The organism is Actinopolyspora alba (genome assembly GCF_900112765.1).
Taxonomy (GTDB): domain Bacteria; phylum Actinomycetota; class Actinomycetes; order Mycobacteriales; family Pseudonocardiaceae; genus Actinopolyspora; species Actinopolyspora alba.
In genome coordinates this window covers 288,777-345,704 of the sequence record NZ_FOMZ01000006.1, presented here as the reverse complement: position 1 = coordinate 345,704, position 56,928 = coordinate 288,777, and the positions used below count along the sequence as shown (strand labels likewise).

At 67.5% G+C, this 56,928-nt stretch carries 48 protein-coding genes, 1 rRNA gene and 1 pseudogene (1 of these 50 cut by a window edge); 36 read left to right on the top strand and 14 right to left on the bottom strand.

The features are described 5' to 3' along the window. Window positions 1-10 precede the first annotated feature (10 nt). From rrf to BM150_RS11350, 16 genes are all read left to right on the top strand, one after another. Window positions 11-128 (top strand): 5S ribosomal RNA (gene rrf, locus BM150_RS11430). 697 nt (window positions 129-825) lie between these two features. Then, window positions 826-1,647 (top strand): tetratricopeptide repeat protein, encoded by an 822-nt coding sequence (locus BM150_RS11420; protein WP_245755436.1) that lies wholly within the window; start codon window positions 826-828, stop codon window positions 1,645-1,647. Between the two features lie 38 nt (window positions 1,648-1,685). Continuing rightward, complete coding sequence (locus tag BM150_RS11415; protein WP_092926870.1) at window positions 1,686-2,762, top strand: HAD-IIA family hydrolase; 1,077 nt, start codon at window positions 1,686-1,688, stop codon at window positions 2,760-2,762. Window positions 2,763-2,966: 204 nt separating this feature from the next. Beyond that, a complete protein-coding gene (locus BM150_RS11410) occupies window positions 2,967-3,224 on the top strand; it encodes a hypothetical protein (protein WP_245755435.1) in 258 nt (85 codons plus the stop codon). Between the two features lie 4 nt (window positions 3,225-3,228). Beyond that, the gene (locus tag BM150_RS11405; protein ID WP_092926868.1) at window positions 3,229-4,110 is read left to right on the top strand and encodes a TlyA family RNA methyltransferase; all 882 of its coding nucleotides are present in this window, start codon (window positions 3,229-3,231) and stop codon (window positions 4,108-4,110) included. Further along, window positions 4,107-5,000, top strand: a complete 894-nt coding sequence (locus tag BM150_RS11400) for an NAD kinase (protein ID WP_092926866.1) — start codon at window positions 4,107-4,109, stop codon at window positions 4,998-5,000. Before BM150_RS11405 ends, BM150_RS11400 begins: the two co-directional genes overlap by 4 nt. A 175-nt stretch (window positions 5,001-5,175) precedes the next feature. Further along, window positions 5,176-6,930: a DNA repair protein RecN gene (recN, locus tag BM150_RS11395; protein ID WP_217641573.1), complete on the top strand. Its 1,755-nt coding sequence runs from the start codon at window positions 5,176-5,178 to the stop codon at window positions 6,928-6,930. Between the two features lie 173 nt (window positions 6,931-7,103). Continuing rightward, a complete protein-coding gene (gene steA / locus BM150_RS11390; protein ID WP_092926864.1) occupies window positions 7,104-8,303 on the top strand; it encodes a putative cytokinetic ring protein SteA in 1,200 nt (399 codons plus the stop codon). A 5-nt stretch (window positions 8,304-8,308) separates the two neighbouring features. Continuing rightward, window positions 8,309-9,259: a copper transporter gene (locus tag BM150_RS11385; protein WP_217641571.1), complete on the top strand. Its 951-nt coding sequence runs from the start codon at window positions 8,309-8,311 to the stop codon at window positions 9,257-9,259. 562 nt (window positions 9,260-9,821) lie between these two features. Then, window positions 9,822-11,525: a CTP synthase gene (locus BM150_RS11380; protein WP_245755434.1), complete on the top strand. Its 1,704-nt coding sequence runs from the start codon at window positions 9,822-9,824 to the stop codon at window positions 11,523-11,525. Between the two features lie 233 nt (window positions 11,526-11,758). Next, complete coding sequence (locus tag BM150_RS11375) at window positions 11,759-12,427, top strand: NUDIX domain-containing protein (RefSeq protein WP_092926858.1); 669 nt, start codon at window positions 11,759-11,761, stop codon at window positions 12,425-12,427. A gap of 71 nt (window positions 12,428-12,498) precedes the next feature. Beyond that, window positions 12,499-13,443, top strand: a complete 945-nt coding sequence (xerD, locus tag BM150_RS11370; protein ID WP_092926856.1) for a site-specific tyrosine recombinase XerD — start codon at window positions 12,499-12,501, stop codon at window positions 13,441-13,443. A 163-nt stretch (window positions 13,444-13,606) separates the two neighbouring features. Continuing rightward, on the top strand, window positions 13,607-14,554 hold the full coding sequence (locus BM150_RS11365; protein WP_092926854.1) for a ParA family protein: 948 nt from the start codon (window positions 13,607-13,609) through the stop codon (window positions 14,552-14,554). 35 nt (window positions 14,555-14,589) lie between these two features. After that, window positions 14,590-15,462, top strand: coding sequence for a segregation and condensation protein A (locus BM150_RS11360; RefSeq protein WP_175496781.1), 873 nt, complete (start codon window positions 14,590-14,592; stop codon window positions 15,460-15,462). After that, a complete protein-coding gene (gene scpB, locus BM150_RS11355; RefSeq protein WP_092926852.1) occupies window positions 15,459-16,112 on the top strand; it encodes an SMC-Scp complex subunit ScpB in 654 nt (217 codons plus the stop codon). The genes BM150_RS11360 and scpB overlap by 4 nt, the downstream gene beginning before the upstream one ends. Beyond that, window positions 16,105-16,878, top strand: coding sequence for a pseudouridine synthase (locus BM150_RS11350; protein ID WP_092926850.1), 774 nt, complete (start codon window positions 16,105-16,107; stop codon window positions 16,876-16,878). The genes scpB and BM150_RS11350 overlap by 8 nt, the downstream gene beginning before the upstream one ends. A gap of 64 nt (window positions 16,879-16,942) precedes the next feature. On the opposite strand, the gene BM150_RS11345 is transcribed toward BM150_RS11350, so the two are convergent. Next, the gene (locus BM150_RS11345; RefSeq protein WP_092926848.1) at window positions 16,943-18,118 is read right to left on the bottom strand and encodes a cation:proton antiporter; all 1,176 of its coding nucleotides are present in this window, start codon (window positions 18,116-18,118) and stop codon (window positions 16,943-16,945) included. Window positions 18,119-18,222: 104 nt separating this feature from the next. Beyond that, complete coding sequence (locus tag BM150_RS11340; RefSeq protein ID WP_092926831.1) at window positions 18,223-18,705, bottom strand: cation:proton antiporter regulatory subunit; 483 nt, start codon at window positions 18,703-18,705, stop codon at window positions 18,223-18,225. A gap of 158 nt (window positions 18,706-18,863) precedes the next feature. Here BM150_RS11340 and cmk point away from each other — a divergent pair, with 158 nt between their 5' ends. The 4 genes from cmk (at window position 18,864) to BM150_RS11320 (ending at window position 22,666) form a co-directional block, all read left to right on the top strand. Then, on the top strand, window positions 18,864-19,589 hold the full coding sequence (gene cmk, locus BM150_RS11335; RefSeq protein WP_092926829.1) for a (d)CMP kinase: 726 nt from the start codon (window positions 18,864-18,866) through the stop codon (window positions 19,587-19,589). A 44-nt stretch (window positions 19,590-19,633) separates the two neighbouring features. Then, entirely contained in the window at window positions 19,634-20,299 is a 666-nt protein-coding gene (locus tag BM150_RS11330) for a lysophospholipid acyltransferase family protein (RefSeq protein WP_245755433.1), read from the top strand. After that, on the top strand, window positions 20,296-21,741 hold the full coding sequence (gene der, locus BM150_RS11325) for a ribosome biogenesis GTPase Der (protein WP_092926825.1): 1,446 nt from the start codon (window positions 20,296-20,298) through the stop codon (window positions 21,739-21,741). Before BM150_RS11330 ends, der begins: the two co-directional genes overlap by 4 nt. Before the next feature lie 91 nt (window positions 21,742-21,832). After that, window positions 21,833-22,666 carry an aldo/keto reductase gene (locus BM150_RS11320; RefSeq protein ID WP_092926823.1) on the top strand — a complete coding sequence of 278 codons (834 nt, stop codon included), beginning with the start codon at window positions 21,833-21,835 and terminating at the stop codon, window positions 22,664-22,666. A 174-nt stretch (window positions 22,667-22,840) separates the two neighbouring features. On the opposite strand, the gene BM150_RS11315 is transcribed toward BM150_RS11320, so the two are convergent. From BM150_RS11315 to cutA, 4 genes are all read right to left on the bottom strand, one after another. Beyond that, complete coding sequence (locus tag BM150_RS11315; protein ID WP_092926821.1) at window positions 22,841-24,970, bottom strand: S9 family peptidase; 2,130 nt, start codon at window positions 24,968-24,970, stop codon at window positions 22,841-22,843. A gap of 118 nt (window positions 24,971-25,088) precedes the next feature. Continuing rightward, the gene (locus BM150_RS11310; RefSeq protein ID WP_092926819.1) at window positions 25,089-26,423 is read right to left on the bottom strand and encodes a nucleoside transporter C-terminal domain-containing protein; all 1,335 of its coding nucleotides are present in this window, start codon (window positions 26,421-26,423) and stop codon (window positions 25,089-25,091) included. Between the two features lie 390 nt (window positions 26,424-26,813). After that, the gene (locus BM150_RS11305; RefSeq protein WP_092926817.1) at window positions 26,814-27,131 is read right to left on the bottom strand and encodes a hypothetical protein; all 318 of its coding nucleotides are present in this window, start codon (window positions 27,129-27,131) and stop codon (window positions 26,814-26,816) included. A gap of 221 nt (window positions 27,132-27,352) precedes the next feature. Next, window positions 27,353-27,670: a divalent-cation tolerance protein CutA gene (gene cutA, locus BM150_RS11300; protein ID WP_092926815.1), complete on the bottom strand. Its 318-nt coding sequence runs from the start codon at window positions 27,668-27,670 to the stop codon at window positions 27,353-27,355. Between the two features lie 186 nt (window positions 27,671-27,856). Between cutA and BM150_RS11295 the strand changes: the two genes are divergently transcribed. Beyond that, a complete protein-coding gene (locus tag BM150_RS11295; RefSeq protein ID WP_092926813.1) occupies window positions 27,857-28,072 on the top strand; it encodes a DUF2795 domain-containing protein in 216 nt (71 codons plus the stop codon). 181 nt (window positions 28,073-28,253) lie between these two features. After that, on the top strand, window positions 28,254-28,547 hold the full coding sequence (locus BM150_RS11290; RefSeq protein ID WP_092926811.1) for a 4a-hydroxytetrahydrobiopterin dehydratase: 294 nt from the start codon (window positions 28,254-28,256) through the stop codon (window positions 28,545-28,547). A gap of 123 nt (window positions 28,548-28,670) precedes the next feature. Here BM150_RS11290 and BM150_RS11285 read toward each other — a convergent pair whose 3' ends face one another. From BM150_RS11285 to BM150_RS11270, 4 genes are all read right to left on the bottom strand, one after another. Continuing rightward, on the bottom strand, window positions 28,671-30,035 hold the full coding sequence (locus tag BM150_RS11285) for a hypothetical protein (protein ID WP_092926809.1): 1,365 nt from the start codon (window positions 30,033-30,035) through the stop codon (window positions 28,671-28,673). Between the two features lie 197 nt (window positions 30,036-30,232). Beyond that, window positions 30,233-30,775, bottom strand: coding sequence for an alpha/beta fold hydrolase (locus BM150_RS11280; protein WP_092926807.1), 543 nt, complete (start codon window positions 30,773-30,775; stop codon window positions 30,233-30,235). A 340-nt stretch (window positions 30,776-31,115) separates the two neighbouring features. Beyond that, the gene (locus BM150_RS11275; protein ID WP_092926964.1) at window positions 31,116-32,036 is read right to left on the bottom strand and encodes an SDR family oxidoreductase; all 921 of its coding nucleotides are present in this window, start codon (window positions 32,034-32,036) and stop codon (window positions 31,116-31,118) included. 350 nt (window positions 32,037-32,386) lie between these two features. After that, window positions 32,387-33,670: an MFS transporter gene (locus BM150_RS11270; RefSeq protein ID WP_217641569.1), complete on the bottom strand. Its 1,284-nt coding sequence runs from the start codon at window positions 33,668-33,670 to the stop codon at window positions 32,387-32,389. Window positions 33,671-34,011: 341 nt separating this feature from the next. Between BM150_RS11270 and BM150_RS11265 the strand changes: the two are divergent. Next, window positions 34,012-34,293: pseudogene (locus BM150_RS11265) on the top strand (ArsR/SmtB family transcription factor); the annotation flags it as partial. A gap of 167 nt (window positions 34,294-34,460) precedes the next feature. Here BM150_RS11265 and BM150_RS11260 read toward each other — a convergent pair. After that, window positions 34,461-34,685 (bottom strand): hypothetical protein, encoded by a 225-nt coding sequence (locus BM150_RS11260; RefSeq protein WP_092926803.1) that lies wholly within the window; start codon window positions 34,683-34,685, stop codon window positions 34,461-34,463. Then, window positions 34,675-34,923, bottom strand: a complete 249-nt coding sequence (locus BM150_RS11255; RefSeq protein WP_092926801.1) for a DUF6400 family protein — start codon at window positions 34,921-34,923, stop codon at window positions 34,675-34,677. Before BM150_RS11255 ends, BM150_RS11260 begins: the two co-directional genes overlap by 11 nt. Before the next feature lie 712 nt (window positions 34,924-35,635). On the opposite strand from BM150_RS11255, the gene gltB reads away from it, so the two are divergent. The 9 genes from gltB (at window position 35,636) to BM150_RS11210 (ending at window position 49,253) form a co-directional block, all read left to right on the top strand. Continuing rightward, a complete protein-coding gene (gltB, locus tag BM150_RS11250; protein ID WP_092926798.1) occupies window positions 35,636-40,207 on the top strand; it encodes a glutamate synthase large subunit in 4,572 nt (1,523 codons plus the stop codon). Then, window positions 40,200-41,651 (top strand): glutamate synthase subunit beta, encoded by a 1,452-nt coding sequence (locus tag BM150_RS11245; protein WP_092926796.1) that lies wholly within the window; start codon window positions 40,200-40,202, stop codon window positions 41,649-41,651. The genes gltB and BM150_RS11245 overlap by 8 nt, the downstream gene beginning before the upstream one ends. A gap of 519 nt (window positions 41,652-42,170) precedes the next feature. After that, the gene (locus tag BM150_RS11240; protein ID WP_092926794.1) at window positions 42,171-43,310 is read left to right on the top strand and encodes a S1 family peptidase; all 1,140 of its coding nucleotides are present in this window, start codon (window positions 42,171-42,173) and stop codon (window positions 43,308-43,310) included. A gap of 333 nt (window positions 43,311-43,643) precedes the next feature. Continuing rightward, window positions 43,644-44,099, top strand: a complete 456-nt coding sequence (locus BM150_RS11235; RefSeq protein ID WP_092926962.1) for an RrF2 family transcriptional regulator — start codon at window positions 43,644-43,646, stop codon at window positions 44,097-44,099. Between the two features lie 150 nt (window positions 44,100-44,249). Beyond that, a complete protein-coding gene (locus BM150_RS11230) occupies window positions 44,250-45,173 on the top strand; it encodes a sulfite exporter TauE/SafE family protein (RefSeq protein ID WP_092926960.1) in 924 nt (307 codons plus the stop codon). A 149-nt stretch (window positions 45,174-45,322) separates the two neighbouring features. Beyond that, window positions 45,323-45,904 carry a molybdenum cofactor guanylyltransferase gene (gene mobA, locus BM150_RS11225; RefSeq protein WP_092926792.1) on the top strand — a complete coding sequence of 194 codons (582 nt, stop codon included), beginning with the start codon at window positions 45,323-45,325 and terminating at the stop codon, window positions 45,902-45,904. Window positions 45,905-46,156: 252 nt separating this feature from the next. Then, window positions 46,157-47,317, top strand: a complete 1,161-nt coding sequence (locus BM150_RS11220) for an AAA family ATPase (RefSeq protein ID WP_092926790.1) — start codon at window positions 46,157-46,159, stop codon at window positions 47,315-47,317. 71 nt (window positions 47,318-47,388) lie between these two features. After that, complete coding sequence (locus BM150_RS11215) at window positions 47,389-48,270, top strand: DUF58 domain-containing protein (RefSeq protein WP_092926958.1); 882 nt, start codon at window positions 47,389-47,391, stop codon at window positions 48,268-48,270. Beyond that, window positions 48,270-49,253: a VWA domain-containing protein gene (locus tag BM150_RS11210; RefSeq protein WP_092926788.1), complete on the top strand. Its 984-nt coding sequence runs from the start codon at window positions 48,270-48,272 to the stop codon at window positions 49,251-49,253. Before BM150_RS11215 ends, BM150_RS11210 begins: the two co-directional genes overlap by 1 nt. A 114-nt stretch (window positions 49,254-49,367) precedes the next feature. Here the strand turns inward: BM150_RS11210 and BM150_RS11205 are convergent, their stop codons facing one another. Then, window positions 49,368-52,268 carry an FAD-binding and (Fe-S)-binding domain-containing protein gene (locus BM150_RS11205; RefSeq protein WP_092926786.1) on the bottom strand — a complete coding sequence of 967 codons (2,901 nt, stop codon included), beginning with the start codon at window positions 52,266-52,268 and terminating at the stop codon, window positions 49,368-49,370. Between the two features lie 309 nt (window positions 52,269-52,577). On the opposite strand from BM150_RS11205, the gene fabG reads away from it, so the two are divergent. The 3 genes from fabG (at window position 52,578) to BM150_RS11190 (ending at window position 55,281) form a co-directional block, all read left to right on the top strand. Further along, window positions 52,578-53,282 (top strand): 3-oxoacyl-ACP reductase FabG, encoded by a 705-nt coding sequence (gene fabG / locus BM150_RS11200; protein ID WP_092926956.1) that lies wholly within the window; start codon window positions 52,578-52,580, stop codon window positions 53,280-53,282. 88 nt (window positions 53,283-53,370) lie between these two features. Then, on the top strand, window positions 53,371-54,138 hold the full coding sequence (gene fabI, locus BM150_RS11195; RefSeq protein ID WP_092926784.1) for an enoyl-ACP reductase FabI: 768 nt from the start codon (window positions 53,371-53,373) through the stop codon (window positions 54,136-54,138). Window positions 54,139-54,240: 102 nt separating this feature from the next. Continuing rightward, a complete protein-coding gene (locus BM150_RS11190; RefSeq protein WP_092926781.1) occupies window positions 54,241-55,281 on the top strand; it encodes a ferrochelatase in 1,041 nt (346 codons plus the stop codon). A gap of 112 nt (window positions 55,282-55,393) precedes the next feature. Here BM150_RS11190 and BM150_RS11185 read toward each other — a convergent pair whose 3' ends face one another. Continuing rightward, complete coding sequence (locus BM150_RS11185) at window positions 55,394-56,188, bottom strand: hypothetical protein (protein WP_092926778.1); 795 nt, start codon at window positions 56,186-56,188, stop codon at window positions 55,394-55,396. Between the two features lie 148 nt (window positions 56,189-56,336). Between BM150_RS11185 and BM150_RS11180 the strand changes: the two genes are divergently transcribed. Further along, a protein-coding gene (locus BM150_RS11180) for a DUF3097 domain-containing protein (RefSeq protein ID WP_425427418.1) crosses the window boundary here: on the top strand, window positions 56,337-56,928 show its 5' portion. It continues 242 nt past the right edge of the window; 592 of the gene's 834 nt are visible here — the first part of the coding sequence; its start codon is at window positions 56,337-56,339; its stop codon lies off the right edge, out of view.

Genomic DNA, 56,928 nt, shown 5'->3' with positions numbered 1-56,928 from the left:
GGTTCTTTGGGTCGGTGGCCACAGCGGAGGAGACACGCCCGGCATCCATCCCGAACCCGGCAGCTAAGCCCTCCAGCGCCCCAGGTACTGCACCCCCACGGGTGTGGGAGACACGGACACCGCCGACCCAACCCCCCAAGACCGGCCCCACCCCCACCAGGGTGGGGCCGGACTACTCTCTGCCCCCGGCCAAACGCCCACCAGCACCCACCACCACCCGGCTTCCGCCGAGCCCCAGGGAACGTCAGGTTCACGCCTCCCGATGAGTGCGTGGCTCGCCCGTACGGCTGGGCACACTCTTGCGGGGCTAAGCTGGTGGAGTCATGTGTATATGCTTCAGGAGGTCCGGTGTCCAGCTCTGACGACAAGCGTGACGCTCGGCGTCGTGACAACGACACCGGCAACAGACAGGGAAAGGACCGGAAACCGGGGCACCCTCGAGCGGGCGGCTCCGGAGGAGGCCCACGCGGCTCCAAGAATCGAGCCGGAAGCGACCACGGAGCGGGCCGCAACGGTGCTGACTCGGCAGGACGCCGTGGAAACGGTGTGAGTCGCCACAACGATCCACGCGGCGGAGCCAACCGAACCGGCAACAATGTCGGTAACCGTGATTCGGGGAATCAGCCCAAGCGTAACGCTCCGAGGCGAGCAGATCGGTCCGGTGATGCTGCCGATTCGCGGCAGAATCGTCGTTCACATGCCGATCGGAACCAGGACAGGCGTGACACCCGGGCAGGTTCTCCGCGTGGTAACGCCGAACGAACTCGCGGTGATTCCGGAAAGCGGACGACCCCCACCGACCCCGGCCGTCCCAAGGCGCCCAAGTTGCCCGAGGAGGCCAATGCTTCCCAACTCGATCCCGAGGTGCGGCGCGACTTCAGAGCGTTGCCCAAGATGGTGGCCGAGGACGTGGGAGCGCACGTGGTCGCGGTCGGGATGTTACTGGAACAGGAACCGGAAAAGGCGTTGGAACACGCCCGGTACGCTCGCCGGAAGGCTTCCAGATCGCCCGCTGCGAGAGAAGCCAACGGGTTGGCCGCCTACTACGTGGGAAACTGGAGTGAGGCCCTCTCCGAACTGCGCGCCGCTCGTCGCATGGGAGGTCAGTCCCACCTCGCCATCATCGCCGATTGCGAGCGTGCCCTCGGGAAACCCCAGCGTGCTCTGGAACTCACCCGGGAGGACGAGGCGAGTCGGCTACCCCAGGACGAAGCGATCGAACTGCGAATCGTGGGAGCGGGGGCACGTCGTGATCTCGGTCAATCCGAAGCCGCTGTCGTGAGCCTGCAGATTCCCGAACTCGATCCGCAGCGTAACGAATCGTGGAGCGCCCGGCTGTTCTACGCCTACGCGGACAACCTCCTGGCGGTGGGACGGACGCGTGAAGCCTTCACCTGGTTCGTACACGCGGCCAACGCCGATGACGACGAAGCCACCGACGCCCCCGAACGACTCGAAGAGCTCGTGACCGAGCTGGGAGGTCCCGAGGAGGCGGAACGGTTGGCCGCCCGTGCCGAAACCGATACCGCCGTCTCCGAAGTTTCGGAGGGGACCGTTGACACGGACCTCGATCACGGCACCGGTGATTCTCGTGGGGATCGGCGGTCCGCGGGTTCCCACGACATCGACCTGGGGGTCTGGGACTGATCCGGAATCGACGTTTCCCGAACGCCGGAGGGAGTAACGTGGAGCGATCGCTCGGTGCCGAGCACGACGCGTTGTTGTTCGATCTGGACGGCACGGTCTATCGCGGCGGTGAGGTCATCAAGGGTGCCGCTTCGACTGTTTCCCGTGCTCGTGACTCGGGTATCACGATTCGCTACGTCACCAACAACGCTTCCAAACCCCCCGAGGCGGTCGCCGACAACTTGAACACGCTCGGGGTCCCGGCAGCGGTCTCCGAGATCAGTACCAGTGCCCAGGCGGGGGCCGCCTTACTGGCCGAGCGCTTGCCGCTCGGGGCCCCTGTGCTCGTCGTCGGTACCGCGGCCTTGGCCGAGGAGCTCGTCGCTGTCGGACTGTCCCCGGTGCGAACCACGGATGCGGGACCGGTGGCAGTGTTGCAGGGGCATTCCCCCGACACCACGTGGGCCGATCTGGCGGAAGCCTGTTTGGCGATACGTGCCGGTGCTGTTTGGGTCGCTTGCAATCGTGACGCCACGCTTCCCACCGAGCGGGGTGAACTGCCCGGAAACGGGGCACTGGTGGCGGCACTGCGGGAGGCGACCGGCAGTTTCCCGCTGGTCGCGGGCAAGCCGGAACGAACACTGCTGGATCGGGCAGTGGCCTCGGCCGCCGCGCGACGGCCGATCGTGGTGGGCGACAGGTTGGAAACGGATATTCTCGGCGCGGGCAGGGCCGGTGTTCCCTCGCTGATGGTGTTGAGCGGTGTCAGTACTCCCGCCGAGCTGCTCGCGGCTCCTCCTGAGTACCGTCCTGATCATGTTGCGGCCGATGTGACCGCGCTGGAACTTCCGGCAGCGGCTTCCAGGATCTCGGAACAGACCGCCTGGAAAATCGACACCGCCGGTGCCGGGTTGACACTCGCCGCCGTGAACGGAGCGGACAACCGGCCCGAGGAGTCGGGCACGTATCCGTGGAGCAGGCTCTCCGCGCTACGAGCCCTGTGCGCGGCGTGGTGGTCGGAGGGCGGCGGGGACGTCGAGGTGCTGTTCGAGGACTCGACAGCCGAGACCGCGCTCCGGGAGCTGGGACTGTATCGCCTCGACGGAGAGCGCTTCGCTACTGCCGCCACCGGTTGAATCGTTCGTCGTGTCCGGTCGACAGCGGTGGTGGGCCGGGGCTGCCCTGAGTGTCGGAGCGCTTCACGCGAACCGCTGTGGCCGAGCGCACCGAGAAGCAGCGGCCGACGTGATCCGATAACGTGGAAGTGCCGTGGTTCTTTCGGCATCTTTTCGCGCGTGGTGTTCGTGCGGTGTGATTGGTATCACTGTGAGTGGTGTGCAATGAGGCAGGAGGAGATGGAGTCGGCGGGACAACACGGTGACGGAACGGCCGATTCGGTGACTTCCACCGACTCCGTCGTCGACCGGATTCAAGAGGCCGAAGGTGTCGTTGAGCGTTCGTTGGCGGGCCTGCGGGAGCTGGACGGGCTGCCCGTCTCCGAACACGTCGCCAGGTTCGACGCGGTTCACGACGCGTTGACCGACGCCCTCAACCGGGCCGACGAGCTGCTGTCCGGACCGAGTAGTAGCGGGAGTTGAAGCGGTGCCCCGGAAAGCGCGATTGGATGCCGAGCTGGTGCGTCGTAAGCTCGCTCGTTCACGGGAACACGCCGGCGAACTGATCGCTGCCGGGCGTGTCACGGTGCGCGGTTTCGTGGCCCGCAAGTCGGCGACCACGGTTGAGAACGATGCGTCGATAGTCGTGGCCGATGACGTGGAAGATCCCAACTGGGCTTCCCGCGGTGCTTATAAGCTGCTCGGAGCGTTGGAGGTCTTCGAAAAGGACGGTTTGCGGGTCGCGGGCCGCCGGTGTATGGACGCGGGTGCCTCGACCGGGGGCTTCACCGATGTACTGCTGCGGCGGGAGGCAGCGGAGGTCGTGGCCGTGGATGTCGGTTACGGCCAGCTGGACTGGAAATTGCGCACCGACGAGCGTGTGCTGGTCCGTGACCGCAAGAACGTGCGGACGCTGACGTCGGCCGATATCGGGCAGGCGGCGGATCTGGTGGTGGCGGACCTGTCGTTCATTTCACTGCGGTTGGTGCTGCCCGCACTGAGCGAGTGCATACATCGGGGATCCGACCTGGTGCTCATGGTCAAGCCGCAGTTCGAGGTCGGCAAGGAGCGCCTAGGGACAGGGGGAGTGGTCCGGGACCCGGCGTTGCGTGCCGAGGCGGTGCTCGGAGTGGTCGCGGCCGCGGCCGAGTACGAGCTGCGGCTACAGGCCGTGGTCGCCAGTTCGCTTCCCGGGCCGTCCGGCAACGTCGAGTACTTCGTCTGGCTGCACCGTCGCACCGACGAGGCTCCCCGCGATGTGACCACCATGGTCACCGAGGCGGTGACGGGCTCCTCGACCGATGCCGCTGTGCCCTCCCGAGCGGTGCACACCGAGGCCGGGGAGTTCGGAGAGGATGACGCCGGTTGACCCGCGACGTACTTCTGGTGATACACACCGGTAGGCAGTACAACCTGGGTACCGCGGAGAAGGTCGCGGGCAGGCTGATCGGTGCCGGTATGCGGGTGCGCGTGCTGGCGGAGGAGGCGCCCCAGCTCAGTCCGGCCTGTTACAGCCGCGTGGTGGCACCGGGACCGCTCGCCGCGGCGGGGACCGAGTTGGTGCTCGTCCTCGGAGGTGACGGCACCCTGCTGCGCGCCGCCGAACTCGCGAGGATGGCGGGAGTACCGGTCTTCGGGATCAACCTCGGTCGGGTCGGATTCCTGGCGGGGGCCGACTTCGACGCCCTCGACGAGGCGGTCGACGCCGTGGTCGAGGGTCGTTACCACGTGGACGAGCGGATGACCATCGACGTCACCGCCAGGCTGGGGAACCAGGTACTGGCCACCACCTGGTCACTCAACGAGGCCAGTGTGGAAAAGAGCAGTCGGGAACGCATCCTCGACGTCGTCGTCGAGGTGGACGGCCATCCGGTCTCCACTTTCGGCTGCGACGGTGTGTTGTGCTCCACTCCGACCGGGTCCACCGCCTACGCCTTCTCGGCCGGTGGACCCGTCGTCTGGCCACAGGTGGAAGCGTTGCTGGTCGTACCCAGCAACGCGCACGCGCTCTTCGCGCGTCCACTGGTTCTGGCGCGTGACTCCACTCTGGCCCTCGAGGTCGACCAGAACGGTCACGACGCCGTGCTGTGCTGCGACGGGCAACGGCACTTCGATCTGCCCGCGGGGTCCCGCGTGGAAGTGCTGGCCTCGGACAACCCGTTGCGGCTGGTTCGACTGCACGACACCTCGTTCACCGACCGGTTGGTTCGCAAGTTCGAACTCCCCGTGCACGGCTGGCGGGGGCCGGTATCCGAATAGGATTCATTGCTGTTGCGTGTCTGGTTCGCCCGCCGCTGCGAGTCGCGGAACTCGGTCGCGAACGCCTGTTCGCCCGTTCCACGTGGCGAGGGGCGAATGACATTCGTCCCTGAAACGCGCCGAACCGGATCGCCGGGCCGCCGGTCCCGTGAGCGTGCCAGCTAGGGTGCTTGCTGTGTTGGCGGAGATGCACATCCAAGGGCTGGGCGTGATCGACAGTGCCACGCTTGAACTGCATTCGGGACTGACGGTGGTGACCGGTGAGACGGGTGCGGGCAAAACCATGGTGGTTACCGGCCTGCACCTACTCAGCGGCGGTCGGGCCGACAGTTCCAGAGTCCGTTCGGGAGCCCAACGAGCCGTGGTGGAGGGCCGCTTCGTCACCACCGCGGACTCGGGGGCTGCCGAAGTGGCGGGTGAGGCCGGGGCCGAGCCGGACGAGGACGGCAGTCTGATCGCGGTCCGCAGTGTCAGTTCCCAGGGGCGTTCCCGGGCGCATCTCGGCGGTCGCTCGGTGCCGAACACGGTGCTCGCCGAACTCGCCGACCAGGTGCTGGCGGTGCACGGCCAGAACGACCAGCTTCGGTTGTTACGCGCCGATGAGCAGCGTGCCGCGTTGGACCGGTTCGCGGGTGAGGCCGTCGAACAGCCGCTCGCGGAGTACCGCAGGCTGCGGCGGGAGTGGCTCGAAGTCGTGCGGGAGCTGTCCGAGCGGAGTCAACGTTCCCGCGAACTCGAACGCGAGGCCGATCTGCTGCGTCACGGACTCTCGGAGATCGAGGCAGCGGATCCCGCACCCGGCGAGGACGCCGAACTGGTCGACCGGGCCCGCAGGCTGTCCGATATCGATCAGCTGCGTGAACTGGCCACCGGCGCTCACGCCGCGATCAGTGGCTCCGACGCGGAGGATCCCGACGGGGCGGGAGCGATGAGTCTGGTGGGGCAGGCCCGCCGGTTGCTGGGCTCGTCCGAGGATCCCAAGCTGCGCGAGATCGGGGATAGACTCTCCGAGGCCGCGGCCGTGCTCAGTGATGCCGGCACCGAACTGAGCGGCTATCTCGAGGAGCTCCAGGCCGACCCGGCCGAGCTGGAGCGAGTACTCGCCCGCCAGGCCCAACTCAAACAACTCACCAAGAAATACGCCGAGGACATCGACGGCGTGCTCGAATGGGCCGAACGGGCGCGGGACACGCTGCGCGGCATGGACACCTCCGAGGAGGCGCTGGCGGAGTTGGCGGCGCGGCGGGACAACCTGGCGGCGGAACTCGCCGAGCACGCCCGCGAACTCACCCGGATCCGAACCGAGGCGGCGGGCAGGCTGGCGGCAGCCGTCACCGAGGAGCTCACCGGACTCGCCATGGCGCAGGCCGAGTTCGAGGTGTCGGTCTCACCCCGGCAAGCCACCGCTGGGGGACACGAGACGGTAGTGCTGGACGGGAAACCGGTGCACGCCGGTCCGGACGGTGTCGACGAAGTGGAGATGCGTCTCCGCGCTCATCAGGGAGCACCGGCACTGCCCATTCAGAAGGGGGCTTCCGGCGGAGAGCTCTCCAGGGTGATGCTGGGGCTCGAAGTGGTACTCGCGGATTCCGACACCGTTCCCACACTGGTGTTCGACGAGGTCGACGCCGGAGTCGGTGGGAGAGCCGCGGTGGAGATCGGTAGACGTCTCGCGCGACTGGGCAGAACCCATCAGGTCGTGGTGGTTACGCATCTGCCGCAGGTGGCCGCCTACGCGGACCGACACCTCGTGGTCGACAAGGCCACCGAAACCGCCGGTCTCACCCACAGTGACGTTCGTACGGTTTCCGACGAACAACGTGTCACGGAGCTCGCGCGCATGTTGGCGGGGCTCGATTCCACCGAGACCGGACGCGCCCACGCGGAGGAACTCCTCGAGGTGGCCGATCGCTACAAGGCCGACTTCTGACGTGTGACCCGAATCGGGTGAGTAAACACCGCGCCGCCCGGTTCCGCCGAACGGTGCGGCCGGGCTTGAGTCATCCCCTTGGAAGTGGTGCTTTCAGCGGTGCGCCGGCATTGTCGGACCACGCCCCGGCGTGGCGTCAGAACATTCGGTGACTGTTTTGTCACCATCGGTGCATGCGACTCAGTGGCCTGCTCGGAAGTCGGCAGGAGACATTGCCCGGCATCATCGGAACAGCGCGTGTCCAGCGCCGGATCGGCGAACTACCGCCTCGGATCTCCCCACGGGACATCGTGGTTCTCGACGAGCCCGATCTCGATCGCCACGTCGCGGAGTCCCTGGTCGCTCACGAGGTAGCCGCCGTCGTCAACGCCGGCCCAGCCATATCGGGCAAGTATCCGAACCTAGGTCCGGAAGTGCTGCTCGCGGCAGGCATCCCGCTGCTCGACAACGCGGGTCCCGAGGCGGTGGAACGCATCCGGGACGGCGCCACGCTGCGGCTGCACAACGGCGACGTGCACCTCGTCGGTAAACGGGGTGAAGAGGAACTTCTGCTGCACGCGGCGGAACAGGACACCGAGAGCGTCGCCACCCGCATGTCCGAGGCGAAATCGGCGATGTCCGCGCAGTTGGAGGCGTTCTCCGCCAACACCATCGAGTTCCTCCGGAACGAGCGGATGCTCGTGCTGGACGGTATCGGAGTGCCCGACGTCGGTGTGGCCATGTCCGGGCGTCACGTGTTGGTGGTCGCACCAGGACGTGGGCACGCGGAAGAGCTCAAGCGCCTGCGTCGCTACGTGCGGGAATACCATCCGGTGCTGCTCGGCGTCGGCACCGCCGCGGATACGCTGTGCGCGGCCGGGCTGTCCCCCGATGTGATAGTGGGAGACCCGACGACGCTGGACGTGCGTACGCTCAAGGCGGCCGATGAGGTCGTCATTCCCGCCGACACCGATGGTTACGCCCCGGGGATCGAACGGATCCAGGACCTCGGTATCGGAGCGGTGACCTTCCCCGCGTCGGGAAACGCCGAGGACCTGGCCCTGCTGCTCGCCGACGCCCACGGGGCCGAACTCGTGGCGACAGTGGGCATGCGCGCCACTCTCGACGAGTTCCTGGACCGTGCGCGGGCGGGAACCAATCCCTCCACGTTCCTGACCAGACTTCGGCTGGGCGGGAAGATCGTGCACGGTTCGGCCGTGCTCGAACTGCAGCGTAACCGAGTTTCCACCGTAGCCGTGTTGTTGCTGGTGCTGAGCGTGGTTCTCGCGATGTTCGCCGTGGTGAGCACCTCGGGAATGTTCGGGCCCTATCTGACGGTGCTCGGAGCCTTCGGGGACGCCGTCGTCGAGTTCTGCGAGGGGCTGATCACGTGATCTCCGTGCGTTATCACGCGGTCTCCATCGCGGCGGTGTTCCTGGCGTTGGCGTTGGGGGTGCTGCTCGGTTCGAACTCGGTCAGCCGGAGCCTGCTGACGACCGTCGGGGGGCAACGTGACGACCTGCGACAGCAGCTGCGGCAGTCGCGCTCGGAGCGCGACGCGCTGCGCGGTGAGCTGGCGGACGCACAAGCCCTGACCGATTCCATCGCCCCACGGGCCGTGCGAGGTGCTCTGCGGGGAACGAAGGTGGTGCTGCTGGTCGCTCCCGGGACCGACAACGGCAGCCCTCGCCCCATGCGCAGGATGATCACAGCGGCCGGAGGCTCGGTGACCGGAACGCTGTGGTTGACCGAGAGTTTCACGGAGCCGGACAGGGCGGCGCGGCTGCGTGAACTGGCGATCCGGCTGTTGCCCGCAGGGGCGCGTCTTCCCGTCAACTCCGCTCCGGGAGAGTTGGTCGGCGGACTGATGGACCCGCTGACGCTGCTCGACCCACGCACCGGGGAACCGAAGGCCGGGCGACAGGAGCGCGAAGCCGCCCTCGCCGGGCTGCGTACGAACGGCTTCGTGCGGGTCTCACCGGATTTCGCCCCCGCACGGTTGGCCGTGGTGCTCACCGGCGGCGAGTCACGGGACACCACAGGAGTGCTACCACGTCTCGCGGCGAGGCTGGATCGAGGTGGTGCCGGTGCGGTGCTGGCCGGGCGGTCCGGTTCCGCACAGGGCAACGCCGCGGTCGGCATAGCCAGGGCCGACACCTCGATCGCCGCTGCCCTGTCCACGGTCGACAACGCGGAGACCACCGCGGGCCGCGTGGCCACGTCACTCGCGCTGGAAGCAGAGCTTCGGGATCGAGTCGGACACTACGGTTCCGGAGCGGGCGCGGAAGGACAGGTTCCGGAGCAGGTCTGCGGTGAAGCCGAACGTGCCGCCGATTGCCCCGAGCGGTAGCTGCCGCGTTCCGAGGTGACGGTCACGGCGAGTGCGTAACGGCACCGTTTTTCCGGGTGGTTTTCCCGGCTCGGGGTGCGCCGGGCGGCGCGACCGTACGTGCGCCGCCCGGCAGAGGCCCGGCGCGAATGGGGAGGGGCGCCGCGCCGGACCGGTTCAGATGAACTTCGCCCTGGCGAGCATGCCCGAGAATGCCGTGCAGTGGCATACTTCGATCGGCTGATTCGTTGGCCACGTTTCGTAGTAGATGTGTCTCGTCCGGCTTCGGATCGAGAGTCGTGTGCCGTGCTCGACGGATGCTCGCGGTGCACCACTCGGCCTCGCGGTCGCCCACCGAGCGTGTCGGTCCGCCGGGAGGAACACACCCGCCCGAACGGTCGTCGGCGGCGACTACCGCGTCCGCTCCGGCGTGTGGAGCACCGCGGTCCGCCGTACGTCGGGGTCCGGTGCATCCCCGGGAGCGAGTGCGATATGCTGTAGTCCCGTGGGAGCGACGGTGTCAACGTTCCTGCCAGCACAAACACCAGCATGGTGACGGCATCGACCACGGGGAGCTTCTTTGGTGCCGCAAGCACGCACGATCAAGCATGTATTCGTCACGGGGGGCGTCTCCTCCTCCCTCGGCAAGGGGCTGACGGCCTCCAGCCTGGGGGAACTACTCACATCCCGCGGGTTGCGGGTGACCATGCAAAAGCTCGACCCGTATCTCAACGTTGATCCGGGCACGATGAATCCGTTCCAGCATGGTGAGGTCTTCGTCACCGACGACGGGGCCGAGACGGATCTCGACATCGGGCACTACGAGCGCTTCCTGGACCGGGCGCTGACGCGCAACGCCAACATCACCACCGGTCAAGTTTACTCCTCGGTGATCGCCAAGGAACGCCGTGGCGAGTACCTCGGAGACACGGTGCAGGTGATCCCGCACATCACCGACCAGATCAAGGCGCGGGTCCGTGCCATGGGCGAGCCGGACGAGAACGGTCAGACCCCGGACGTGGTCATCACCGAGATCGGCGGGACGATCGGCGATATCGAGTCGTTGCCGTTCCTGGAGGCGTGCAGACAACTCCGCCACGACGTCGGCAGGGACAACTGCTTTTTCCTGCACGTCTCGTTGGTGCCCTACCTCGCGCCCTCCGGAGAGCTCAAGACCAAGCCGACCCAGCACTCGGTCAAGGAGCTGCGCAACATCGGTATCGCTCCGGACGCGTTGGTCTGCCGCGCCGACCGCGAGCTCTCCGGCGAGCTCAAGGACAAGATCGCGCTGATGTGCGACGTCGACTCCGACGGTGTGGTGGCCTGTCCCGATGCCGCCTCCATCTACGACATCCCCCGCGTGTTGCACGGCGAGGGGCTTGACGCCTATTTGGTCCGCAGGCTGGGGCTTCCGTTCCGCGACGTCGACTGGTCGGTGTGGGGCGATCTGCTCGAACGGGTACACAATCCCACCGAGAGAGTCAGGATCGCCCTGGTTGGCAAGTACGTCGACCTGCCCGATGCCTACCTCTCGGTCACCGAGGCGTTGCGCGCTGGCGGATTCGCGAACCGGGCCAAGGTGGAAATATCCTGGGTGGCCTCCGACGACTGCGAGAGCGAGGCCGCTGCCGCGCGTGCCCTGTCCGGTATGGACGGGGTGCTCGTACCCGGTGGATTCGGTGTGCGGGGTATCGAGGGCAAACTCGGCGCGATCGAGTACGCGCGCACGAACGGGATCCCGGTGCTGGGGCTCTGTCTGGGGCTGCAGTGCATGGTGATCGAGGCGGCGCGCAACCTCGCCGGACTGCAGCGAGCGAACTCGACCGAGTTCGCCGCTCCCTGCCAGCATCCGGTGATCAGCACCATGGCCGACCAGCACGACGTGGTCGCGGGGGAGCGCGACATGGGCGGCACCATGCGTCTGGGTTCCTATCCGGCCGCGTTGCGGGAGGACTCCCTGGTCGCTCAGGCTTACGGCACCCTGGAGGTCTCCGAACGGCACCGTCATCGTTACGAGGTCAACAACGCCTACCGGGAGCAGTTGTCCAAGGCGGGACTGGTGTTCTCGGGAACCTCACCGGACGACCGGTTGGTCGAGTTCCTCGAACTTCCCCGTGATGAGCACCCGTTCTTCGTGGGGACCCAGGCCCATCCGGAGATGACGAGCCGTCCCACCCGGCCGCATCCACTGTTCAGCTCGTTCGTCCGCGCGGCGCTGGACTACCGTGCCGCGGAACGGTTGCCGGTCGAGCTGCCCGGTACCGTGCAGGCAGCGGCGAGCGTCTGAGCGGTCGGACCGGAACACGCGATTCGCGAACCGGCCACCGGCAGGAGCGGACCGGGACACGCTCGCTTCGTTCGTGCGTGTCCCGGCCCGGCCTCCTCGGCCCGGGCGCCAGAGCTTCCCGTGGTGCGCTTCCCGGACGAACCCGCAGCCGAGGCCGACTTTCGGGACCGGACTCCGGACCGGTAAACAGGATCACCGAGTGAGAACACCGAGACACTCCAGGAGCGCTCCGCATGTCCGCCGATCCCGAACAGTCCGGCACGCCGATCACCCGTACGAACGGTCGGCACAGCTTCACCACGCTGTCGACCTCCGATGTCTACGTGGGCAACATTCTGGCGCTGCGTGCCGACGAAGTCGCCATGCCGGGGGGTGGACGTTCGCGCCGTGAGGTCGTCGAGCACTCCGGCGCGGTAGCGGTGGTGGCGCTGGACGAGCACGAACGTGTCGTGCTGGTTCACCAGTATCGCTATCCGCTGGATCGCAGACTCTGGGAACTGCCGGCGGGCCTGCTGGACGCTCCCGGTGAACCCCCGCTGCACACCGCTCGTCGGGAACTCGCGGAGGAGGTCGGGCTCGCCGCCGAGGAATGGTCGGTCCTCGTCGATGTGGCCGCCTCACCGGGATTCACGGATCAGTCCGAGCGGGTCTACCTCGCCCGTGGCCTGTCCGAGGTCGCTCTCCCGGAACCCGCGGCAGACGAGGAGGCGGATCTCGTCGTGCGCCGGTTCGAATTGGATCGCGCCGTCGACATGGTCTTCAGGGGCGAGATCGTCAACGCCCCCGCCGTCTCGGGACTGCTGGCGGCCCAGGCGGTGTCGCGGGGACGCGCCGTGCCCAGACACCCGGACGTCGAGTGGGTGGATCGCCCCGTCCGGTTTCCCGCCCGAACCGATCGTTGAGCGCGCTCTACCCGGTTCGGCCGCACGATCCCCCGTGCTCGTGTCATGGTGATCCGGGAAGGAGCCCACCGATGCCCGATCTCGACGAACTGCCCGACGAACTGCGCCGAGTGATCAGAGCCTATCTCGATCACCTCGTGGTGGAACGGGGAACCGCTCCCAGCACGCTGGAGTCCTACACTCGGGATCTGCGCCGTTACGGCGCTTACCTGTCGGGGGAGGGAATCGTGGAACCGGGCGGAGTTTCGCCCGATCTGGTGGGTGAGTTTCTCGCCACACTGCGCAGGGGCGAGCACGATGGCGGGGTTCCGCTCGCGCCCGCTTCCGCGGCCAGAACCATCGTGGCGGTGCGGGGGTTGCATCGCTTCGCCTTCCTGGAGGGATTCACGGCGCGGGACCCGGCACGTGAGGTGACTCCGCCCGCCCTGCCGCGACGTCTGCCGAAGGCGTTAACCGTCGACGAGGTAATGCGGCTGCTGGAAACGGGTACTGTCGAAGGCATGCGCGGATTGCGGGACCGTGCCTTGCTGGAACTGCTCTACTCCAGTGGAGCACGGATTTCCGAGGCGGTCGGTCTGAAGACCGATGATCTCGACGAACAGGAGCGGACCGTCCTGTTCGACGGAAAGGGCGGGGTGCAACGTCGGGTTCCGGTGGGGCGCCCGGCCCTTGCCGCGATCGAGGCATACCTCGTCCGTTCACGTCCCGCGCTGGCGAAGCGGGGCAGGGGGGACAGGGCGTTGTTCCTCAATTCCCGCGGCGGCGGACTGTCCCGGCAGAGCGCCTGGAACATCCTGAAAACCGCGGCCGAACGTGCCGGTGTGTCCACTTCGGTCTCACCACACGTGCTTCGGCATTCCTTCGCGACTCATCTACTGGAAGGGGGAGCCGATGTGCGGGTCGTGCAGGAGTTGCTCGGGCACTCGTCGGTCTCGACAACTCAGATGTACACAATGGTCACCATGAATACGTTGCGCGAGGTCTACGCCACCACCCATCCCAGGGCGCGCGACTGAGTTCCACGGGTTCACCCGGCCCCTGCCGGGTGAGCGAGCGGTACCGCGAGGTGTTTCGTCCGGACAACGGCGATGCGCGTTGCCGCTGCGTGCGCGTGCCGCTTAGGCTGCGCATCGAACGACGTTTTCGAATGCCGTCGCACACAAAGGAGTCACCACCGCCATGTCGACGCCGCAGCCCTCCGCCGGTGGGCGGTACCGGGGCGCGGTCGACCTGAGCATCACCCCCGACACTTCGGAAATCGCCAACGGCGACGGAATGGGACCCGATCCCAACGACGCGAACATCGGCCCAACCGGTAGGCCGCGTCGACACGTTCCCGAGCCCGCGGCGTTGGACGCGCACGGGCCCGCCTCGGTGCTGGCGATGTGCAACCAGAAGGGCGGCGTCGGTAAGACCACGTCCACGATCAATCTGGGGGCGGCACTCGCCGAGTACGGACGCAAGGTGTTGCTGGTCGATTTCGATCCACAAGGTGCATTGTCGGTAGGTCTCGGCGTGCAACCGCACCAGCTGGAGCAGACCATCTACAACGTCATCATGGAACGCTCCGTCGAACTCCGCGAGGTGATCAGATCCACCAGTGTCCCGGGAATGGATCTGTTGCCGAGCAACATCGATCTCTCGGCGGCCGAGGTCCAACTCGTCGCAGAGGTGGGGCGGGAGCAGGCGTTGGAGCGTGCCCTGCGACCGGTGCGCGCGGAGTACGACTTCGTGCTGGTCGATTGCCAGCCGTCGTTGGGGCTGCTGACGGTCAACGCGTTGGCGGCGGCCCACGGCGTGATGATTCCGCTGGAGTGCGAGTTCTTCAGCCTGCGCGGAGTGGCATTGCTGATCGACACCATCGAGAAGGTCCGCGACCGGCTGAATCCCGATCTGGAGATCAGTGGAATCCTGGCGACGATGTTCGATCCCCGTACGCTGCATTCGCGAGAGGTGATGTCGCGCGTGGTGGAAGCGTTCGGGGATATAGTGTTCGACAGCGTGATAAACCGCACGGTGCGGTTTCCCGAAACCACCGTGGCGGGAGAACCCATCACTCGGTGGGCGCCGCGTTCCTCCGGCTCGAAGGCCTACCGTTCGCTCGCCCGCGAGGTCATCGCGCGGTGAGCCCTGCCGCGAGCCGCTGTTGCTGATGAGGAAACGTGACTGAGGCACAAGCAGCCACCGACTCGGCGCACGAGGTGCCCGAACTGGCCGCCGCTCAGGATTCCCAGGGCGGACGCTTCACAGTACGGCTGGAGAACTTCGAGGGGCCGTTCGACCTGTTGCTGCAGCTGATCTCGCAGCATCAGCTCGACGTCACCGAGGTGGCGCTGCATCGCGTCACCGATGACTTCATCGCCTACACGAAGGAGCTCGGGCAGCGCTCCGAGCTGGACGAGATCAGTGAGTTCCTCGTCGTGGCGGCCACGCTGCTGGATCTCAAAGCGGCTCGGCTCGTCCCCGCCGCCGAGGTCGAGGACGAGGAGGACCTCGCCCTGCTGGAGGCCCGCGACCTGCTGTTCGCACGGTTGCTGCAGTACCGGGCCTACAAGCGGGTCGCCGAACTGTTCCGACAGCTCGAAGCCGGGGCACTGGGGCGCTACCCCCGGGCGGTATCGCTGGAGCAGCGCTATCTCGACCTGATGCCAGAAGTGGTTCTCGGAGTGGATGCCGCCGGGCTGGCGGAGACAGCCGCCGCGGTGTTCCGCCCCAAACCCCCACCGACCGTTTCGCTGGATCATCTCCACCAGCAACGCGTCTCGGTGCGTGAACACGCGGCGGAGCTGCGGGTGCTGCTTGCCGAGCGGGGCAGCGCACTGTTCGTCGAGCTGACCGAGCGGTGCGGCACGAGCCTCGAGATCGTGGCTCGGTTCCTGGCGCTGCTCGAATTGTTCCGCGAGGCGGTGGTCACGTTCGATCAGCCGGAACCGCTCGGGGAGCTCACGGTCTCCTGGGTGGGCGGCAGCGCCGAACAGGCTCGCGTGGCCGCCGAGGCCGATCGGGATCGAGACGAGGAAGAGGATTACGGGTGAGCGACGATAAGCATCCCGATGGTTCCCGTGCCGAGGGAGCCGAGCGCGGTGAGGAGACCGAGCGGACGGTCGGTACCGGCGAAGGGCGGAGTCGTGAGTGGCCCGCCCTCGACTCCGAGCCCGCGCTGGACGCCGCGCTGGAAGCGGTGCTGCTGGTGGTCGATGCCCCTGCCGGTGAGGAGCTGCTGGCCGAGGTTCTCGATCAGCCCGTGGAGCGGGTCACCACAGCCCTGAATCGGCTGGCCGAGGGCTACACCGCGGCGGGAAGTGGTATCGAGCTGCGCAGGGTGGCGGATGGCTGGCGGTTCTACACCCGCGATGTATACGCTCCCGTCGTCGAGCGATACCTCCTCGACGGGCAGCGAGCCAAGCTCACCAAGGCCGCGCTGGAGACGCTCGCCGTCATCGCTTATCGGCAACCGGTGACTCGCTCGAAGGTGGCCGCGGTGCGCGGTGTTAACGTGGACGGGGTCGTACGTACCCTGCTGGCGCGTGGACTGATCCACGAAGCCGGTACCGACCCGGAATCGGGCGGCACTTCCTACTGCACGACAGAGTTGTTCCTGGAACGGCTCGGCCTGTCCTCGTTGCGGGAACTGCCGCCACTGGCCCCCCTGTTGCCCGAAGTGGATGCGATCGACGATGTCTGAACCGCACGACCCGACGAGCCGGAACAGCCGGGACGCGGAAGGCGTCCGGCTGCAGAAAGTGCTTTCCAAGGCGGGCGTCGCCTCACGCCGCGCCGCTGAGGAGATGATCGTCGAGGGCCGTGTGGAGGTCGACGGTGCTCCGGTCACCACGCTCGGCGCCAGGGTGGACCCGGCCACCTCGGTCATCCACGTGGACGGCAGCAGGGTCGTGGTCGACAACGAAGCCACCCATCTGTTGCTGAACAAGCCCACGGGCATTCTGTGCAGCATGTCCGACGACCAGGGGCGTCCCTGCATCGGTGACTACCTGCCGAAGCGGGAAGGCAAGCTCTTCCACATCGGGCGGCTGGACTTCAACACCGAAGGGTTGCTGCTGATCAGCAACGACGGTGATCTCGCCAATCGACTGATGCATCCCTCCTATCGGGTTCCCAAGACCTATCTCGTCGAGTTGCAGGGGCCCGTTCCCAAGGATCTGGGACGCACCGTCAAGGCCGGTCTGGAGCTCGAGGACGGCCTCGCCAGCGTCGACTCCTTCCGCTTCGTCGACACCAACCAGAAGGGGACCCGGGTGTTGGCGCAGGTGGTGCTGCACGAGGGGCGCAAACGAATCGTCCGCAGACTGTTCAAGGCCGCGGGGTACCCGGTGCAGCGACTGGTCCGGACAGGTGTCGGCGAAGTGCGGCTGACCAACGAACGGCCGGGGGCGATCCGGCCGCTGGACAACAAGGAACTCGGCTCGCTCTACCGCGCGGTCGGCCTGTGAGCAGACCGGGGCGCCTGTGACCAGGCCCGTGCGGTGGCCGTTCGGTAGGCGTCGCCCGTCCCGCTCATCGCCGCGCCTGCCGTAGCGTCACCAGCCGCTGCGCCACCGGTTCCACCACCCGGGCCGCCACCGGGCCGAGCACGGCCATCAGCAGCACATAAGCGGTGGAGAACGCCGCCAGTTCACCGGTGACCGCTCCGGAACCCACTGCCAGGCCCGCGATGACTATGGAGAACTCGCCGCGGGCCACCAGGGCGGCCCCCGCACGGGCGCGCCCCATCCGCCTGATGCCCTGTGAGCCCGCGGCGAACCATCCCGTGGCGAGTTTCGTGATCGTGGTCAGCAGTGCCAGCAGCAGTGCGAACGGCAGCACCGGCGGAATCGCGGACGGATCGGTGTTGAGACCGAACACGACGAAGAACACCGCCGCGAACAGGTCGCGCAGCGGGGCCAGTGTTCGGGTGGCGTTGGCCGCGGTAGACCCGGATATGGCGATGCCCAGCAGGAAGGCGCCCACCGCCGCCGAAACCTGCAGCTGGGCCGCCAAGCCGGCCACGAGCAGCGCCGCTCCGAGCAATCGGAGCAGGAACACCTCGGGATCCGGGCTGTCCACCAACGCGGAGACGTAGCGTCCGTAACGTAGCGCCAACACCAGCACCAGAGTGATCACCAGGACGGACACACCGACCGCACCGAGACCTCCCAGAAACCCCACACCGGCGAGCAGGGCGGTCAGTATCGGCAGGTAGATGGCCATGGCCAGGTCCTCGAACACCAGTATCGACAGCACCACCGGTGTCTCACGGTTGCCCAGTCTGCCCAGATCCCCCAGGACTTTCGCCACGATCCCCGACGAGGAGATGTAGGTGACACCGGCCAGTACGATCGCCGCGATCGGGCCCCAGCCCAGCAGCAGTGCCACGGCCGCGCCCGGGGACGCGTTGAGAACCACGTCGACGAGCCCCGCCAGCCAGGAACGGCGCAACCCCGTTACCAGCTCACCCGCCGAGTACTCCAACCCCAGCAGCAGCAACAGCAGGACGACCCCGATCTCCGAGGCGATCTCGGTGAACGGTTCGATGCCGCCCAGCGGGATCAGCCCGCCCTGCCCGAACGCCAACCCGCCGAGCAGATACAGCGGGATCGGCGATATACCGATGCGCCAGGCGAGTCGCCCGAGCACCCCCAGGCCGAAGAAGACCGCTCCCAGTTCGATCAGTGTGATCGCAGTGTGTTGCACCTGGTTCCTCTCGCCCGCGCGGACGTCGACCGGATCCGTTCAACCTCCGGAATCCGTGGGGCGCCGCCCGAACATCCCGGCGGGAACGCCCGGTTCGAGTCGAATCAGCCGTGTTCCATGATCTCGCCGGCTGCGCGTAGACCTTCGGCGGTACCGACGACGACCACCAGGTCGCCGCCCGCGAAGACGAAATCCGGGCGAGGGGAGGGCAGCACCGACCCGTCCCTTATCACCGCCACTATCGAAACCGAGGTCCGGGTGCGCATCTCGGTCTCGCCGAGCGTGCGCCCGTCGAAAGGTGAGTCGGGCGCCAGCGGCAGTTGCCAGGTGGTCACGCCGGTGACCTCGCGCTGTTGCTCGCTGAGCTGTCGCACCAGTTGGGGAGCTCCGAGCAGGTTCGCCAGCGTGCTGGTTTCCTCCCCGGTGAGATCGGTAGCCGCACAGATCTTGTCCGGGTCCCTGGCATCGGAGACGATCAGCTCCATCCGGCCGTCCCGGTAGGTGATCACTCCGATGCGGCGCCCGGACTCGGTCGTGAATTCCTGTTGCGTGCCCAGCCCCGGCAGCGGGGTCACGGTGACGTCCACACGACCGATCTTAAAACGTCTGTCGGCTTCGCAGTAGTCGGCCGATCGGTCGTGCGGGACTCGATTGAGTCACCGCGGTCGCGGACAGGCAGAATGAAACATTGTCGGTTAGCCCGAGCGAGCGATGTGGTCATTCGTTGTCGAGGAGGTCAGTCGAGGTGTCCCAGCCCGAGCTCAACGGAATCGTGGCGGTGGACGGGCCGTCCGGAACGGGCAAGTCCACGGCGGCTCGTGGACTCGCCCACGCGCTCGGTGCTGCTTACCTGGATACCGGCGCGATGTATCGAGCGGTGACACTGGCCGTGCTGCGTGCCGGGGCGCCGCTGGACGACGCCGCGGAACTCACCCGCGTCGCCCGTGACGCGCATCTGGTGATGCGTACCGACCCCGACTCTCCCGGGGTGTCGCTGGACGGAGCCGACGTGCGAGGGGAGATCCGCGAGCAGGAGGTCACCAGGGCGGTCTCCGCCGTCTCGGCGGTTCCCGAGGTTCGGGAGCTTCTGGTGCGGCGACAGCGCGCGCTGATCGACGCCGCGACACGTCCCAGCGGAGGAATCGTGGTCGAGGGACGTGACGTGGGCACCGTGGTGGTGCCCGAGGCGGGCCTGAAGGTGTACCTGACCGCCTCTGCTGACGCCCGGGCGCACCGTCGCACCGCCCAGGACGCGGCCGAGGGGCGCCCGGCGGACCGCGACCTGGTGCACGCCGACGTGCGACGCAGGGACACGCTCGATTCCAACAGGTCCGTCGCGCCGCTTCGAATGGCCGAGGACGCGGTTTCGCTGGACACGACCGAGCTCTCCCTGGAACAGGTGCTGCGGCGGTTGCACGAGTTGGCAGCCGTCCGCGGGCTGCTGGTCAGCAACGAGCGAGCCGGACGATGAGGGCCGGGGGGAGTCACTCGCAGCGTGACCACCCCACTACGGGTATGCTGCCGGAGGACAGCTCACCCGGTTTTCGCCGGTTCGGCCGCTGCCTCGGCCGGGTCGTGCTGCGGATGTCGTATCGAATCCGTGTTCGACACGGTGAGCGGTTCCCCACGACCGGCCCCGTGGTTCTCGTCGCCAATCACAGTTCCCTCGCGGACGGTCCGGTGTTGTTCGGGACGCTGCCACGTGGTGCGGTGTTCCTGATCAAGCGGGAACTGTTCCGGGGCCCGCTCGGCTGGACACTGTGTAAACTGGGTCATCTTCCGGTTCGTCGTGATGCTCCCGATCGCGCGGCGTTGTCGGCCGCGGTGCGGATACTTCGTTCCGGCGGGGTGATCGGGGTGTTTCCCGAGGGCACTCGAGGCGGAAGCGTGGCCGAGGCACGGCACGGCGCGGCGTGGTTGGCCCGATCGGCGGGGGCGTCGCTGCTGCCGGTCGCGTGCCGGGGTACGGCTCGCGAGAGCGGGCGACGGTTCCGCTTCCGGCCGAGGGTGGATGTTCTCGTCGGCAGACCCGTTCGCCTGCCGGAGCAGCGGGGCAGAGCGGGGCTGGCCGCGGCGACCGAACGCGTGCGTACCGAGTTGGTCGAGTTGCTCGCCGAACTGGACGGCCGAACGATCGACTCCGACGAACCAGACGATGATGTGAGAGGGAACGAAGCGTGAGCGAAGAGCCGTTTGCCGACGCCGCCGAGGGTGCCGGCCTCGACGGCACCTGGTCCGACGAGACGGACTGGGCCGACTACGATCACCTGCTCGACGAACTCGACGAGGATTCGGGAACCGAACCAGGCCGCCCCGTGCTGGCGGTCGTGGGCAGGCCCAACGTCGGTAAGTCCACCCTGGTAAACCGGTTGCTCGGCAGCAGGCAGGCCGTGGTCAAGGACACTCCGGGTGTCACGCGGGACCGGGTTACCTATGACGCGGTGTGGAGCGGGCGCGCGTTCAGCGTCGTCGACACCGGTGGCTGGGACCCCGATGCCGACGGCATGTACGCCAGTGTCACTTCACAGGCGGAGATGGCCATGTCGGCAGCCGACGCGATCCTGTTCGTGGTCGACGCCAACGTGGGGGTCAGCGGCACCGACGAGGCCGCCGCGAAGGTGCTGCGCCGGTCCCGGCGACCGGTGATCGTGGTCGCCAACAAGGTCGACGACCAGGTGGCGGTGGCGGGTACGGCCGAGCTGTGGTCCCTCGGACTGGGGGAGCCGCATCCGGTGAGCGCGCTGCACGGTCGCGGGTCTGGTGATCTGCTCGACGAAGTGCTGCGCGTGCTGCCCGAAACCCCGCGGGAACAGTTGGGGGGCGCGGCGGGACCGCGACGGGTGGCGCTGGTGGGCAAGCCCAACGTCGGCAAGTCCAGCATGCTCAACCGTCTCGTCGGGGAGCAGCGTGCCGTGGTCGACGAGGTGGCCGGTACCACCGTCGATCCCGTGGACTCGCTGGTCGAGCTCGACGACGAGGTGTGGCGGTTCGTGGACACCGCCGGGCTGCGCAAGCGGGTCAAGACCGCCGACGGCACGGAGTACTACGCCTCGCTGCGCACCAAGGCGGCCATCGAGGCGGCCGAGGTTGCCATCGTGCTCATCGACGGTTCCGAGCCGCTGACCGAGCAGGACCTGCGCATCATCAGCATGGTCATCGAGTCCGGTCGGGCATTGGTGATCGCCTACAACAAGTGGGACATGGTCGACGACGACCGGCGGCGCAGCCTGGAGAAGGAGATCGATCGCGACCTCGTCCGAGTGCGGTGGGCCGAACGGGTGAACGTGTCGGCTCATACCGGCCGTGCGGTCACCAAACTGGCACCCACGCTGCGGACAGCGCTCGAATCCTGGGACCAGCGCGTCTCCACCGGCCAGATCAACTCGTGGTTGTCGGACATCGTCGCGGCTCATCCCCCGCCGGTCCGGGGCGGCAAACAGCCCAAGATCATGTTCGCCACCCAGGCGCACGCCCGACCACCGACACTGGTGTTGTTCAGTTCGGGCTTCCTGGAGGCGGGCTATCGCCGGTTCCTGGAGCGCAAGTTCCGCGAGGCGTTCGGTTTCGCGGGTAGTCCGGTTCGCGTGGTCGTGCGGATCAAGGAACGCAAGAGCTCCCGCTGAGCACCGTCCGCTTCGGCCGGGATCGGTATCGGGTAGCCTCCCCGGAAGCCCGGCACCCTGTCCGAGTTCTCCGAACGACAAGGTGCGAGATATGCGTAGTCTGCCGTTGCCCGAAGGGGGCGAGCTGCCCGTGCTCGGGCAGGGGACCTGGGGTATGGGAGAGCGCGACGCGCGACGTGCTGCCGAGGTCGACGCGTTGCGCCACGGGCTCGACTCGGGGATCCGGCTGATCGACACCGCCGAGATGTACGGGGGTGGCGGCGCCGAACAGGTCGTGGGTACCGCGCTGCGGGGCAGGCGGGACGAGGCCTTCGTGGTTTCCAAGGTGTTTCCGCACAACGCCGACCGCGGCGGTACCGTGGCGGCCTGCGAGCGCAGTCTGCGGCGGCTGGGAACGGACCGGTTGGACCTGTACTTGCTGCACTGGCGGGGTGCCACGCCGCTGGAGGAGACCATGGCGGCGTTCGAGTCGCTCCAGCGCAGCGGCAAGATCCGCTATTTCGGGGTGAGCAATTTCGATCCGGCCGACATGAGCGATCTCTTCGCGACCGAGGCAGGCCGCCGAGTGTCCACCGATCAGGTGCTGTACAACCTCACCCGCCGCGGCCCCGAGTTCGATCTGCTGCCCTGGTGTCGGCGACGGAACCTGCCGGTGATGGCTTATTCCCCGATCGAACAGGGCAGGTTGCTCGACGACCGGGTGCTCGGCGAGCTGGCCGCCGAGCGCGGTGTCACCCCCGCGCAGCTGGCGCTGGCGTGGGTGCTGCGGCAGGACGGGATGTGCGCGATCCCCAAGGCGGCGACCGTCGAACACGTCGACCACAACCGAGCGGCGGTCGACCTCTCGCTCTCGGACGAGGAGTTGTCCCGACTCGACGAGCGGTTCCCGCCACCCGGTGGGCCGAGGCCGCTGGAGATACTCTGACGGAGCTTCACCGGTCCGCGCTTTCCCGTTCGGGTGCCGAGGCGGTTCGGCGCGCTGACCCGTGACAGCCCAGGAGATCGCCCCCGACCGGAGGCACCGGGCCTCCCGCCGGGGACGGACGACCCGGTGATCGGCTGCGTGCTCCCGACGGCCCCTCGCCGCGTTGAGGGGCCGTCACTCGCTCGGAGCGGCAGCCTCCGATGACGCCGCGGGCAGCTCGAGAGCACGGCGCAGGAAATCCAGCTGCAACAACAGCAGGTTCTCGCTCTTGCTCTCCGAGGTCGGCATGTGGGTCACGCCGGGCAGCGGCAACAGGGTGTGCGATCTGCCCGCCGAGGTCAGCGCTTCCGACAGCCGCAGCGAGTGCGCGAACACCACGTTGTCGTCGACGGTGCCGTGCACCAGCAGCAGCTCCCTGCGCAGCTCGGGAGCCATCCGCAGCAGCGAGTTCGCCGTGTACGTCTCGGGATCGCGGTTCGGGTCGCCGAGGTAGCGCTCGGTGTAGTGCGTGTCGTAGAGCCGCCAGTCGCAGACCGGTGCACCCGCCACCGCCGCGTGGAACACGTCGGGGCGGCGCAGCACAGCCAGCGCCGCCAGATAGCCCCCGAACGACCAACCCCGGATCCCCACCCGGTCGAGATCCAGATCGGTGCGCTCGGCGGCGCACGCGTGCAGCGCGTCCACCTGGTCCTGCAAGGGTGGGCCCGCGAGATCCCCGGACACCGCCCGGTCCCAGTCCGGCCCGCGTCCTCCCGTGCCCCGGCCGTCCGTGACGAGCACGGCGAATCCCTGCTCGGCGAACCACTGCGGCGTCAGGTACCCCTGCTGTCGTCGCAGCACCCGCTGTGCCTGTGGCCCCCCGTAGGGATCCAGCAGTACCGGCAGCCTGCCGTGTTCCGGGCGATGTCCGTGCGGCAGCAGCAGCGCGGAGCACAACTCGCGGGCACCGAGTCGCAGCAGTTCGACGCGTGGCGCGATCGTGCTCGTCTCGGCCAGCGAGGTGATCTCGGCGATCGGTGCCTCTTCGCGGAATACCCGCACGGTGCCGTGCAGCCGCTCCGTGCCGCTGGAGGACAGCACGGTCACCGGCCCGCCACGGGTGGCCCCGTGCACACCGTCCTGCTCGGAGACCCGCCGCGCACCCGCCTCGGTCACCCGGTAGACGTGCACCTGGGTGGGGTCCGCCGCCGATGCCGAGACCAGGACGTCGGTGGGGCCGATGTCCAGAATCGCGCGGACCTGCAGTGTGGGGCCGGTCCAGTCGTCGCCGTCGACCAGGAGCCGGTAAGCGCCGTCGATCGCGCTGATCCGTGCCAGGCCGCCGCCGGGGGTCCAGGCGGGCCAGCCGGTCTTGATCTCGATCCAGTGCGGATCGGTCTCGTGGTGCAGCTCCGTGGTCTCACCGGTGTCGGGATCCACCGCCAGCACCAGCTGACTACGCTGGTCACGACTCTGCACCGCCAGCAGCGGTCGGCCGTGTTCGGACCAGTGAGCCGCCACCAGATAGGGATGGGCAGCGTTGTCCCAGCGCACAGGAGTCCGTTGTCCGAACTTCGTGTCGTCGACCCGCAACAGCTCCAGGGTGACCGCGGCGTTGTTCTCACCCGCCGCGGGATACGGCATCGTTCTGGGGGGGCGTGCGGGGTCGGCGGGATCGGCGAGGTTCCACCGCGCCACCCCCGACTCGTCCACCCGGGCCGCCAGGATCGCCGAACCGTCGGGCGCCCACCAGTAGCCGCGGGCCCGGTTCATCTCCTCCGCGGCGATGAACTCGGCGCAGCCCCACTGGACCCGCTCGTGTTCGGGCTCGACCAGCGCCCGGTCTCCGGAACCGTCGAACCCGATCACACGCAGCCCGCCCTGTGAGGTGTAGGCCACGCGCGTGCCGGTGCCGTCCGGTCTGGGATCCGCGGCGGGGTAGTGGGCGGGCAACCGGCGGAGCAGCCCGTTCTCCGGCTCGGCCACGAACAGCTCACCGGAGAGGGTGAAGGCCACTCGCCGGGCGTCGTCGTCCACCGCGTAAGCCGTGATCCCCGAGGCCCGCTCCCGGAGGCGTTCCCGACGGGCCAGTTCCGCCGCCGAGGTGGTCCCGGTGTCGTCGAGCTGTGCGGGATCGGCCACCCGGTGCTCCGTGCCGTCGCCGGTGTCCAACATCCACAGCGCGTTGCTCCGGTCGGTGCCGCTCGACGACCGCAGGAACAGCACCCGTTGCCCGTCCGGTGCGACGGTGAAATTACGTGGGGCGCCCAGACTGAACCCCTGGGTCCGGGCGCTGTGACGAGGGAACGTATCGGCTGCGGTCATGCCAGCAGCTTGTCAAAGGTGTTCGAGTGCGCGATCGGGTGGTCCATCGACGACCGCCCGCGTTCGGCTGTGCACCGTTGTGGCGATGCGTGGACGCACCGCCACAACGGTGCCGCGATCAACCGATCACCATCCCCGCGATGGTGGCGCTCATGAGGTTCGCCAGCGTGCCCGCCAACACGGCTCGGATCCCGAGTTGGGCGATCAGCGGTCTGCGACTGGGAACCAGGCCGCCGAGTCCGCCCAGCAGGATTCCCAGCGAGCTGAAGTTGGCGAATCCGGTCAGGGCGAAAGTGATGATCACGGCGGTGCGTTCGGTGAACGCGCCGGACTCCGCCATGGGACCGAAGTCGGCGAAGGCGACGAACTCGTTGAGAACCAGCTTCTGCCCCAGGAAGGTTCCGGCCTCGACGGCTTCGTTGAACGGGATCCCGATGGCGACCATGACGGGCGAGAAGACATACCCGAGAATCTGTTGGAAGGTCAGGTTCTCCAGGCCGAACAGGCCACCGACCCCGCCGATGATCAGGTTGAGCAGCGCGATCAGCGAGATGAACGCGAACAGCATCGCTCCGACGTTGAGGGCGAGCTTGAGACCGTCGGAGGCTCCGACCGCCGCGGCGTCGATGACGTTGCGCGGTTTTTCGGGCTCCTCGTCGTGCTCGGCGTCGGCCCCCTCGGTGCGTTCACCGTCGTCGGGCTTCTCGTCCGCGCCGGAGGCGTCCGCCGCGGCGTCCGTGCCGGTTCCCGTCGTCGTGGCGGCCACGGCCTCGTCGCTGTGGGACTTCTCGGTCTCGGGAACGATGATCTTGGCCATCAGGAGACCGGCCGGTGCCGCCATGAAACTGGCCGCGATCAGGTACTCCAGTGACGCTCCCAGCAGCGAGTAGCCGACGAGCACCGTTCCGGCGACCGTGGACAGGCCACCCGCCATCACCGCGAAGAACTCCGAGCGGGTCATCCTGGCCAGGTACGGCCGGATCACCAGCGGTGCCTCGGTCTGTCCCACGAAGATGTTGGCCGTGGCGTTGAGCGATTCCGCCTTCGTGGTCCCCAGCAGTTTCTGCAGTCCGCCACCGATGATGCGTACCACCCACTGCAGAATGTGCCAGTGGTAGAGCACCGCGCTCAGCGAGGCGATGAACACGATGATCGGCAACACCTGGAATGCGAACAGCGTGCTGCCCTCGTCCAGCAGGCCGATCAGCGGCCCCACCATGAAATTGATGCCCTCGTTGGCGGAGTCGATCACCTTGCCCACACCCGCGGCGACCGCCTCCAGCACCCGCTCTCCTGTTTCCCAGCGCAGCACGAGAACGGCGAAAACCACCTGGATCGCCAGTGCTCCCAGTACCGTGCGGGGCCGGATCGAACGTGGGCTGGTCGACAGGGCCACCGCGATCAGCAGCAGCACCACCATGCCGCCAATACCCCATAGCACGTGCACGAGCATCGTCCTTTCACACCGTTCGGTCCGCTCGGCGGGTTCTCGCCTTGCGCGGACCGCAACCGGCGACGCCGCGAATAATTTGGTCGCCGAATATTGGCATGCCACTGATCACCGCGACAGCCCCGGAACCACTTCGTTTCTCCCTGGAAACGAACTCTTCCGCTCGGCGGAAACCACGTCGTAGGTGCCGAGCGGAAATTAGGGCCCCGGGGCGTTGCCCGCTCACAGCTGTGCTTGCCGGTGCCGCTGTCTGACGTGATCATCGCCGAGGGGGCGCTGATCTTCCGGCACACGGGTGCGGTCCGCCCACGGGCTGCGACCCCCTCCGGGCAGTGCCCGGAGGGGAAGCGATCCCCTCCGGGCCGGGTGCGGACTCGGACTGCCCTTACGGACTCAGCGATGCTGATCGACGGTGGCGGCCAGCTTGCGAATGAACACGAACACCAGCGGAAACAACCCCAGAATCGCCCAACGCGCGTCGTCGAGCCACAGCCACAGCAACAGCCCGAGCAACAGGGCGAGCAGCCCCGTCCGTACCGACCAGTCCACAGCGGCACGTCGTAACCGGAGCCACACCAGTCCGGTGGCGGATATCAGTATTCCGGCGAACAACCAGTCCCAGTGCAGCGTGAACATCGCCACGAGCAGCCCCACGGCGGGGCCTGCCGCCGTGATGTAGATGTCGTTGCGGGTGATGGTGGGCTTCTTCATCCGGCTGGGTCCTTGCCTCGCCGCGGTCGCGACGCGTGTTGCTGCCGGTCCGATCCATTCCCGTTTTCGCGCTCCTTCGGGAACCGGTACCGGGGCGGTGGAAATACTTGTCGAGAGAGTCTACGACGGCCCCGAACGGAATTCTCGGGCGTGATCACCGCTGCTCGTCGCCGGTGACGGAAGACCTCACGCCGAACGCTCGAGTGCGGCGGTCGCCGCGATCAAGGATTGGTCTCCTCCGCGACCCAGGACAGGTACTGCTCGTCACCCGTGACGATCGGCGTGACGATGATCTCCGGCACGTCGTAGTTGTGTCGGGTCCCCAGGTGTTCGCGCAGCTCGGTTACCCGCTTCCGGGTGGTTTTGATCTGCAACTGCCATTCCTGCTCGTCCTGCACACCTCCCTGCCAGCGGAAGAAGCTGCGGATCGGCACGACCTGTACGCACGCACCGAGTCGGGCCCCGACCACACCACGAGCCAGCTCGGCGGCGGCGTGTTCGGAGTCGGTGGTGGTGACAACCTGCACGTATTCGGTCATGCCGTCAGGTTAGCGAGTGGCTTCCCACGGATGATCCCACCCGTCGAAGTGCTCGGCACGGTTACGGATCCGACCGGCGGGTGTCAGTTTTCGTCCGACTGGGTAGCCGTACGGCGGAACAGTCCTGCGGGGCGGTACGGGAGCTCCGTGCTCCCCGGACACCCCGCGAGTCACGAGAGGATCGTCATGACCGATGCCGACGAACGTCGGGTGAACAAGGCGTTGCAGGGATTGGAGTTCCCCGCGGACAAGGCCGAGCTGATCCGATACGCCGAGGACCGGGAGGCCGACCCCCGCACGCTGCGTGCGTTGCGGGCGCTGCCGGACGGTACGTACGGGAACAGCGACGAGGTGGAGCGCTGTGTCCCGCAACGTCCGGAGCAGGAGACGCCCGGGAGATGAGCCGTCCGCTCCACCCGGTACGCCGAGCAGGAGCCGCGTTTCGCTTCGACGCGCCAGGCCGGGATGATCGACAGGGGTGATCCCGGCCGGGGTGATCAGTCGGGAGAAGATCCTTCTGGTACAACTCCCGCACGGGCACGACACCCGGTGACCGTTGACGAGCAGCGTTGAGGAGGGCTCGATGCCCGAACTGTTGTCGCAGGACACGATCGAGAACAGGCTCGCCGAACTCGGGGACTGGCAGTACCGGGACTCGGCGGTGCACAAGACCTGGAAGCTCAAGGGGTTTCTCACCGCGGTGACCTTCGCCAACGCGATCGCCCATCTCGCCAATGAAGCCGACCACCACCCGGATCTGTCCGTGCACGACTACAACCGCCTCACCGTGCGGATCACCACCCACTCGGCCGGTGGGGTGACCGAGAACGACCTGACGATGGCCGAACGGATCGAGTCGCTGCACCGGGATTCCTGAGCCTCTGGTCAGGCCGCACGAACGACTCCGAACGAACCACTCCGATGGCCGCCGAACCGGACCGGTCGGGCCCCGAGCGAGTGGGGCTCGACCGTACTCCGGAGGGCGGCCTCGGTCCCTGTTTCACCAACGTGTGATCACCAGGTGGTTGATCAGCAGCGCCAGCACTGCCTGCGCTGTCAGCCACCAGCGGTGCTGTCCCCGTGGCAGTACCGCGCAGGGAACCGCGAGCCACATGGTGAACGGTAGCCAGATCCGCTCAACCTCAGCCTTGCTCATCCCGGACAGATCCGCGGCGGCTATCGCCACCAGCGCCGCGACGGTGAGCAGCCGCGCTCCGAGCTCCAGACGCCGTGGCGCCGTCGCCAATCTCCGCAGGCTGACCAGAACCGCGGGCCCCGCGACAAGCACCACACAGGCAAGGTTGGCCCACACGAAGTAGCTGTACGGTCGGGTGTCGGCGATGCCCTGGTAGTAGCGGATCCGGACGAGTTCGTAGCCCTCCAGCCACCAGAAGCCGTGCACGGTGAACAGCACAACGACCACTACGACCCCCGCGACCGCGAACAGGATCGGCCGTAGTCTGCGCGTCAGGGCCAGCACCACCAGCGCGAACAGCCCCACCAGCACGAGCCCGTACGAGAGGTAGAGCGTGAACCCGAGCAGCAGACCGCTCGTCAACGCCACCAGATCACCCAGTCTGTCGCCCCGGGTCGTGCCCACCGCGAGCAACGCGATCCCGCACGCCGCGACCCCGGCGAACATCGCGTCGGCGCTGACGCCCATCCACACCATGCCGGGCAGCAGCACCCCGAACGGCAGCATCGCCCGGGCGACGTGCTCCTCGCCCAGTGCGCGCAGTGTGGTCGCGATGGACAGAACGGTCGTGGAGCCGACGAGCATGCACATCACGGATGCCGCGATTCCACCGCCGAGACCGATCCGGTCCATCCACACGAACACCATCAGCACACCCGGTGGGTGTCCGGACACGTGCACCGCCCACGAGCCGGGTTCGAGCAGAATTCGTTCGGTGAACCCGCTCAGCATCGACGAGACCGTCTCCACCCGGTCGATCTCGGCGAGGTAGTTCTTGGGGTTGGACAGCTTGGTCACGACACCGAAGTTCCAGCCCTCGATCATGGTCAGGCTGAACATCCAGCCCAACGTGACCGGATAGGTGACTGCCAGCAGCGGTCCCCAACGCAGCCGTGCTGCCAAGGTCGGTCCCGAGATGATCACCAGCAGCGCGAGCAGGATCGCGGGCACCGTTCCGGGACCGGTGTGCGGCGCCCAGCTGGCGAACAACGGCGGCAGGTCCAGGTAGATGTCGACCCCACGCGCCAGCAACCGTTCGCCGATTACCCAGGCGCGCCATACCAACAGTGCCCCGCCCAGGATCACCAGTAGATCGCTGAGCGGTGAGAGCAGCGCGCGCCAGGAAGGACGCACGTGCTCCGTCGACGGTGACTGGTTCAACTCGGTCATTACTTTCGAAAGATAGACGGCCCGGAATTCTTCTCACGAACCGGAGCCCGGTCGGGACTCACCGTGCCCGCGAGGTGTCCACGACAGTTGTCGACGGTGATTCGGAACGGATACGGTGCCGGGCCGGTCGTAAGTGGTACGGAGCTCTCACATTGTCGTATGCGGTGGTATCCGGTGGTCCTCGTCCGGCTCACCGCTCAGGCGGCGAGGAACTCGCGGACCGCTCGCGAGACGCTGCCCCGTGAGGCACCGAGCCAGTGGAAGTGACTCGGCGCCCCGGTTTCCACCAGGCGTACCCGCGGGATGGTGCGTCCGAAGTCCTCGGCGTGCTCGAACGCGACCCCGCCGTCGTGCCGGGAGGCCGTGACCAGCGTCGGGCACGGCAGCGATCGCAGTGTCGACTCCCGGTAGGACGATCGTTCCGGGCGAGCCTGGCGGAGATCGGTGACGAATCCCGAGCCGGACCCCATCATCGAGAAGGTTTCGCGTGCCGCCGCGCGATCGTCCCGGCTCCACTGCGACCACCACTGCCGGACCGGCAGCCGTGACAACGAGGACATCATCACTCGCAGACCACGGTCCGAAGCGGTCAGAACGCGTACCGCGCGCCAGGTGAGCCGTTGCGGCCGGGGACCGAAAGCCAGGGGAGCGGCGAGACGTTCCGTGAAGGCGTCCGGATCGGGCAGTGTGGACGGTGCGCAGCTGTGCAGCGCGAGCAGCGGAGCGAGGTGCGGCAGCACGTGTGCGCATGTACCGATTCTGCTTCCTCCCGGAATCGGCACCTCGTGGCCGGTTTCGTAACTTCGTTGTTTCTCGGAGCGTGAAGCTCGCTCCTTCGGGCCGTGGTCCTCCGGCGGCTTACCAAATTTCGGCAACGGCGCGAGCTCGTCGAGGGCCTGTGGAACGGTTGCTCGCCGAACAGTGGTCAGCGTTCCCGGGGGCACGAGCCACCCATCTCGGAGGGGAGAATACCTGGCAGGTTCTGAGATCTTGCCAGGTCACTTATGGACGTCACGTCGTCGGAACGAGCTGACGAATCGTCGGGTCCGACCGTGCCGCCGAGTCCGACCGGGCAACCGGCTACCGGTATCCGGCCGTGTCCGCTGGGTTGCCTGGGTCCTGAACCTCGGCGATGTAGCGCCATGCGTCGGGGCGGCTGCCGTCGAGGTCGGTGAACCCGTACACCCCGGCGAGGCCACCGCTGGACAACGACTGCCCGGACCAGCGTGCCACCTCGGGATCGGTGGCCAGCGCGGTTACCGCACGCCCCACGTAGTGTGGAGACTCCGAGATGGCGAAGTGCGGCTGAGCCTCGACGGCGTCACGCCAGTTCTGTTCGGTGACGCCGAAGGCGTCGAGCATCATCTCCGAACGCAACCAGCCCGGTGTCAACGCCACGGCAGTGCCGCCGTAGGGACGCAGCTCCTCGGCCTGGGCGAGCGCCAATCGAGTCACCGACACCTTGGCGAGGTCGTAGTAGGCACCCGTGGCAGCACGGTAGTTAACCTCGTTGTACTCGGCCGTGCCGTCGGTCATCTCCACGACCAACCCGCCCGAATTCCTGATCAGTAGAGGGAGTGCGAACGCGCTGGTGATCAGGTGAGTGTCGATTCCGAGCCGCAGTAGCCGCAGTCCGTTGTTCAATGAGTGCTGCCACAGCGTCGTGTTCCACTCGAACAGCTTCTCGCCGCCCCAAACGTCGTTGACCAGTACATCGAGCCGCCCGTGTTCACGGTCGATCCGCTCGGTCAGTGCCCGGACCTGTTGCTCGTCCAGGTGGTCGACTTGGACGGCGATGCCGTGACCACCGGACAGAGTGACCAGCTCGGCGGTCTCCTCGATCGTCTCCGGGCGGTCGTACTCCGAACGTTGCTCACGAGTGCTGCGTCCCGTGACGTAAACCGTGGCTCCGGCGGTTCCCAGCTCAACCGCGATCGCTCTGCCCGCGCTCCGGGTGGCTCCGGCGACCAGTGCCACCTTGCCCTGTAGCTTGCCGCTCATGCGATCCACATCCCCGCTCTCTTACCGGTACGGAACGGAAGTCGCAGTGTGACCCCCGGGACCGACACTTCTCCCCGTGAGGGTCGCCCCGGTGGGGCCGCGTTGCAGGCCACTCCTTCGGTCGAGGGACGAGGTGTGAGAGGACGAGGGGAGTCTCATCTCCGGTGGAAGGTGGGCACATACCGGTACCGGACCTCCTCCACTCGCACGTCACCGTCGCCGAGCGTTTCCGTCCGGGTGGTTCCGAGACATTCCCAACCGCGTTGTTCGTAGAACCGAGCTCGTCGCCGATCGGTCAAGGACAACCGGTCCAGGTACTCGGCGGGGAGCAGCCCCGCGTAGGCGGCTCGTCACGAGGCCACGTGGATCTCCCCGAGCGCGTGAGCGTCGTGCACCCGGGCCGGGCGGATGTTCACCGTGGCGGTCGGCACGTTCCCGAGTCTCCCACCACCGAGGAGCGATCCCGACCCCGTTTTCGAGCAGGGGGCGTCAGCAGGTGGCGGAGCAGGGCCGGAGTGGTGAGCAGGACCACGAACCCACACCCCGGACCAGCCGAACAGGTCGTATACGTGCGACCCGATCCACGATCCGGCGCTGCCGCCCAGATAAGCGCACGTCATGTAGGCGGTGTTGAGCCTGCTCCGTCGCTCGGGACGCAGTGCGTACACACGGGCCTGGTTCGCGACCATGCCGCACTGCATTGCCACGTCGAGCAGTAACGTGCCGATGATCAGAGCGAGCAGACCGATCCTGTCGCCGTGGGCGCCTCCGGCCAGGACCGCGGCCGAGACGAGTACGCCGAACATGCAAACGAGATTGACCGGATCAGGACCCTGTCGATCCACCCAACCTCCGGCGAGCGGCGTGCAACATGCGGTGACACCGCCGACCAGCGCGAACAGCCCTACCGCTGAGGTCCCCAGCCCGTAGACCGGTCCCGTCAGCAGGATCGCCAGGGTGGTCCACACTGCCGAGAAGCCGGCGAACACGGCTGCCTGGTAGAGGCAGGAGCGACGCAGCTCCGGTTCGGTGAACAGCAGGCGCAGCGATTCCCCCAGCAGTGAGGGGTAGTGCTCTCGCGACCGCGGGGAGGTGTACGGCAGCATGCGGGAGAGAACGGCCAACAGGACGAATACCAGTACGGCGGCCGCCAGGTACGGAACTCGCCATCCGAACCATTCGCCGAGCGTGCCGCTGAAAGCACGGGCCAGGATCATGCCGCCGACCGAGCCGCTCAACAGGGTGCCGAGCACAGCCGCCCGGCGGTGGTCCTCCACCAGCCCTGCTGCCAGCGGACCGATCACCTGCGCTCCCACCGTGGTGAGTCCTACCAGCACGCTGCCGGCTACCAGCAGTGGCAGGTTTCGGGCGCATCCCGCTAGTAGCAGGCCGAACCCCGTGAGACCGAGCAGAGCGAGCAGAAGTCGCCGGTGTGGAAGGCGGTCCCCCAATGGGACCAGCAGGAAGATCCCACCCGCGTAACCGATCTGTGTGGCCGACACGGCCAGCGTCGCCCCGTCCGACGAGGTGCCCAGTCCGGTGGCGATCAGTGGGACGAGCGCCTGCGGGAAGTAGATGTTGCCCACGGCCACGCCACAGGTCACGGCCAGGACGAACAGCATTCGCCTGCTCATCTCGGTCCAACCGTTCGTCGGTGATTTGACCGGGCGGAATGGGCACGCGACTCCGTCTCCCGAGTTCTACTCGGGACGGAGCGGGCAAGGTCTTCCGACCGGGACGTTCGACTGGTTGGAACTGACCGGTCAGCACCGAGACAGCGCTCGGTGGAACCGGTGGAGCTCGTGTGAATTCCGGGTGACACGCACGGTAGTGCAACGTATCGACCGTTCGGGGAGAATCGATGTAGCTTACGACTTAATGATCAGTTTCGTGCTGGGTGTCGAGGATCTGGCGGATACGCGCTTCGTCATCTCGCCACTGCACGAGACGCTGCTCAGCCTTCGGGTGCTTCAGGAAGGGAGTGGCCACGCTCTGGTCCACCGAACCCCCTGTTGACACGGCCGTCCTCGCCCCGTTGCTCGGCGCTCCCAGAGCCAGGTTGCTCGCACTGCTCGACGAGCCGACACCCACCGTCGAACTCGCCCGGCGTCTCGGGGTCACCGCGAGTGCCGTGTCCCAGCACCTGCGCGTGTTGTACGACTCGGGGCTGCTCATCCGGATACGTGACGGACGGCACGTGCTGTACCGGCGCAGCTCCATCGGTGATCGGCTGCTCGAAGGCAGCCGGTCCGGCTGAACGGCTCCGTTCCGCACCTGTGCGGAGTTGAAGGCCGTGTGGCGAGTGCCCGCTGCCGCCAGCTAGCAGTGAGACGGGGCGTTTCGCGGTGCGTGGCTGCGCCGGGCTCGCCTCCAGATTCGCGGTTACGGCACGTCACGGGCGATCAGCCGGCGTGGTCGAGGGATTCAGCACCTCCGCTCGGTGCGACCACCGTGCGTGTCGTGCTGCCAGAGATGGGTGCAGCTGGGGCACTGCAGGTACAGCAGGGTTCCGGAGTTGGACAGCAGGTACTGCCAGTGGTCGCTGCAGGAACGTCCGAGCAGGCATTCCGAGCAGTTCTGCCCGTGGTGGCAGTTGGGGCAGTCGAGCCAGGCGCGGCGGCCGATGTCGGCGAACGGGTCAATCGGCATGCTCGCCACCGATGCCCTCGGGGAGCACTCCCGCCCGAACCAGCTGCTCGTAGATGCCGCGCTGCCACTCGTCGAGCCCGGAGTACAGCAGTGCGTGCGCTTCGCGCTCGCCGAGCAGCTGCTCCGCGGGGTCCCAGTCATCACCCAGGGCCCGCGTGATCTCGGCGCGCCGTCGCATCTCCTCCGCGCCGAGATCGATGTTGAATTCCAGCTCGGTGGAATTGTCACCAGCGCTCATCTGATCACTTTCTCGTGCTGTCCGGCCGATCGTCGCGCAGTCTGCTGTTCGGCGCGGAAACGCGCAATGAAATGGCTCACTTCGCTCGCGCGAGGGGTGTCACAATTGTCCTCGCTGGTCAACGGCGGGATTTGCCCGTTGCTGAGGTCGCGGGCGCCGCTTCCTCGGGCGTTTCGTCGCCTTCGGTGACCGCGTGCCGACTTTTCGGGTTCCGCGCTCCGGGGGCCGATTTCGTCATCGGTCCGTCTTCGCCCGGAAGGTGCTCGGCGCACCCGGTGGACGCCTCCTCGAGCTGGAGGGCGCGTGAACGCCCCCATTTGTTATGTCTATTGTTTCAGTGTTGAATGAAATAAAATCGGCCATATGGACGTCGCCGGGTATCGTGGTGAAAGCACAACATCGTGAAGGCGGGCGATCCCCGTAGTGGCTCTTCCGAGATCGGTTCGGTTCGGCGGCGACCCCGTTGTCCGGTGCTCGAAGTGTGTGCGCCGCTACGTTTCGCGATCATGTTGTCCCAGAGTCCGGGAACAGGACCTACGGGTGTAACACGTGTTACTTACTCGTAGTCGTGCAACTCGGAAATCTGTATAGTTCCGCAAACTGACCAAGAGTGCAACGGCGCATCCTTCTTGTCAGCTCCGGAGAGGTTTCTACGATCTCGTCCCCACTGTTCGCGTGGCTGAGGTCGTTGCCTGACGACGGGAGGATCCGAATGCCGGTTTCCCAGAATGCGAGAGGTCGGACGCAACGGGGCGCCGACGTCGAGGGTCTCTACGACCCTGCCAATGATCACGACGCGTGCGGTGTGGCGCTCGTCGCCGATATGGCCGGCCGCAAGGATCACGCGATTGTGCGGAACGCGCTGACCGCGCTGCGCAACATGGAACACCGGGGCGCGAAAGGCGCCGATCCGGACACCGGTGACGGGGTGGGAATCCTGACTCAGGTGCCGGACGCGTTCTTGCGCGAGGTGGTTCCGTTCGAACTTCCCGCCGCCGGTGGCTACGCGGTGGGTAATGCCTTTCTTCCGGACGACGAAGCGGACTGCGAGCAGGCGGTGGCCGCGATCGAGCGGATCGCGGCGGAAGAAGGGCTCGAGGTACTCGGCTGGCGGACGCTGCCGGTCGATCCCGGTTGTGCCGGTTCGTTGGCCCGGGGAGTGATGCCCAGGTTCCGCCAACTGTTCGTCGCCGAGTCCGACGACTCCGCCGCGGACGGGCAGGATCCCGTCATGCGGCTGGAACGCCGTGCGTTCTGCCTGCGCAAACGCGCCGAGCACGACACCGACGTGTACTTCCCGAGCCTGTCGGCCCGTACTCTCGTCTACAAGGGGATGCTGACCGAGACGCAGCTCGACGCGTTCTTCATCGATCTCACCGACGAGCGGTTCAGCAGCGCCATCGGCCTGGTGCACTCGAGGTTCTCCACGAACACCTTCCCCTCGTGGCCCCTGGCGCATCCGTACCGCTACATCGCGCACAACGGTGAGATCAACACCATGCGCGGCAACCGCAACTGGATGCGCACCCGCGAGAGCATGCTCGACACGGACCTGATCCCGGGCGATCTCTCGCGGCTCTACCCGGTCGCCACGCCCGACGCCAGCGACTCGGCCACCTTCGACGAGGTGCTGGAACTGCTGCACCTCGGTGGGCGCTCGTTGCCGCACGCCGTGCTGATGATGATCCCCGAGGCGTGGGAGAACCACACCGAGATGGATCCCCAGCGCCGCGCCTTCTACGAGTTCCACAACAACCTCATGGAACCGTGGGACGGTCCCGCTCTGGTGACCTTCACCGACGGTGCCCAGGTGGGGGCGGTGCTCGACCGCAACGGGCTGCGGCCCGGCCGCTACTGGGTCACCCACGACAACATGCTCGTGCTGGCCAGCGAGACCGGTGTGCTCGACATCGAGCCGCAGCGGGTGGCGCGCAAGGGCAGGCTGCAGCCGGGCAAGATGTTCCTGCTCGACACCGAGCGGGGGCGCATCGTCGAGGACGAGGAGATCAAGGGCGAACTCGCCGCGCAGCACCCCTACCGGCAGTGGCTGGACGACGGGATCGTCCACCTCGAGGACCTGCCCACCCGCTCCCGCGAGGTCCCGCCGCACTCCTCGTTGGTGCAGCGCCAGCAGTTGTTCGGATACACCGAGGAAGAAGTCGACACGCTGCTCAAGCCCATGGCCTCCGGCGGCGCCGAACCCGTCGGCTCCATGGGCAACGACGTGCCGCTCGCTCCGCTCTCCGAGCGGCCGCGCCAGCTGTTCGACTACTTCACCCAGCTCTTCGCCCAGGTCACCAACCCGCCGCTGGACGCCATCCGCGAGGAACTGGTCACCTCGCTGAACACCCACGTCGGCCCCGAGCACAACCTGCTGGACACCGACCCGCAGGCCTGTCACCAGCTGGTGCTGCCGTTCCCGGTGCTGGACAACGACGAGCTCGCGAAGCTGATCCACATCAACGACGACGGTGACCGTCCCGAACTGCGCTCGGTGACCATTCACATGGTCTACCGCGCCGCCGGGGGAGGTCAGGCGCTCCGGCAGCGGTTGGACGAGATCTGCCGTGAGGTCTCCGAGGCGGTGGCCGACGGGGCGCGCATCATCGTGCTCTCCGATCGCGGCGCCGACGCCGAGTACGCGGCGATCCCCTCGCTGCTGCTGACCGGGGCGGTGCACCACCACCTCGTCCGGGAGAAGAGCCGCACCCACGTCGGGCTGGTCGTCGAGGCCGGTGACGTCCGCGAGGTGCACCACGTGGCCCTGCTGGTCGGCTACGGTGCCGCGGCGGTCAACCCTTATCTGGCCATGGCCAGCGTCGAGGATCTCGTGGCGCGCGGCGAACTCTCCGGGGTGGATGCCAAGCAGGCCACCAAGAACCTGATCAAGGCTCTTGGCAAGGGACTGCGCAAGACCATGTCCAAGATCGGGATCTCCACGGTCGCCTCCTACACCGGAGCCCAGATCTTCGAGGCCATCGGACTCGGTGAGGAGATCGTCGACCGCTGCTTCACCGGCACCACCTCGCGGCTCGGCGGTATCGACTTCGACACCCTGGCCACCGAGATCGGTCAGCGGCACCGCAGGACCTTCCCCACCGACGGGCTCAAGGCTCACCACCGCGAGCTCGCCGTGGGCGGGGAGTACCAGTGGCGCCGTGAGGGCGATCCGCACCTGTTCAACCCCCACACGGTGTTCAAGCTGCAGCACTCCACCCGCAGCGGCCAGTACGACATCTTCAAGGAGTACACCAACCACGTCGACGAACAGTCCGAGCGGCTGATGACGCTGCGCGGGCTGCTCAAGTTCCGCGAGGGCGAGCGCGAGCCGGTCGACATCGACGAGGTCGAACCGGTCTCCGAGATCGTCAAACGGTTCGCGACCGGTGGGATCTCCTACGGTTCGATCTCCAAGGAGATGCACGAGGTTCTCGCGGTGGCGATGAACCGGCTCGGTGCCAAGTCCAACACCGGTGAGGGCGGTGAGGACGCCGATCGGTTCACCGTGGACACCGACGGGGACTGGCGTCGTTCGGCCATCAAACAGGCCGCGAGTGGTCGGTTCGGGGTCACCAGCGAATACCTGGTCAACTCCGACGACATCCAGATCAAGATCGCCCAGGGCGCCAAGCCGGGCGAGGGTGGCCAGCTGCCCGGGCACAAGGTCTATCCCTGGATCGCGGGCACCCGGCACTCGACTCCCGGGGTGGGGCTGATCTCGCCGCCGCCGCACCACGACATCTACTCCATCGAGGACATCGCCCAGCTGATCTACGACCTCAAGAACGCGAACCCGCGGGCTCGGGTGCACGTCAAGCTGGTCTCGGAGGTCGGTGTCGGCACGGTCGCCGCGGGAGTGAGCAAGGCGCACGCCGACGTGGTGCTCATCTCCGGCCACGACGGTGGTACCGGCGCCTCCCCGTTGTCCTCCATCAAGCACGCCGGGGCGCCGTGGGAGCTCGGGCTGGCCGAGACCCAGCAGACGCTGCTGGCCAACGGGCTGCGCGACCGGATCGTGGTGCAGACCGACGGTCAGCTCAAGACCGGCCGTGACGTGGTCCTCGCCGCGCTGCTCGGCGCCGAGGAGTTCGGCTTCGCCACGGCTCCGCTCGTGGTTTCCGGCTGCGTCATGATGCGGGTGTGTCACCTGGACACCTGCCCGGTGGGTGTGGCCACCCAGAATCCGGAACTGCGTGCCAAGTTCGACGGCCGGGCCGACTACATCGTCAACTTCTTCGAGTTCATCGCCCAGGAAGTACGGGAGCACCTGGCCGCGCTGGGTTTCCGTTCCATCGAGGAGGCGATCGGCCACACCGAGATGCTCGACACCGATCCGGCCGCCCGGCACTGGAAGACCGAGGGCATCGATCTCTCGCCGATCCTGCACGTGCCGGAGGTCGCCGAGGGCGCGGCAAGGCACTGCACGGGCAAGCAGGAGCACGGCCTGGAAAAGGCCCTGGACAACACCCTGATTCAGCTCAGCGAGGGTGCGCTGTCCGAAGGTACTCCGCTGCGGCTGGAGCTGCCGGTGCGCAACGTCAACCGCTCGGTCGGCACCATGCTGGGCTCCGAACTCACCCGTAACTGGGGCGGTGCGGGACTGGCGGACGACACCATCCACGTCACGTTCACCGGGTCGGCGGGACAGTCCTTCGGGGCCTTCCTGCCGCGTGGTATCACCCTGCGGCTCAACGGCGACTCCAACGACTACGTCGGCAAGGGGCTTTCCGGCGGCCGGATCGTGCTGCGTCCCCAGGACGACGCGGCCTTCGCCGCGGAGGACAACGTGATCGCGGGCAACGTGCTGCTCTACGGCGCCACCGGCGGCGAGATGTTCGTGCGCGGTGTCGTCGGTGAACGTTTCGGGGTGCGAAACTCCGGAGCGCTGGCGGTCGTGGAAGGTGTCGGCGACCACGGGTGCGAGTACATGACCGGTGGCCGGATCGTGGTGCTCGGTGGTACGGGACGCAACTTCGCGGCCGGTATGTCCGGTGGTATCGCCTACGTGCTCGATCCGCGCTCCGACCGGATCAACCACGAGATGGTCGATCTGGACCCGCTGGATTCCGACGATCGCGGCGAACTGTACGAGCTGATCGAGAAGCACCACCACGAAACCGGATCCACCGTGGCCCGCGATCTGCTCGTCGACTGGGACGCCGCCGCGGCACGGTTCGGCAAGGTGATGCCGAAGGACTTCAAGCGCGTTCTCAATGCCAAGGCCGATGCCGAACGCGACGGCCGCGACGTCAACGAGGCGATCATGGAGGCCGCTCATGGCTGACCCGAAGGGCTTTCTGACCACGCCGCGCGAGACGCCGCGGCGTCGGCCGGTCGACATCCGGCTCAAGGATTGGCGTGAGGTCTACGAGGAGTTCTCCAATCAGCAGTTGGAGCAGCAGGCGGGCCGCTGCATGGACTGCGGCATCCCCTTCTGCCACCAGGGCTGCCCGCTGGGAAATCTCATCCCGGAGTGGAACGACCTGGTCTGGCGGGAGGACTGGCACGGCGCCATCGAACGGCTGCACGCGACCAACAACTTCCCCGAGTTCACCGGCACGCTGTGTCCGGCTCCGTGCGAGGCGGCCTGCGTGCTGGGAATCAACTCGGATGCGGTGAGCATCAAGCAGGTCGAGATCGAGATCATCGATCGGGCCTGGGAAGAGGGCTGGGTGCGGCCGGAGCAGCCTGCGGCCGCGACCGGCCGCACCGTGGCCGTGGTCGGTTCCGGTCCGGCCGGGCTGGCCGCGGCGCAGCAGCTCACGCGTGCCGGGCACCGGGTGATCGTCTACGAGCGCGCCGACCGTATCGGCGGGCTGCTGCGTTACGGCATTCCCGAGTTCAAGATGGAGAAGTTCCGGCTCGACCGCAGGCTCGACCAGATGCGGCAGGAAGGCACCGAGTTCCGTACCGGTGTCGATGTCGGGGTGGATCTCACCGTGGAGCAGCTGCGTTCCGAGCACGACGCCGTGGTTATGGCGGGCGGTTCCACGGTGTCCCGTGACCTGCCCATCACCGGCAGGGAGCTGAGCGGCATCCACCAGGCGATGGAGTACCTGCCGCCCGCCAACCGGGTGCAGCAGGGTGACCTGTCGCAGTCGTCCATCAGCGCGGCCGGCAAGAACGTGGTCATCATCGGTGGTGGTGACACCGGTGCCGACTGCCTGGGAACGGCGCATCGTCAGGGTGCGGCGTCGGTGACCCAGCTGGAGATCATGCCGACCCCGCCCAACGAGCGGCCGGAGAACCAGCCCTGGCCCACCTACCCGATGCTCTACCGGGTCTCCTCGGCACACGAGGAGGGTGGTCAACGCCTGTTCTCGGTCAACACCCAGGAATTCCTCGGTGACGAGGACGGCAACCTGCGCGCGTTGCGACTGGTCGAGGTTCGCAAGGAGGACGGCAAGTTCGTCCCGGTCGAGGGCACCGAGCAGGAGTTGCCGTGCGAGCTGGTGCTGTTGGCGATGGGTTTCGTCGGTCCGGAACGTGCCGGCATGCTCGACGAGCTCGGGGTCGAGCTCGACGCCCGTGGCAACGTCGCGCGGGACCGTTCCTTCATGACCAGTGTTGACGGCGTGTTCAGTGCCGGTGACATGGGACGCGGTCAGTCGCTGATCGTCTGGGCCATCTCGGAGGGCCGTTCCGCCGCGGCCGGTGTGGATCGTTACCTGATGGGGCGCGACGCGCTTCCCGCTCCGATCGGACCCAATGACCGTCCGTTGACATGACACCTGAAGTGGGGCTGTCCACGTCGGGCAGCCCCACTCGGCTCGCGCGGCTCCCGGGCGGTGCTGTGCGAGCCCCACTTCGCCTCACTCGTTCGGCGCAGCCCCACGATGATTTGATCATACTTTTTCATTCCCGTTTTACACGTTCGGTTCCGTGGGGCGGAATGCCGTCGCGCTTTCTCGGATACACAACGTGAACCGGTCGTTCGATGTGGCATCGGGGACTCGTTGTTCCGTTTTCAACGATGAAATCGCCGGTCAAAACGTTTATGCCGCAAAAAGCGAGTCGTGAATCCTAAGACGGGCGGAGGGTGCTGTCAATGCCGCCGCCGGTCACGCGTCGATTATTCGCCAAGGCGTGATCGCCTCCTGGGCGTATTTTATACGGAGCGTGTTCCGGTGGCATGTACTCCGATTGCCGAGCGCTGCTGCAAACGCAGTATTGTCGCTGAATCGTGTTCCTCGGAAACTTCCCTGCCACCGAAGACAAAACCGTTTTCGCGTAGAGGGAGATCACAGATGCAGCGGAAAATGCCCGGCCGAATCGCGGCGTCCGCGATTCTCGCGGCGGGAACGCTGACCGCCATGACCGCACCGGCCACAGCGGACAGCGCCAAGGTTTCCGAGGATCCGAGTCCACGACACGCGAGCACGATGATGCAGGCTATGCAGCGTGACCTCGGCCTGAGTCACGCGCAGGCCGAACAACGGCTCGATGCCGAAGCCGTGGCGCGGCAGGCCGCCGACGGTATGGCCGACAAGCTCGGCAGCAGTTTCGGCGGATTCCACTACGACGCCGACCTCGGGAAGCTGGTCGTGGGTGTCACCGACCGTTCCGAATTCGACAGGGTGCGGGCCGAGGACGCCGTTCCCAGGCTCGTGGACGACAGCAAGGCACAACTGCGTGCCGCCAACACCACGCTGAATCGGAACGCGAAGCGGGCTCCGAAATCGGTCACCGGTTGGTACGTCGACACGACCAGCAACTCCGTGGTGTTGACCACGGAGAAAGGCACCGCCGACCGCGCGGCTGAATTCGTCGCTTCCACCGGTGTGGACAGCGACTCGGTGAGCGTGGTCGAGTCCGCCGAGCAGCCGCGCACCTACGCCGACGTGATCGGTGGACAGCGCTACACCATCAACGGTTCCACGATCTGCTCGGTCGGATTCTCCGTCTCCGGTGGATTCGTCTCGGCGGGTCACTGCGGCAGCACGGGCGACAGCACCGGTAGCCCCAGTGGTACGTTCGCCGGTTCCTCCTTCCCCGGCAACGACTACTCGTACGTGCGGACCGGCTCCGACGACACGCTGCGCCCCTGGGTCGATCAGTACAACGGCTACGCCAGCATCGTGAGCGGTTCGCAGGAGGCGGCGGTCGGCTCCTCGGTGTGCCGTTCCGGCCAGACCACGGGCTGGCACTGTGGCACCATCCAGGCCAAGAACCAGACGGTCAGCTACCCCAGCGGTACCGTTTACGGTCTGACCCGCACCGATGTCTGCGCCGAGCCCGGTGACTCCGGTGGTTCCTTCATCTCCGGTAGCCAGGCCCAGGGCATGACCTCGGGTGGTTCGGGTGACTGCACCTCGGGTGGCACCACCTACTTCCAGCCCGTCAACGAGGCCCTCAACGCCTACGGCGTGAGCCTGGTGACCGGCTGAACCCACGGTTGAACCCTCTGGGTTCACCGTGACGGCCATTCCGGTCCGCGTCACGAGCTTCGGGGCCGTCCGCATGCGCGGGCGGCCCCGAAAGCCGTGCGAGCCCGGCTCCCGCGCTCTCGTCCTAACGGCCGGCCCCGCCGGCGAGCCCCCGCACCGGCTAGGGGAGTGGTCGCCCCCGCCACCTCTCGTGCGAGTCGTTTCCGAAACAGCCGCTGCTCGCGATTCCGGATCCCCGTTTCACGCGGGGGGCGGTGCGACCGAAGTCCCCGAGGAGACGTCGGTCGAAGGGCTGGGGCACTGTTCCAGCCGGATGTGATGAACAATCGAGCCATGCGGATTTCGGCCAAGGTGGACTACGCGTTGCGCGCGCTGGTTGAGATAGCCCGTGCACAGGAAGGGCCGGTCAGTGCCGAGGACGTCGCCCTCGCTCAGGACATCCCACGAAACTTCCTGCAGGCCGTGCTCAGTGACCTGCGGCGTGCCGGTTTCGTAGCCAGCAGGCGGGGACAGGCCGGTGGCTGGGTGCTGGCCCGGGACCCGAGCACTGTCTCGATAGCCGATGTGATTCGCGCCACCGACGGCCCACTGGTCAGCATACACGGCCAACGAGCCGAGGACGTGCAGTACGATCCTTCGGTCGCCGTGCTGCAGTGGGTCTGGATCGCGGTGCGCAGCAGCCTGCGAGAGGTGCTCGAGAATGTCACCATAGCCCAACTCGTCTCCGGCGAGCTTCCATCGGACGTCGCGGCGCGCACCAGTGAAACAGGGGTATGGGAGTCGCGCTGAACGTACTCACGGGGTGCCGTTCCGAACGGTGTCGTCCCGAACGCTGGGAGCGTGTTGACCGGTCCGTTGGAAAGTGTACCGTTTTTATCAACTTAGTTGGAAAAGCCGCTCGGCGCTTCGGACGCGAGCGGAAACGGTCTGGAGGCATTGGTGCCCACTCTGTTGCTCGTGGCGGTGGCCGGATTTCTCGCCCAGCTGGTCGACGGCTCGCTGGGGATGGGATTCGGCGTGACGGCCACAACCGGCCTGTTGGCCGTGGGCACCGCGCCTGTGATGGCTTCGGCGTCGGTGCACCTGGCCAAGATCGGGACAGCTGTCGTCTCCGGTGCGGCGCACTGGCGGATGCGCAACGTCGACTGGCGCATGGTCGGCTGGCTCGCGCTGCCCGGTGGGCTCGGCGGCTTCCTCGGCGCCTCGGCCCTGTCCTCGGTGGCGGCCGGATCGGCCCGCGGTTGGATGGCGCTGCTGCTGGTGGTGCTCGGGAGTTACGTCGTACTGCGCTTCTCGGCGTGGTCCACCCCGGTGCGCTCCAGCGGTCTCACCGCCGCCGGGCGGCGGTGGTTGATTCCACTCGGCGCGGTCGGTGGATTCGTCGACTCCGTCGGTGGGGGTGGCTGGGGACCGGTCACCACTTCGACACTGCTCAGCACGGGGCGGATCCTGCCCAGGCGTACCGTCGGCACGGTCAACACCAGCGAACTGATCGTCTCCCTGGGGGCGACCACCGGGTTCTTGCTGCACAACGGCGGTTCGGCTTGGAAGTGGCCGGTGACTCTCGGGCTGCTCATCGGCGGTGTGGTCGCCGCTCCGCTGGCCGCTTGGCTCGTTCGGATCCTGCCGGTCCGCGTGCTGGGTGTGGGAGCCGGTGGGCTCATCGTGTTCAGCAATTCGCGCCTGTTGCTCGACACCGTGGGTGTGCCCCAGGTTCCCGGCGTGCTGCTCACCACAGTGCTGGGGTTGGTCTGGCTGTCGGGGCTGGTCTGGGCGATTCGGAGCGAGATCCTGCAGCGCCGTTCGGCGCGACTGCGCGCCGCCGAGGCGAACGAGTACGGCTACGCCTACGAGACGAGCTGATCGTGGCGACACACCCGACCCCGACGAGTCCGGGTTCGGTGCCGCACGACTTCGAGTGGAGTTCGGCACCGCGGTGTCGCCCCTGCCTGCCCGATGCCCCGGCGAACGATTCGTCGATGTCCGCGGTCCGCGGCACGTAGTCTGCTCGTATGGCCTCGACGAGTGGATTCGCCGGGATCGTGCTGGCGGGAGGACGCGGCAGCAGGCTGGGGGGCCGGGACAAGCCCGCCATCCGACTTTCCGGGCTTTCCCTGCTGGACCGCACCCTGGATGCGGTTTCCGACGCGGAACCGATCGTGGCGGTGGGGCCCCGGCGGTCGACCGGCCGCCCGGTCCGCTGGACCAGGGAGGCGCCGCCCGGAGGGGGGCCGGTGGCGGCCCTGTCGGCGGGGCTGGCCGCGCTGCCCCCGTGCGTCTCACTGGTCGCCGTGCTCGCCGCCGATCACCCCTGGCTGAGCCGCGACACGCTCTCGCGGCTGTTGGCCGCGCTGCGCCGTGCTCCGGACAGCGGGGGAGCGGTGCTGGTCGACACGGACGACCGGCCGCAGTGGTTGGTCGGGGTCTGGCGGGCGGTCGCGCTGGGGCGGGCCTTGCCCGAACAGCCGCACGGGGTCGCGCTGCGCGGTGTGCTGTCCCCGTTGCACCCGCTGTTCGTGCCCGCCGAGCAGGCGGAGACCATCGACGTGGACACTCCCGAGGACCTGGCTCGTACGTTGCGTCGAGCGCACTGAACACTCGGGCGATCTTCCGTGGTTCCCGTCGAGGGCGGTGGCAACGCAATATGTTTACTATTTCTGTATTTTCAGTGTTGAATGAAATTAAACTTAACAACACGCATACGCCCAACAAGGTGAAATGACAGCGACAACGCGCCCCGACGCGTGATCAGTACGGTCACGTGCCAATATCGGCAACAACAGCGATCACCCTGTGGTGGTATCCGCGCCCCACGGGGTGCCGAGCACTCAGTTGGAGGTTTCCCAGTGACCGATCCGGGTCAGGGCGGTAACGGCAATGGCGCGGGCACAGGGGCGGCCGGGCCGGCCCACTCGCCGGATCACACCAGTACGCCCGCCAGGGACGCACAACTGCTCGAACGCACCGTCTTCGAGGTCAAACGTGTGATCGTCGGCCAGGACCGACTCGTGGAGCGCATCCTGGTGGGGCTGCTGGCGGGGGGACACATCCTGCTCGAGGGCATCCCGGGCGTCGCCAAGACACTGGCCGTGGAGACCTTCTCCACGGTGGTGGGGGGCAGCTTCTCCCGCCTGCAGTTCACCCCGGACCTCGTGCCCGCCGATCTGCTGGGAACCAGGATCTACCGTCAGGGCAGCGAGCGGTTCGACGTCGAACTCGGTCCCATCATGGCCAACTTCGTGCTGGCGGACGAGGTCAACCGCGCCCCTGCCAAGATCCAGTCGGCCCTGCTGGAGGTCATGGCCGAGCAGCACGTCTCGCTGGGTGGGCACAGCTATCCCACGCCGCAACCCTTCCAGGTGCTCGCCACGCAGAACCCCATCGAGAACGAGGGTGTGTATCCGCTGCCCGAGGCGCAGCGGGACCGTTTCCTGTTCAAACTGCTGGTGGAGTACCCCACGGCCGAGGAGGAACGCGAGATCGTCTACCGGATGGGGGTCTCCCCACCGGAACCGCAGGCCGTGCTCGAACCCGGTGAGCTCTCCCGGTTGCAGCAGGTGGCCTCCAACGTGTTCGTGCACCACGCGCTGGTCGACTACGTCGTCCGTCTGGTGCTGGCCACCCGCTCGCCCAACGAACACGGGCTGTCCGACATCGCGGGCTGGGTCTCCTACGGTGCCTCACCACGCGCCACCCTCGGTGTCGTCGGTGGTGCCCGCGCGCTCGCCCTGCTGCGCGGCCGCGACTACGTCCTGCCGCAGGACGTCGTCGACGTGGTCCCGGACGTGTTCCGCCACCGCATCGTGCTCTCCTACGACGCGGTGGCCGACGGGGTGCCCGTGGACCACGTCGTCAACCGGGTGCTGCAGACCGTCCCGCTGCCGCAGGTATCGGCGCGTCCCCAGCAGAACGCCGGGCAGCACAACGGTGCGCCGCAGGCGGGCGCTCCAGCCGTGCCGGGAGCCGCCCACGGCCAGCAGCCGTCCCCCGGCATCACCAACCAGTGAGGAGTCGATTCGCCGTGTCGACCAGCGGTGACCGCCCCGAATGGGCGCCACCCGCGTTGCAGGCCGGACGTATGCGGGAAGCACTGCGCTCCCTGGAACTGACGGTGCGCGGCAGGCTCGACGGCCTGCTGCAGGGCAATCATCTGGGGCTCGTGCCGGGGCCGGGGACCGAGCCCGGCGAGGCACGGACGTACCAGCCCGGCGACGACGTGCGGCGGATGGACTGGGCCGTGACCGCCCGCACCACCGAACCGCACATCCGCGAGACGGTGGCCGACCGTGAACTGGAGACCTGGGCGGCCGTGGACCTGTCCGCGAGCCTGGACTTCGGAACGGCCGGATGCACCAAGCGTGAGCTGGCGATAGCGGGGCTGGCCGCGGTGGGACACCTGACCGCGGGCGGTGGTAACCGGCTCGGTGCCGTGGTCTCCAACGGGCAGGAACTCACCCGGATCCCCGCCAGAGGGGGCAGCGACTACGCCAGGGCGTTGCTGCGCCGAACCGCCGAAGTGCCGCATCCGCCCGAAGGGGCCTCCGGAGAGCTGGCCTCGCTGGTGGAGGCGCTGCGCAGACCGCCACGTCGCCGGGGTCTGGCCGTGGTGATCTCCGACTTTCTCGGACGGGTCGAATGGCAACGAGCGATGCGCGGGCTGTCCGCCCGGCACTCGCTGCTCGCGATCGAGGTCGTCGATCCGCGCGATGTCGAGCTCCCGAGCGTGGGCACCGTCCAGTTGAGCGATCCCGAGACCGGCAAACAGCGTGAGGTGACCACCACACCATTGTTACGACGTGAGTTCGCCGCGGCCGCCGCGGCCCACCGGGAACGGGTCGCCGCGGAGCTGCGGCGGGTAGGGGCGGCCCACCTGGTGTTGCGCACCGACTCGGACTGGATCGCCGACATAGTCCGCTTCGTCGTCGCCCGCAAACGCGGCTGGTCCGGGGGAGTGGTTTGATGCCCAGTCTGAGCGGATTCACCAACCCCGCGTGGTTCCTGCTGCTGATCCTGGTGGCGGTTCTGGTCGTCGGCTACTTGTGGACGCAGCGCAGGCGCAAGCGCAGCACGATGCGCTTCAGCAATCTCGAGCTGCTGGAGCGCGTCGCTCCCAGCCGCCAGGGCTGGCCCAAGCACGTGCCGATGGCGCTGCTCGGTGTGGCGCTGATCCTGCTGACCATCGGGCTGGCCGGTCCCACGTCGGAGCAGCGCATCCCGCGCAACCGTGCCACCGTGCTGCTGACGATGGACGTCTCGCTTTCCATGAAGGCGCAGGACGTCAGCCCCAGTCGGTTGCGCGCTGCCAAGCAGGCTGCCAAGGAGTTCGCCGACAAGCTCACTCCGGGAATCAACCTCGGTCTGGTCTCCTTCGCGGGTACGGCCACGGTGATGGTCATGCCCACCACCGACCGGCCCAGCGTCAAACAGGCCATCGACGGTCTGCAGCTGTCGGAGGCCACTGCCACCGGCGAGGGGATCAAGGCTTCCCTGTCGGCCATCGATTCCTTCGGGCGAATGCTCGGTGGTGGGCAGGGACCTCCGCCTGCCCGGATCGTGCTGATGGCCGACGGTGGGCAGACCATCCCGCGGGAGCTGGACGCGCCGCGGGGGGCCTACACCCAGGCGAAGGCGGCCAAGCAGGCCGGGGTGCCCATCTCCACCATCTCGTTCGGCACCGAGCACGGCAGTATCCGGATCCAGGGGCAGCGGCAGCCGGTGGAGGTCGACGACGATGCGATGCGGCGTATCGCCGATCTTTCCGGTGGTGACTTCTACAAGGCGGCCAGTGCCGAACAGTTGCGGCAGGTCTACGACACGCTGCAGGAACAGATCGGTTACGAGATCAAGCGGGCCGATGCGAGCAAACCGTGGTTCGTGCTCGGCACGCTCGCCGCGATCGTGGCGGCGGGTGTGGCACTGCTGGTGGGGCAGCGGTTGCCCTGAAGCGGTGGTTGTTCCGAGCCGTCGTCGCGGGCGGCTCCGCACCTCTCTCGGGTCCGAGCGGACAGCCGTGACGTGAGCGTGGCAGCGGTGCCGGGTGGGAGGAGTCCGGACCGTTCACCGGTCGTGTTCGTCCGTCGCGACTCCCAGCGTGCGGGCTAGCAGGGTAGCCAGGTGAACGGGCTCGGCCTCGGTGGCGTGGCGTAGCTGCGTTCGGCAGCTGAACCCGTCGGCGAGGATCGTCGTGTCGTCGTGCGCCGCGCGTACTTCCGGCAGCAGGCTGTCCTCGGCGCAGGCCATCGAGACGTCGTAGTGGCCGCGTTCGAAGCCGAAGTTGCCCGCCAGTCCGCAGCAGCCGGAGTCCAGTACTCGGGTGCGCAGTCCGGTGGCTTCCAGCACGGCTCGGTCCGCCTCGGCGCCCGACTCCGCGTATTGGTGGCAGTGCACCTGCATCAGCGCCTCGTCTGCCGTCTCGGTGGTCTCACGGCGCCATTGGTGCCGTGACGGGGCGACCTGCTCGGCGAAGGTGGTCGTCGACTCGGCCACGGTGCGCACGTCCTCGTCGTCGGGGCACAGTTCCAGCGCGTCGTTGCGCAGGAACTCGGTGCAGCTGGGTTCCAGTCCCACCAGGGGGGTTCCGGTTCGCAGCTTCGGGCGCAGGTTGCGTGCGGTGCGTCGCAGCACCCGGCGGGCGATGCCCAGTTGGCCGGTCGAGTGCCAGGTCAGGCCGCAGCACATCGAGCCGGTGGGGAGTTCGACCTGGTATCCCAGGCGTCGTAGCCCGGCGATCGCGTCGCTTCCGATGGTGGGTTCGAGGTAGTTGGTGAAGGTGTCCGGGAACAGCACCACCGTTTCGGACTCGCCGTCGTGGTTTCCGCGCGCGCGGTGCCGTCGCCGCAGTGTCCGCGGTGCGATGCTCGGTAGCTCCCGCTCGGGGGCTATTCCGCCGAGTCGTTTGAGCAGGGGGGCGGTCCGGCCTCGCGTGATTCGGTTGGCCAGCCACGGTGCGTGTGCCGCCAGGCGTAGCCACAGCGGCAGGAAACCCATCGAGTAGTGCGCGGCGGGCCGTGGTCGGTTGTGGTGGTACCGGTGCAGGAACTCGGCCTTGTAGGAGGCCATGTCCACCCCGACCGGGCAGTCGGTTTTGCATCCCTTGCAGGACAGGCACAGATCCAGTGCCTCGTGAACCTCCTCGGAGCGCCACCCGCCCCGCACCGTTTCGCCCGCGAGCATCTCGAACAGCAGGTGAGCTCGGCCGCGGGTGGAGTGCTTCTCGTCCCGGGTCGCCCGGTAGCTCGGGCACATCACTCCGCCCGAGGAGTTGAGGCACTTGCCCATTCCCACGCATCGGCGGGTGGCGGGAGCCAGGTCGCCGTCGTCGGATCCCAGGGCGAGCGTGGTTCTGCTGGGGATGCGTGGGGGAGCGACCAGCAGCCGCAGATCACTGTCCACCGGTGACGGTCGGGTCAGAATGCCCGGGTTGTGCAGCCCTTCCGGATCGAACGCGGTTTTGAACCGTTCGAAGGCGTCCAGGATCGGCTGGGGATACATCCGGGACAACAATTCCGAGCGGGCCCGGCCGTCGCCGTGCTCGCCGGACAGCGAGCCGCCGTGGGCTGCGGTCAGTTCGGCGGCCGATTCCAGGAAATTTCGGTACTCGGCGGCTCCGGCACGTGACATCAGGTCGAAGTCGATGCGCACGTGGATGCACCCGTCACCGTAGTGTCCGTAGTTGACCCCGTGGTACCCGAAGTGATCCAGCAGGGCGTCGAACTCGCGCAGGTAGGTTCCGAGGCGGTGTGGGGGGACCGCGGCGTCCTCCCAGCCGGACCAGCGTTCCGAACCGTCGGCCATCCTGGTGGCGTATCCGGAGCCTTCTTCCCGGATCTTCCACAGTGCTGCCATCCGTTCCGGTGCGGTGTGTACCGCGGTGGTGGCGCGTTCGCCGAACGAGTTCGCGATCGTTTCGGCGGTGTGTCGGGCCGTGTCCTGGTCGGCTCCGCCGGTTTCGACCAGTAGCCAGCTTCGCCCGGCGGGCAGCAGGGGCAGCGCGGGGGAGTCGGGGTTGCGGTCACCGACGACGTCGACGAGTTCACCGCTGATTCCCTCGATGGCCAGCGTGTCCCGGTGGAGCAGGTGGGTGACTTCGTCGGCGGCGTCGTAGGTGTTGTCGAATCCCAGTACCACCATCGCGCGGGCGGCGGGAGTCTCGACCAGTTCCACGGTGGCCGACAGAACGGTGGCGCAGGTCCCCTCCGAGCCGACCAGGGCACGCGCGAGGTTGAATTCGTTGTCGGGCAGCAGCTGGTCCAGGTTGTAGCCGGAGACGCGTCTGCGTGGTGTGGGCATGTCCGCGCGCAGGTTCGGCTCGTAGTACTCGGCCAGTCGGCGCAGTTCGCCGTACAGTCTTCCGGTGCGGTCGCCCCGTGCGCACAGTGTGTCCAGTGTGTCCGGTGGGGTCGCTCCGAGGGTCAGTCGGGTGCCGTCGGACAGCAGCACGTCCAGTTCGCGGATGTTGTCGACCGTTTTGCCCCAGGCCACCGAGTGTGTGCCGCAGGAGTTGTTGCCGATCATGCCGCCGAGCGTGCAGCGGCTGTGCGTGGAGGGGTCGGGGCCGAAGGTCAGTCCGTGCGGTTGTGCCGCCTGCCGGAGCGTGTCCAGTACGACTCCCGGCTGTACCCGTGCGAGTCGGCGATCGGGGTCGAGGTGCTCGATCCGGTTCATGTGTCGGGAGAAGTCCAGTACCAGTCCGGGTCCCATGGCATTGCCCGCGATACTGGTTCCCGCGCCTCGTGAGGTGATCGACAGTCCGTACTCGCGTGCGATGGCCAGTGTGGCGGCCACATCGGAGTCCTGCCGGGGAAACACCACACCGGCGGGTACCTGGCGGTAGTTGGAGGCGTCGGTGGCGTAGAGGGCTCGGGTGCCGGGATCGAACCGGGCCTGCCCTGATATCGCGGAACGCAGCGGGGACGCGAATTCCGGGACGTCCGCGGCGGTGGGGGCCGTTCTGCTCACCGCGAGGCCTCCTCCCGAGCGGGGCGGTGTGCCACCGTCGCCGTGCCGGTCAGCGGCTGCCGCCCGATGTGGTCTCGATCGACGCTGTTCCCGGGGGATGTTACCCGTCCGGCCGTGGTTGTTCCGCCGCAGTGTTGCTCGGCTGGCCCGGTGGTGCTCCCCACCGGGGGTGAGCCGTTCTCGTCGTCCTGCCTGCCCCGATCCGATGTCGGTGCGCACACACCGGGCCGATAGCCTCAGCGGCGGTTCCGGTCAACGCCGCTGGACGACGAACGGCGGTTGACAGTGTTTTTCGGAGGGAGTGTGGGAGTGACACGGTCCGTGTTGGTCACCGGCGGCAATCGGGGTATCGGATTGGCCATAGCCAGGGCCTTTCAGGCTGCCGGCGACAACGTGGCGATCACCCATCGCGGGTCGGGAGCGCCCGAGGGGATGTTGGGCGTGCGGTGCGATGTGACCGATCCCGACCAGGTGACGGCCGCTTTCGACGAGGTCGAGGCCGCCCAGGGCCGGGTGGAGGTAGTGGTGGCCAATGCGGGCATCACCGACGACGGGCTGCTGTTGCGGATGGGCGAGGAGCAGTTCCAGCGGGTCGTGGAGGCCAACCTCACCGGTGCCTACCGGGTGGCCAAGCGCGCGACCAGCAGCATGCTGCGTAACCGGAAAGGCCGGATGATCTTCATCTCGTCCACGGTCGCCCTGTCCGGTGCTCCGGGGCAGGCCAACTACGCGGCGAGCAAGGCCGGACTGATCGGTTTCGCCCGGTCGTTGGCGCGGGAGCTCGGTTCCCGCGGTATCACCTCCAATGTGGTCACGCCGGGGTTCGTGGCCACCGACATGACCGAGGAGCTGTCCGAGGAGCGCAGGAAGCAGATTCTGGAGCAGGTGCCGTTGGGGCGCTACGCCGAGCCGGACGAGATCGCGGGTGCCGTGCGGTGGTTGGCCTCGGACAGCGCCGGTTATGTCACCGGAGCGGTCATCCCCGTCGACGGCGGGGTCGGCATGGGGCACTGAAGCCCTTTCGCCCCGTCGCGCCGGGCCGGGGGTGTCCGTGTGTGGTTTCCGAACCGAGTAAAAAACGATCAGTAGAGGGAAACGGCAAGTGACTGGACTGCTGGAAGGTAAGCGAATCCTGATCACCGGAGTGATCACCGATTCCTCGATCGCGTTTCACACCGCCAAGGTCGCCCAGGAGCAGGGGGCGCAGGTGGTGCTGACCGGTTTCGGTCGGCTCAAGCTGGTGGAACGCATCGCCGGCCGGTTGCCGCACAAGGCACCGGTGATCGAGCTCGATGTCACCAACGAGGAGCAGTTGGCGGGGCTGGCCGGTTCGGTCGCCGAGCACGTCGACGGTCTCGACGGTGTGGTGCACTCGATCGGTTACGCTCCCGAATCCTGCCTGGGTGCGGATTTCATGGCCGCTCCCTGGGAGGACGTGTCCAACACGCTGCAGATCTCGGCGTACTCGCTGAACTCCTTGACCAGGGCGTGCCTGCCGTTGTTGGGTGAGGGTTCTTCGGTGGTCGGGATGGACTTCGATGCCCGGGTGGCCTGGCCCGCCTACGACTGGATGGGTGTGGCGAAGGCGGCGCTGGAGTCGACCTCGCGGTATCTGGCACGTGAGCTCGGGCCGCGCGGTGTTCGGGTCAACCTGGTCAGTGCCGGTCCGGTGCGGACCATGGCCGCCAAGTCGATCCCCGGTTTCCAACAGTTGGAGGACACCTGGGGGGAGCGTGCCCCGCTGGGGTGGGACGTCGAGGATCCGGAGCCGGTGGGGCGCACCGTGTGCACCGTGTTGTCGGACTGGCTGCCCAAGACCACGGGATCGATGATCATGACCGATGGTGGTTTCCACGCGTTGGGGGCCTGAGGCTGCCGAGTGCGCGTCGTTCCCCGCGGCGCGTGGAACACCCGGCTCGGCCGCGCACCCCGCCTGTGCGGCCGAGACGTCGGCTCTGCCTATCATGGTCGCGTGAACAGCTCGGATAACGTTGACGCGCTGCTGTACCTTTCCTTCGGTGGCCCGGAAGGACATGAGGAGGTACGGCCTTTCCTGGAAAACGTGACTCGTGGTCGCAACGTTCCCCCGGAACGGCTCGACGAGGTGGCCGAGCATTACCACCACTTCGGCGGAGTGTCGCCGATCAACCGTCTCAATCGCGAGATCATGGGCTCGTTGGAGGGTGAGCTCGCCGAGCGTGGTCTGAACCTACCGGTGTACTTCGGCAACCGTAACTGGCATCCGATGGTCGAGGACACCGTCGAGCGGATGGCCGCTGACGGGGTGCGGCGTGCGCTGGTGTTCGCCACCTCCGCCTGGGGTGGCTATTCGGGGTGCCGCCAGTACCACGAGGACATCGCACGCGCCCGTTCGGCCGTGGGGGAGCGGCGGGCTCCCGAACTGGTCAAGCTCCGGCAGTTCTACGATCACCCGCTGTTCGTGGCCGCCAACGCCGACGCGGTGACACGGGCCTACGCCGCGTTGCCGGAAGACGTTCGTGCGCAGGCCCGTCTGGTGTTCACCGCCCATTCGGTCCCGCTGAGCGCGGAGGAGCGAAGCGGTGCCGACGGTCGTCCCCAGTGGTACTCGCGGCAGGTGCAGGAGGCCGCTCGCCTGGTCGCCGAGGCCGTGGGGGTCACCGGCTACGATCTCGTGTGGCAGTCCCGTTCTGGGCCGCCGAGCGTGCCGTGGCTGGAGCCCGACGTCTGTGACCATCTGGAGCAGCTGCCCGCCAAGGGGGTGCCCGCCGTGGTCACCAGCCCGGTCGGTTTCGTCTCCGATCATCTCGAGGTCGTCTGGGACCTGGACAACGAGGCCGCGGAGAAGGCCGATGAACTCGGGTTGGGGTTCGCTCGTGCCGAGACCGCCGGCACCGACCCGCGCTACGCCCGGATGATCGCCGAACTGGTTTCCGAGCACGTCGAGGACCAGCGGGTCCGCAAGTTGTCCCCGTTGGTCAAGGCGGGCTGTGGGGTCAATGGTGAGTTGTGCGTGCCGCAGGGGTGTTGCTGAGCACGTAGCGGCCGCCGCGCTGCGGGTCGGCCCGTGTTTACCGGTGGTTTCCCGTCCGGGGTGACTCCGTCCGTTCCGGTCGGGAAACCACGTCGACCGGTCCGCCGCGGTGTCAGTGCCGCTCGGCCCGCTGGCGCAGCACCCGCACCATCTCGTCCACCGCTGCCCGACGAGCGGTGCGCACCGATTCGAACAGCGGGTTGAGTGCCTGACCGCGTGCTCTGTCCGCCGAGGCGGACATCGCCCCGCCCGGGGCGTCGTCGGTGGCCACCCGCAGGATCGCCTCCACTTCCGTGCTGCGTTGCAGCACGCGAAGGCAACGTTGCGGCACCCCCTGCGGCCACGAGGGCTGTGGCCGTGCCGAGACTGTTTCGGCGATCTCACCACGAACGCCGGGGCGGCGTCGTGAGACGTCCAGTTCGGTCAGCGTGCTGGCCGCCTCGCGCATGGCCGAGGACATGCCGTGCTCGGCCTCTCCCACGGGAGTGTGCTCGGCGGGGGCGATCTCACCCACCTCGTGAACCGTCCAGCGCAGCACTCCTTCGGCGACACGTTCCGGCACCAGCCCCAGCCCCGCCCACGGGAACACGGCGGCCTCGCCCCGCCGCAGCGCGTGCCGCGCGAATTCCGAGGCCCCGTCGAGACCGCGAACATCACCCGCCACCGGTAACGCCAGGCTGCCGGAATCACCACCGGCCTTGCGTATCGCCGCAAGCAGCAGCGCCAACCCCGCGTCGTTCACGCCGGGAGCGGGAAGTCCCAACCGTGCCGCCGTGGCCTCGTCGGCGGCCCACACCTGATGAACCTCGGCCCACGCCTGCGCGGCATCGAGCACGTCGTCCGACGCGGCCGCGCCGTGCAGCCACGCGGACGTCCACACCACCATCGTTGCGCTCGGACATGGCATGTCCACTGACGATACCGATGTGACCGTGATCGCCGCCAACGGGTGGGATCTCCGCCGTGCTCCCCGCGAACCGAACAGCGCGGCGAACCGAGCGGCACCTCGGCCCGGCACCGTCACCGTGGGGCCGTGGCCGGGTAGGCTGATCGTCGTGCGTTCGATCGACTACGGCCGCGACGTGCTCACCGGTACCGCTCGGCGCCGACGCGATTCCCCTCCCGAGCTGCCCGCCGAGCCCGGCACAGTCGTCGAGGACGCCGCCGGTGAGTTCTGCGGCGCGATCGTGCGGCTGGAACGTGGCGAGTTCACCAAGCACAACGTGATTCTCGAGAACCGTCACGGCAGGCAACGTGCCTTTCCGATGCGAACCGGAGGGTTCCGCCACGAGGGAACACCGGTCACGCTCGTGCCCGTCCCTTCCACCGCTGGCCGGGTGTCGCGCCGTTCGGCCTCCGGTTCGGTGGCGGTTTCCGACGCCCCGGCGCGCACGGCCCGTGCCAGCAGGATCTGGGTCGAAGGTCTGCACGACGCGGAACTGCTCGAACGGGTGTGGGGACATGATCTTCGCGTCGCCGGTGTGGTGGTCGAGCCGCTGCACGGGCTGGACGATCTGCAGCACCACGTCACCGAATTCTCACCCGGCCCCGAGCGCAGGCTGGGAGTGCTGGTCGACCACTTCGTCACCGGCAGCAAGGAGACCCGCATCGCCGAGCGCGTCAGCGGCGACGACGTGCTGGTGACCG

Bases quoted from the DNA above. Each gene is read 5' to 3' on its own strand.
- gltB (WP_092926798.1), top strand. From the start codon at position 35,636: ATGCCGGTTTCCCAGAATGCGAGAGGTCGGACGCAACGGGGCGCCGAC.
- BM150_RS11215 (WP_092926958.1), top strand. From the start codon at position 47,389: ATGCGGGAAGCACTGCGCTCCCTGGAACTGACGGTGCGCGGCAGGCTC.
- BM150_RS11350 (WP_092926850.1), top strand. From the start codon at position 16,105: ATGTCTGAACCGCACGACCCGACGAGCCGGAACAGCCGGGACGCGGAA.
- BM150_RS11210 (WP_092926788.1), top strand. From the start codon at position 48,270: ATGCCCAGTCTGAGCGGATTCACCAACCCCGCGTGGTTCCTGCTGCTG.
- BM150_RS11310 (WP_092926819.1), bottom strand. From the start codon at position 26,423: ATGCTCGTGCACGTGCTATGGGGTATTGGCGGCATGGTGGTGCTGCTG.
- BM150_RS11240 (WP_092926794.1), top strand. From the start codon at position 42,171: ATGCAGCGGAAAATGCCCGGCCGAATCGCGGCGTCCGCGATTCTCGCG.
- xerD (WP_092926856.1), top strand. From the start codon at position 12,499: ATGCCCGATCTCGACGAACTGCCCGACGAACTGCGCCGAGTGATCAGA.
- cutA (WP_092926815.1), bottom strand. From the start codon at position 27,670: ATGACCGAATACGTGCAGGTTGTCACCACCACCGACTCCGAACACGCC.
- mobA (WP_092926792.1), top strand. From the start codon at position 45,323: ATGGCCTCGACGAGTGGATTCGCCGGGATCGTGCTGGCGGGAGGACGC.
- BM150_RS11235 (WP_092926962.1), top strand. From the start codon at position 43,644: ATGCGGATTTCGGCCAAGGTGGACTACGCGTTGCGCGCGCTGGTTGAG.
- BM150_RS11185 (WP_092926778.1), bottom strand. From the start codon at position 56,188: ATGCCATGTCCGAGCGCAACGATGGTGGTGTGGACGTCCGCGTGGCTG.
- BM150_RS11245 (WP_092926796.1), top strand. From the start codon at position 40,200: ATGGCTGACCCGAAGGGCTTTCTGACCACGCCGCGCGAGACGCCGCGG.
- BM150_RS11285 (WP_092926809.1), bottom strand. From the start codon at position 30,035: ATGACCGAGTTGAACCAGTCACCGTCGACGGAGCACGTGCGTCCTTCC.
- BM150_RS11315 (WP_092926821.1), bottom strand. From the start codon at position 24,970: ATGACCGCAGCCGATACGTTCCCTCGTCACAGCGCCCGGACCCAGGGG.
- BM150_RS11295 (WP_092926813.1), top strand. From the start codon at position 27,857: ATGACCGATGCCGACGAACGTCGGGTGAACAAGGCGTTGCAGGGATTG.
- BM150_RS11365 (WP_092926854.1), top strand. From the start codon at position 13,607: ATGTCGACGCCGCAGCCCTCCGCCGGTGGGCGGTACCGGGGCGCGGTC.
- BM150_RS11330 (WP_245755433.1), top strand. From the start codon at position 19,634: ATGCTGCCGGAGGACAGCTCACCCGGTTTTCGCCGGTTCGGCCGCTGC.
- BM150_RS11320 (WP_092926823.1), top strand. From the start codon at position 21,833: ATGCGTAGTCTGCCGTTGCCCGAAGGGGGCGAGCTGCCCGTGCTCGGG.
- BM150_RS11270 (WP_217641569.1), bottom strand. From the start codon at position 33,670: ATGAGCAGGCGAATGCTGTTCGTCCTGGCCGTGACCTGTGGCGTGGCC.
- steA (WP_092926864.1), top strand. From the start codon at position 7,104: ATGCGACTCAGTGGCCTGCTCGGAAGTCGGCAGGAGACATTGCCCGGC.
- BM150_RS11260 (WP_092926803.1), bottom strand. From the start codon at position 34,685: ATGCCGATTGACCCGTTCGCCGACATCGGCCGCCGCGCCTGGCTCGAC.
- BM150_RS11290 (WP_092926811.1), top strand. From the start codon at position 28,254: ATGCCCGAACTGTTGTCGCAGGACACGATCGAGAACAGGCTCGCCGAA.
- BM150_RS11275 (WP_092926964.1), bottom strand. From the start codon at position 32,036: ATGAGCGGCAAGCTACAGGGCAAGGTGGCACTGGTCGCCGGAGCCACC.
- BM150_RS11375 (WP_092926858.1), top strand. From the start codon at position 11,759: ATGTCCGCCGATCCCGAACAGTCCGGCACGCCGATCACCCGTACGAAC.
- BM150_RS11255 (WP_092926801.1), bottom strand. From the start codon at position 34,923: ATGAGCGCTGGTGACAATTCCACCGAGCTGGAATTCAACATCGATCTC.
- BM150_RS11410 (WP_245755435.1), top strand. From the start codon at position 2,967: ATGAGGCAGGAGGAGATGGAGTCGGCGGGACAACACGGTGACGGAACG.
- BM150_RS11305 (WP_092926817.1), bottom strand. From the start codon at position 27,131: ATGAAGAAGCCCACCATCACCCGCAACGACATCTACATCACGGCGGCA.